57 protein-coding genes, 1 tRNA gene and 2 pseudogenes (2 of these 60 only partly in view) are annotated in these 55,106 nt (G+C 72.2%); 21 read left to right on the top strand and 39 right to left on the bottom strand.

All coding sequences use genetic code 11. The annotated features are described in order from the left end of the window. From ACYVF4_RS11600 to prmC, 18 genes and pseudogenes are all read right to left on the bottom strand, one after another. On the bottom strand, positions 1 to 750 hold the 5' portion of the coding sequence (locus ACYVF4_RS11600; RefSeq protein WP_460722807.1) for a PP2C family protein-serine/threonine phosphatase. The gene continues 75 nt to the left of window position 1, outside the view; 750 of the gene's 825 nt are visible here — the first part of the coding sequence; it begins with the start codon at positions 748 to 750; the stop codon falls past the left edge of the window. 70 nt (positions 751 to 820) lie between these two features. Continuing rightward, a pseudogene (locus tag ACYVF4_RS11595) lies at positions 821 to 1,207 on the bottom strand (ATP-binding cassette domain-containing protein); the annotation flags it as partial. 16 nt (positions 1,208 to 1,223) lie between these two features. Further along, positions 1,224 to 2,423: pseudogene (locus ACYVF4_RS11590) on the bottom strand (ABC transporter transmembrane domain-containing protein). Between the two features lie 2 nt (positions 2,424 to 2,425). Continuing rightward, positions 2,426 to 3,421: an aldo/keto reductase gene (locus ACYVF4_RS11585; RefSeq protein WP_460722805.1), complete on the bottom strand. Its 996-nt coding sequence runs from the start codon at positions 3,419 to 3,421 to the stop codon at positions 2,426 to 2,428. A 78-nt stretch (positions 3,422 to 3,499) separates the two neighbouring features. Beyond that, the gene (locus tag ACYVF4_RS11580; protein WP_460722803.1) at positions 3,500 to 4,213 is read right to left on the bottom strand and encodes a large exoprotein; all 714 of its coding nucleotides are present in this window, start codon (positions 4,211 to 4,213) and stop codon (positions 3,500 to 3,502) included. A gap of 111 nt (positions 4,214 to 4,324) precedes the next feature. Next, complete coding sequence (locus ACYVF4_RS11575) at positions 4,325 to 5,074, bottom strand: YaaA family protein (RefSeq protein WP_460722801.1); 750 nt, start codon at positions 5,072 to 5,074, stop codon at positions 4,325 to 4,327. A gap of 75 nt (positions 5,075 to 5,149) precedes the next feature. Then, positions 5,150 to 5,410, bottom strand: a complete 261-nt coding sequence (locus tag ACYVF4_RS11570) for a F0F1 ATP synthase subunit epsilon (RefSeq protein WP_460722799.1) — start codon at positions 5,408 to 5,410, stop codon at positions 5,150 to 5,152. A 34-nt stretch (positions 5,411 to 5,444) separates the two neighbouring features. Continuing rightward, positions 5,445 to 6,893, bottom strand: a complete 1,449-nt coding sequence (gene atpD, locus ACYVF4_RS11565) for a F0F1 ATP synthase subunit beta (RefSeq protein WP_460722797.1) — start codon at positions 6,891 to 6,893, stop codon at positions 5,445 to 5,447. A 22-nt stretch (positions 6,894 to 6,915) separates the two neighbouring features. Then, the gene (locus ACYVF4_RS11560) at positions 6,916 to 7,812 is read right to left on the bottom strand and encodes a F0F1 ATP synthase subunit gamma (protein ID WP_460722795.1); all 897 of its coding nucleotides are present in this window, start codon (positions 7,810 to 7,812) and stop codon (positions 6,916 to 6,918) included. A 21-nt stretch (positions 7,813 to 7,833) separates the two neighbouring features. After that, a complete protein-coding gene (atpA, locus tag ACYVF4_RS11555) occupies positions 7,834 to 9,471 on the bottom strand; it encodes a F0F1 ATP synthase subunit alpha (protein ID WP_460722794.1) in 1,638 nt (545 codons plus the stop codon). Between the two features lie 78 nt (positions 9,472 to 9,549). After that, a complete protein-coding gene (locus ACYVF4_RS11550) occupies positions 9,550 to 10,341 on the bottom strand; it encodes a F0F1 ATP synthase subunit delta (protein WP_460722792.1) in 792 nt (263 codons plus the stop codon). Beyond that, entirely contained in the window at positions 10,341 to 10,901 is a 561-nt protein-coding gene (locus ACYVF4_RS11545; protein ID WP_460722790.1) for a F0F1 ATP synthase subunit B, read from the bottom strand. Before ACYVF4_RS11545 ends, ACYVF4_RS11550 begins: the two co-directional genes overlap by 1 nt. 29 nt (positions 10,902 to 10,930) lie before the next feature. Beyond that, positions 10,931 to 11,164 (bottom strand): ATP synthase F0 subunit C, encoded by a 234-nt coding sequence (gene atpE, locus ACYVF4_RS11540; RefSeq protein ID WP_045274135.1) that lies wholly within the window; start codon positions 11,162 to 11,164, stop codon positions 10,931 to 10,933. Between the two features lie 45 nt (positions 11,165 to 11,209). Further along, positions 11,210 to 12,001: a F0F1 ATP synthase subunit A gene (gene atpB, locus ACYVF4_RS11535; protein ID WP_460723141.1), complete on the bottom strand. Its 792-nt coding sequence runs from the start codon at positions 11,999 to 12,001 to the stop codon at positions 11,210 to 11,212. A 129-nt stretch (positions 12,002 to 12,130) separates the two neighbouring features. Continuing rightward, positions 12,131 to 12,637, bottom strand: coding sequence for a hypothetical protein (locus tag ACYVF4_RS11530; RefSeq protein ID WP_460722788.1), 507 nt, complete (start codon positions 12,635 to 12,637; stop codon positions 12,131 to 12,133). Beyond that, on the bottom strand, positions 12,634 to 13,794 hold the full coding sequence (locus ACYVF4_RS11525; RefSeq protein WP_460722786.1) for an MraY family glycosyltransferase: 1,161 nt from the start codon (positions 13,792 to 13,794) through the stop codon (positions 12,634 to 12,636). Before ACYVF4_RS11525 ends, ACYVF4_RS11530 begins: the two co-directional genes overlap by 4 nt. Then, positions 13,791 to 14,528: an L-threonylcarbamoyladenylate synthase gene (locus ACYVF4_RS11520; RefSeq protein ID WP_460722784.1), complete on the bottom strand. Its 738-nt coding sequence runs from the start codon at positions 14,526 to 14,528 to the stop codon at positions 13,791 to 13,793. The genes ACYVF4_RS11525 and ACYVF4_RS11520 overlap by 4 nt, the downstream gene beginning before the upstream one ends. A gap of 13 nt (positions 14,529 to 14,541) precedes the next feature. Then, positions 14,542 to 15,447: a peptide chain release factor N(5)-glutamine methyltransferase gene (gene prmC, locus ACYVF4_RS11515; protein WP_460722782.1), complete on the bottom strand. Its 906-nt coding sequence runs from the start codon at positions 15,445 to 15,447 to the stop codon at positions 14,542 to 14,544. Between the two features lie 126 nt (positions 15,448 to 15,573). Here prmC and cysK (ACYVF4_RS11510) point away from each other — a divergent pair, with 126 nt between their 5' ends. From cysK (ACYVF4_RS11510) to epsC, 3 genes are read left to right on the top strand one after another with little or no spacing between them, the layout of a single operon-like run. After that, on the top strand, positions 15,574 to 16,512 hold the full coding sequence (gene cysK, locus ACYVF4_RS11510) for a cysteine synthase A (protein WP_460722780.1): 939 nt from the start codon (positions 15,574 to 15,576) through the stop codon (positions 16,510 to 16,512). 19 nt (positions 16,513 to 16,531) lie between these two features. Further along, positions 16,532 to 17,485 carry a cysteine synthase A gene (cysK, locus tag ACYVF4_RS11505; protein WP_460722778.1) on the top strand — a complete coding sequence of 318 codons (954 nt, stop codon included), beginning with the start codon at positions 16,532 to 16,534 and terminating at the stop codon, positions 17,483 to 17,485. After that, positions 17,482 to 18,060 carry a serine O-acetyltransferase EpsC gene (gene epsC / locus ACYVF4_RS11500; RefSeq protein ID WP_460722776.1) on the top strand — a complete coding sequence of 193 codons (579 nt, stop codon included), beginning with the start codon at positions 17,482 to 17,484 and terminating at the stop codon, positions 18,058 to 18,060. Before cysK (ACYVF4_RS11505) ends, epsC begins: the two co-directional genes overlap by 4 nt. A 118-nt stretch (positions 18,061 to 18,178) precedes the next feature. On the opposite strand, the gene ACYVF4_RS11495 is transcribed toward epsC, so the two are convergent. From ACYVF4_RS11495 to ACYVF4_RS11450, 10 genes are all read right to left on the bottom strand, one after another. After that, positions 18,179 to 19,132 (bottom strand): endonuclease domain-containing protein, encoded by a 954-nt coding sequence (locus tag ACYVF4_RS11495; RefSeq protein WP_460722775.1) that lies wholly within the window; start codon positions 19,130 to 19,132, stop codon positions 18,179 to 18,181. 311 nt (positions 19,133 to 19,443) lie between these two features. Continuing rightward, a complete protein-coding gene (gene prfA, locus ACYVF4_RS11490; protein WP_460723140.1) occupies positions 19,444 to 20,526 on the bottom strand; it encodes a peptide chain release factor 1 in 1,083 nt (360 codons plus the stop codon). A 29-nt stretch (positions 20,527 to 20,555) separates the two neighbouring features. Then, positions 20,556 to 22,703, bottom strand: coding sequence for a transcription termination factor Rho (gene rho / locus ACYVF4_RS11485; RefSeq protein ID WP_460722774.1), 2,148 nt, complete (start codon positions 22,701 to 22,703; stop codon positions 20,556 to 20,558). Positions 22,704 to 22,890: 187 nt separating this feature from the next. Further along, entirely contained in the window at positions 22,891 to 23,838 is a 948-nt protein-coding gene (gene thrB, locus ACYVF4_RS11480; RefSeq protein ID WP_460722773.1) for a homoserine kinase, read from the bottom strand. Further along, positions 23,835 to 24,923: a threonine synthase gene (thrC, locus tag ACYVF4_RS11475; protein ID WP_460722772.1), complete on the bottom strand. Its 1,089-nt coding sequence runs from the start codon at positions 24,921 to 24,923 to the stop codon at positions 23,835 to 23,837. The genes thrB and thrC overlap by 4 nt, the downstream gene beginning before the upstream one ends. 1 nt (position 24,924) lies before the next feature. Then, on the bottom strand, positions 24,925 to 26,229 hold the full coding sequence (locus ACYVF4_RS11470) for a homoserine dehydrogenase (RefSeq protein ID WP_460722771.1): 1,305 nt from the start codon (positions 26,227 to 26,229) through the stop codon (positions 24,925 to 24,927). After that, entirely contained in the window at positions 26,226 to 27,647 is a 1,422-nt protein-coding gene (gene lysA / locus ACYVF4_RS11465) for a diaminopimelate decarboxylase (RefSeq protein ID WP_460722770.1), read from the bottom strand. The genes ACYVF4_RS11470 and lysA overlap by 4 nt, the downstream gene beginning before the upstream one ends. A gap of 146 nt (positions 27,648 to 27,793) precedes the next feature. Then, positions 27,794 to 28,555 (bottom strand): LmeA family phospholipid-binding protein, encoded by a 762-nt coding sequence (locus ACYVF4_RS11460; RefSeq protein WP_460722769.1) that lies wholly within the window; start codon positions 28,553 to 28,555, stop codon positions 27,794 to 27,796. Positions 28,556 to 28,557: 2 nt separating this feature from the next. Continuing rightward, a complete protein-coding gene (gene argS, locus ACYVF4_RS11455; RefSeq protein WP_460722768.1) occupies positions 28,558 to 30,225 on the bottom strand; it encodes an arginine--tRNA ligase in 1,668 nt (555 codons plus the stop codon). Between the two features lie 43 nt (positions 30,226 to 30,268). Then, positions 30,269 to 31,123, bottom strand: a complete 855-nt coding sequence (locus ACYVF4_RS11450) for a transglutaminase-like domain-containing protein (RefSeq protein WP_460722767.1) — start codon at positions 31,121 to 31,123, stop codon at positions 30,269 to 30,271. A gap of 101 nt (positions 31,124 to 31,224) precedes the next feature. Between ACYVF4_RS11450 and ACYVF4_RS11445 the strand changes: the two genes are divergently transcribed. Together ACYVF4_RS11445 and ACYVF4_RS11440 are read left to right on the top strand one after the other, a co-directional pair. Beyond that, complete coding sequence (locus tag ACYVF4_RS11445) at positions 31,225 to 32,037, top strand: SGNH/GDSL hydrolase family protein (RefSeq protein ID WP_460722765.1); 813 nt, start codon at positions 31,225 to 31,227, stop codon at positions 32,035 to 32,037. Between the two features lie 43 nt (positions 32,038 to 32,080). Then, positions 32,081 to 32,153 (top strand) — tRNA-Arg (locus ACYVF4_RS11440). Positions 32,154 to 32,189: 36 nt separating this feature from the next. On the opposite strand, the gene ACYVF4_RS11435 is transcribed toward ACYVF4_RS11440, so the two are convergent. After that, positions 32,190 to 32,519, bottom strand: a complete 330-nt coding sequence (locus tag ACYVF4_RS11435) for a hypothetical protein (protein ID WP_460722764.1) — start codon at positions 32,517 to 32,519, stop codon at positions 32,190 to 32,192. Between the two features lie 115 nt (positions 32,520 to 32,634). Between ACYVF4_RS11435 and ACYVF4_RS11430 the strand changes: the two genes are divergently transcribed. Then, positions 32,635 to 33,072, top strand: a complete 438-nt coding sequence (locus ACYVF4_RS11430) for a hypothetical protein (protein WP_460722762.1) — start codon at positions 32,635 to 32,637, stop codon at positions 33,070 to 33,072. A gap of 1 nt (position 33,073) precedes the next feature. Here ACYVF4_RS11430 and ACYVF4_RS11425 read toward each other — a convergent pair whose 3' ends face one another. The 3 genes from ACYVF4_RS11425 to ACYVF4_RS11415 form a co-directional block, all read right to left on the bottom strand. Further along, positions 33,074 to 33,955, bottom strand: coding sequence for a CPBP family intramembrane glutamic endopeptidase (locus tag ACYVF4_RS11425; protein ID WP_460722760.1), 882 nt, complete (start codon positions 33,953 to 33,955; stop codon positions 33,074 to 33,076). Position 33,956: 1 nt separating this feature from the next. Further along, a complete protein-coding gene (gene trmB / locus ACYVF4_RS11420) occupies positions 33,957 to 34,616 on the bottom strand; it encodes a tRNA (guanosine(46)-N7)-methyltransferase TrmB (RefSeq protein WP_460723138.1) in 660 nt (219 codons plus the stop codon). Positions 34,617 to 34,731: 115 nt separating this feature from the next. Continuing rightward, positions 34,732 to 35,574, bottom strand: a complete 843-nt coding sequence (locus tag ACYVF4_RS11415; protein ID WP_460722759.1) for a DUF3097 domain-containing protein — start codon at positions 35,572 to 35,574, stop codon at positions 34,732 to 34,734. Between the two features lie 171 nt (positions 35,575 to 35,745). Between ACYVF4_RS11415 and ACYVF4_RS11410 the strand changes: the two genes are divergently transcribed. From ACYVF4_RS11410 to ACYVF4_RS11395, 4 genes are all read left to right on the top strand, one after another. Next, the gene (locus ACYVF4_RS11410; protein WP_460722757.1) at positions 35,746 to 37,728 is read left to right on the top strand and encodes a TPM domain-containing protein; all 1,983 of its coding nucleotides are present in this window, start codon (positions 35,746 to 35,748) and stop codon (positions 37,726 to 37,728) included. Between the two features lie 53 nt (positions 37,729 to 37,781). Then, positions 37,782 to 38,516 (top strand): PspA/IM30 family protein, encoded by a 735-nt coding sequence (locus ACYVF4_RS11405; protein ID WP_460722755.1) that lies wholly within the window; start codon positions 37,782 to 37,784, stop codon positions 38,514 to 38,516. Positions 38,517 to 38,583: 67 nt separating this feature from the next. Continuing rightward, positions 38,584 to 39,405, top strand: a complete 822-nt coding sequence (locus ACYVF4_RS11400; RefSeq protein ID WP_460722753.1) for an arginase family protein — start codon at positions 38,584 to 38,586, stop codon at positions 39,403 to 39,405. A gap of 74 nt (positions 39,406 to 39,479) precedes the next feature. Further along, complete coding sequence (locus tag ACYVF4_RS11395) at positions 39,480 to 39,911, top strand: Fe-S oxidoreductase (RefSeq protein WP_460723136.1); 432 nt, start codon at positions 39,480 to 39,482, stop codon at positions 39,909 to 39,911. Here ACYVF4_RS11395 and ACYVF4_RS11390 read toward each other — a convergent pair. From ACYVF4_RS11390 to ACYVF4_RS11380, 3 genes are read right to left on the bottom strand one after another with little or no spacing between them, the layout of a single operon-like run. Next, a complete protein-coding gene (locus ACYVF4_RS11390) occupies positions 39,843 to 40,307 on the bottom strand; it encodes an SIP domain-containing protein (protein WP_460722751.1) in 465 nt (154 codons plus the stop codon). The two genes, ACYVF4_RS11395 and ACYVF4_RS11390, sit on opposite strands and share 69 nt — an antisense overlap. A 55-nt stretch (positions 40,308 to 40,362) precedes the next feature. Next, positions 40,363 to 41,088 (bottom strand): tyrosine-protein phosphatase, encoded by a 726-nt coding sequence (locus tag ACYVF4_RS11385; RefSeq protein WP_460722749.1) that lies wholly within the window; start codon positions 41,086 to 41,088, stop codon positions 40,363 to 40,365. After that, positions 41,085 to 41,561: a carboxymuconolactone decarboxylase family protein gene (locus ACYVF4_RS11380; RefSeq protein ID WP_460722747.1), complete on the bottom strand. Its 477-nt coding sequence runs from the start codon at positions 41,559 to 41,561 to the stop codon at positions 41,085 to 41,087. Before ACYVF4_RS11380 ends, ACYVF4_RS11385 begins: the two co-directional genes overlap by 4 nt. Positions 41,562 to 41,612: 51 nt before the next feature. Here ACYVF4_RS11380 and ACYVF4_RS11375 point away from each other — a divergent pair, with 51 nt between their 5' ends. From ACYVF4_RS11375 to ACYVF4_RS11340, 8 genes are all read left to right on the top strand, one after another. Then, the gene (locus tag ACYVF4_RS11375; protein ID WP_460722745.1) at positions 41,613 to 42,554 is read left to right on the top strand and encodes an alpha/beta fold hydrolase; all 942 of its coding nucleotides are present in this window, start codon (positions 41,613 to 41,615) and stop codon (positions 42,552 to 42,554) included. Between the two features lie 110 nt (positions 42,555 to 42,664). Next, positions 42,665 to 44,173, top strand: a complete 1,509-nt coding sequence (locus ACYVF4_RS11370; RefSeq protein ID WP_460722743.1) for an ABC transporter substrate-binding protein — start codon at positions 42,665 to 42,667, stop codon at positions 44,171 to 44,173. Then, complete coding sequence (locus ACYVF4_RS11365; protein ID WP_460722741.1) at positions 44,170 to 45,120, top strand: ABC transporter permease; 951 nt, start codon at positions 44,170 to 44,172, stop codon at positions 45,118 to 45,120. Before ACYVF4_RS11370 ends, ACYVF4_RS11365 begins: the two co-directional genes overlap by 4 nt. Continuing rightward, positions 45,117 to 45,995 carry an ABC transporter permease gene (locus tag ACYVF4_RS11360; protein ID WP_460722739.1) on the top strand — a complete coding sequence of 293 codons (879 nt, stop codon included), beginning with the start codon at positions 45,117 to 45,119 and terminating at the stop codon, positions 45,993 to 45,995. The genes ACYVF4_RS11365 and ACYVF4_RS11360 overlap by 4 nt, the downstream gene beginning before the upstream one ends. After that, a complete protein-coding gene (locus tag ACYVF4_RS11355) occupies positions 45,992 to 46,780 on the top strand; it encodes an ATP-binding cassette domain-containing protein (protein WP_460722737.1) in 789 nt (262 codons plus the stop codon). Before ACYVF4_RS11360 ends, ACYVF4_RS11355 begins: the two co-directional genes overlap by 4 nt. Then, positions 46,777 to 47,577: an ATP-binding cassette domain-containing protein gene (locus tag ACYVF4_RS11350; RefSeq protein ID WP_460722735.1), complete on the top strand. Its 801-nt coding sequence runs from the start codon at positions 46,777 to 46,779 to the stop codon at positions 47,575 to 47,577. Before ACYVF4_RS11355 ends, ACYVF4_RS11350 begins: the two co-directional genes overlap by 4 nt. Before the next feature lie 82 nt (positions 47,578 to 47,659). Next, positions 47,660 to 48,736, top strand: a complete 1,077-nt coding sequence (locus tag ACYVF4_RS11345; RefSeq protein WP_460722733.1) for a M4 family metallopeptidase — start codon at positions 47,660 to 47,662, stop codon at positions 48,734 to 48,736. Then, positions 48,708 to 49,073 (top strand): protealysin inhibitor emfourin, encoded by a 366-nt coding sequence (locus ACYVF4_RS11340; protein WP_460722731.1) that lies wholly within the window; start codon positions 48,708 to 48,710, stop codon positions 49,071 to 49,073. Before ACYVF4_RS11345 ends, ACYVF4_RS11340 begins: the two co-directional genes overlap by 29 nt. Here ACYVF4_RS11340 and ACYVF4_RS11335 read toward each other — a convergent pair. Beyond that, complete coding sequence (locus tag ACYVF4_RS11335; protein ID WP_460722729.1) at positions 49,063 to 49,680, bottom strand: GNAT family N-acetyltransferase; 618 nt, start codon at positions 49,678 to 49,680, stop codon at positions 49,063 to 49,065. The genes ACYVF4_RS11340 and ACYVF4_RS11335 overlap by 11 nt on opposite strands. Before the next feature lie 23 nt (positions 49,681 to 49,703). Further along, positions 49,704 to 50,426, bottom strand: coding sequence for a uracil-DNA glycosylase (locus ACYVF4_RS11330; RefSeq protein WP_460722727.1), 723 nt, complete (start codon positions 50,424 to 50,426; stop codon positions 49,704 to 49,706). A gap of 33 nt (positions 50,427 to 50,459) precedes the next feature. Between ACYVF4_RS11330 and ACYVF4_RS11325 the strand changes: the two genes are divergently transcribed. After that, on the top strand, positions 50,460 to 51,947 hold the full coding sequence (locus tag ACYVF4_RS11325) for an MFS transporter (RefSeq protein ID WP_460722725.1): 1,488 nt from the start codon (positions 50,460 to 50,462) through the stop codon (positions 51,945 to 51,947). On the opposite strand, the gene ACYVF4_RS11320 is transcribed toward ACYVF4_RS11325, so the two are convergent. Then, entirely contained in the window at positions 51,940 to 52,749 is an 810-nt protein-coding gene (locus tag ACYVF4_RS11320; RefSeq protein WP_460722723.1) for an SDR family oxidoreductase, read from the bottom strand. The genes ACYVF4_RS11325 and ACYVF4_RS11320 overlap by 8 nt on opposite strands. 129 nt (positions 52,750 to 52,878) lie before the next feature. On the opposite strand from ACYVF4_RS11320, the gene ACYVF4_RS11315 reads away from it, so the two are divergent. After that, positions 52,879 to 54,201 (top strand): bifunctional o-acetylhomoserine/o-acetylserine sulfhydrylase, encoded by a 1,323-nt coding sequence (locus tag ACYVF4_RS11315; RefSeq protein WP_460722721.1) that lies wholly within the window; start codon positions 52,879 to 52,881, stop codon positions 54,199 to 54,201. Positions 54,202 to 54,251: 50 nt separating this feature from the next. On the opposite strand, the gene ACYVF4_RS11310 is transcribed toward ACYVF4_RS11315, so the two are convergent. Then, positions 54,252 to 54,950 carry an SDR family NAD(P)-dependent oxidoreductase gene (locus ACYVF4_RS11310; protein ID WP_460722719.1) on the bottom strand — a complete coding sequence of 233 codons (699 nt, stop codon included), beginning with the start codon at positions 54,948 to 54,950 and terminating at the stop codon, positions 54,252 to 54,254. A 114-nt stretch (positions 54,951 to 55,064) separates the two neighbouring features. On the opposite strand from ACYVF4_RS11310, the gene metX reads away from it, so the two are divergent. Then, positions 55,065 to 55,106, top strand: the beginning of a protein-coding gene (gene metX, locus ACYVF4_RS11305; RefSeq protein WP_460722717.1) for a homoserine O-acetyltransferase MetX. It continues 1,164 nt past the right edge of the window; the window shows 42 of its 1,206 coding nt (coding positions 1-42); its start codon is at positions 55,065 to 55,067; its stop codon lies beyond the right edge, outside the window.

Raw genomic sequence — 55,106 nt, 5'->3', positions numbered from 1 at the left:
GAGCACGATGATCGAGATGTTGTCCCGGCCGCCGTTCTCGAGCGCCGCATCGAGCATCGCCTCGACGGCGGCCGCCGGATCGCCGTGCTCGGTCAGGAAGTGCTTGATGCCGTAGTCGGTGAGCTCCTTGGTCAGCCCATCCGAGCAGATGACGAATCGGTCGCCCTCGGTCAGGTCGATCCGGACGTAGTCCGGGGTGACGCTCTCGCTGGGGCCGACGGCACGCGTGATGACGTTGCCGTAGGGGTGGTTCTCGGCCTCTTCGGGACTCAGCCGGCCCGCCGTGACCAGCTCCTGCACGACGGAATGGTCGGTCGTGATCTGCACGATCGCGCCGTCGCGGACGAGGTACACGCGAGAGTCGCCGATGTTCAGGGTCACCCAGTGGGGCTCCTCCGCGGCGAGGTCGAGGTAGACGCCGGTGAGCGTGGTACCGGTGCCGTCGTCGGTGGCTTCGGGGTGGTCGGCGATGTCCTGGACCGCACGGCTGAGCGCCTTCTCGATCTCGTCGGGGGTCACCTCACCGCCGTCCACGACCTCGCGCAGCCGCGCGATCGTGCTGGCGCTGGCGATCTCGCCCCCGATGTGACCGCCCATGCCGTCGGCGACGACGAAGAGGGGGAAGCCGGCGAAGACGGCATCCTGGTTCACATCTCGGCGGCGACCCTCGTGCGTGACCGCCGCCCACGACAGCGTCATCTCGCCGGTGGGCGCGGTGATCGCATGCGATTGGGTGGTTACCTCGGGCACGCCTGTCCTCTCTTGAGCCGGGAATCGATCCGTCCGGCTCGACCGGTCGGCGTTTTCACATCCTAGTGTGTCAGGCGCCGCGTCCCTCGGACATCGGCGTCGGCGTCCCGGCATCCGCCCCGTCGGCGTCCGCGTCGGCGGGCGCATCGAACTGGCCGTCGTACAGCCGGCGGTAGTGGCCGTGCCGCGCGAGCAGGGCCGCGTGGTCGCCCTGTTCGACGATGCGTCCGTCCTCCATGACCAGGATGAGACCGGCATCCCGGATCGTCGACAGGCGATGGGCGATCACGAACGACGTCCGGTCCCGCCGCAGGCGCGACATGGCGCGCTGGATGAGCAGCTCCGTGCGGGTGTCCACCGAGCTGGTCGCCTCGTCGAGGATGAGGATCCGCGGATCGGCCAGGAACGCCCGCGCGATGGTGATGAGCTGGCGCTCCCCCACGCTAGGGGACCTCCCAGGGGCCGTCCGCCGCTCATGCCGCCTCCTCCGCCGCGAGCTGCGAGTCCACGATCTCGCGGTACGTCGGGCACTCCTCCACGAGGGTCTCGTGCGTCCCGATCCCCACGACGCGACCGTTGTCCAAGACGACGATCTGGTCGGCGGTGCGGATGGTCGACACCCGCTGGGCGATCACCAGGCGGGTGGCGCCCGGCAGCGCGTCGTCCAGGGCGCGCCGCAGCGCGGCATCCGTCCCCAGATCCAGGGCGCTGAAGGAGTCGTCGAAGATGTAGAGGGAGGGCTGCTTCACCAGTGCCCGGGCGCTGGCGAGGCGCTGGCGCTGGCCGCCCGAGACGTTCGTTCCCCCCTGCGAGATGGGCGATGCCAGGCCCTAGGTAGGTGAGGAAGGCGAACAGGGTGCCGATCTGGACGCGGCCGTCCTGGATCTGGAAGGCGCCGAACCAGATCACCGCCACGCTCGAGACGTTCAGCACCAGCATCACCGCGGGGAACATCAGCGCCATCAGGTTCCCGGCGCGCAGCGCCGCCGACATCACATCCCCGCTGGCGGCGGCGAACCGCGCCCGTTCGTGGTCCTCGCGGACGAAGGCGCGGACGACCCGGATGCCGGCCAGCTGCTCGCGCATGACCTGGTTGACCCGATCGATCCGCTGCTGCATCCGGGCGAAGGCGGGCACCATGCGCCAGACGATCAGCCCCACGATCACGAGCAGGACGGGGATGGTCACCGCCATCAGCCACGCCAGCCCCGCATCCTGACGGATGGCCATGATCACGCCGCCGACGGCGAGCATCGGCGCTGAGACCATGAGGGTCGCCGAGACCTGCACGAGCATCTGCACCTGCTGCACGTCGTTGGTGCCGCGGGTGATGAGGGACGCCGGCCCGAACTGCCCGACCTCGCGCTGCGAGAAGGCCACGATGCGCCGGAAGAGGTCCGCGCGCAGGTCCCGGCCGACCCCCATCGCCAGCCGCGAGCCGAAGTAGACGGCCACGATCGCCGCGGCGACCTGGACGATGCTGACGCCCAGCATGACGCCGCCGAGCCGCCAGATGACGGGGATGACGCCGCGCACGACGCCGTCGTCGATGACGTCGGCGTTGAGGGTGGGCAGCAGCAGCGCCGCGAAGGACTGCGCCAGCTGGAACACCACGACCGCCACGATCAGCGGCAGGCGGGGCGCAGGTACCGGGCGAGGAGGGCGCCGAGCACGGTCAGACCTTGGCGCCGGGGTCCTCGGGCAGCGGGAACAGTCCGTCGATGATCTCGAGGTCCGCCGGCGTGGGGCTCCACGCCGTGGCGGCGCGGGCGTTCGAGCGGATCTGCTCGGCGCTGGTCGCCCCGGCGATGACGCTCGAGAGCGAGGCGCGCGCGAGCAGCCAGCCGAACGTCGCCTCGAGCATGGTGATCCCCCGCTCCCGGCAGAACTCCTCGAACGCCTCGAGGGCGTCCCACGGCGCGTCCCGCCACACGTGCTGGCGCTGTCGCATGATGCGCGTGTCGGTGGGCGCCTCGTCGCGGCGGAACTTGCCGGTGAGCAGGCCGTTGTGCAGCGGGAAGAAGGGCAGGAAGCCGAGCCCGAACCGCTCGACGGCGGGGAGGACCTCGCGCTCGGCGGCGCGCGCCAGCAGGCTGTAGTGGTTCTGGGCCGAGACGAAGGGGATGCCGGCGCGCGATGCGGCGACGTAGTGCGCTTCGGCGATCTGCCAGCCGGCGAGGTTGGAGTGGCCGATGTAGCGGACCTTGCCCTCGCGGACCAGATCGGCGAGCACGTCGAGGGTCTCCTCGATGGGGGTGCGCGGGTCGGGCGTGTGCAGCTGGTACAGATCGATCCAGTCGGTCTGGAGCCGCCTGAGCGACCCCTCCACCGCGCGGCGGACGTACGAGCGCGAGGCCTTCGCGCCGACGGCCGCGCCGTAGCCGATGTCGCGCCCGAAGTGCCCGAACTTCGTGGCGAGCACGACGCGGTCGCGCCGTCCCGACAGCGCGTGGCCCATGAGGGTCTCGGACTGGCCGGGGTCGGCGCCGTACATGTCCGCCGTGTCGAGGAACGTCACGCCCGCGTCGATGGCGGCGTCGAGGACCTCGCGCGTGCCCTCCAGGGTCTCGGTGCGGGTGCCGGCCCTGCCGAAGTTGTTGCAGCCCAGCCCGACGGCGGATACGAGCAGGCCCGAGGCGCCCAGGCGCCGAAGCGGTACATCAGTGGTCATGAGGACAACGCTAGACCCGATCGCGGACGCCCCGACGCGACGAAGGCCTCCCCGGTCAGGGGAGGCCTTCGTCGGCGGTCAGGCGCGCGGGGGCTCGGTCGGTCCGGCCGCGGGCGGCTCGCTCGAGGGCGGCGGGGTCGCAGCGGGCGGCGCCGGGGGCGGGGGCGGGGTCGCCGCCGCGGGCGGCGGCGTGTACCCGGCCGGCGGCGCGGGCGGCGCGCTGTAGCCCGCGGGCGGCTGGTACGCGCCGGCCGGAGCAGCAGGCGCGGCGGCACCGGCATCCGGCTGGACGGGGATGCCCGGCCAGACCGTGGTGTCCCGCAGGAACGTCGTCCGCCACGGCGACGGGACGATGTTCGGGTTCCACGATTCCGTGCCGAAGGCGAGGATCCCGAGCCAGATGAGCGGGCCGAGGCCGGGGATCAGCCACAGCAGGAGCAGCGGCCAGTCCTTCCCGAGCTTCAGACCCACCCGCCAGGCCGCCATCACGGCGGCCGCGATCGCCACCAGCGACAGGATCGGGCCGAGGACGGGGATCTGCCCGAGCAGCGCCGAGACGGCGATCGCACCGAGCATCACCCAGGGAGACAGGTCGCCGAGCTTGGCGAACACGAGCATGTTGTACACCGGCACCCACGCGCGCCACCGGCCCTGGACTCCGGCCTTGTCGAAGATCTTCATCAACAGGAAGGAGCCGATGAGGTATGCGGCGAGGGAGAGGATGAGGAGAATCGGCAGGAGGACCAGCCAGAAGGCCAGCAGGGCTCCGTAGCCGCCGTAATCGTTGTCCATGGATCGACCTTCCAGAGTCGAGGACGCGGGGACCGCGCCGCGAGGCCAGCCCCCGCTGGGCATCATGCTAGCGACGGCGTGCGCGCGGTGTCAGCAAGCGCGCCGCCCGTGTCAGGCGAACAGCTGCAGCTCCCCCGTGGCCCCGGGCTCCAGACGCACGCCCTGCTCCCGCGCCCACGAACGCAGGCCCGCCTCGGTGGCCGCGCGGGGCCGCGTGAGGGCGAGCCGGCGGACGAGGTCGCCCTTCGCGCGCTTGTTGAAGTGGTTGAGCGCGCGGACGGCGCCGTCGGCGGACTCGGTCACCACGCGCACATACGACGACCGGATGCCGGCGGGCACCGGCCCGAGCGCGACGTACGCCTCTGAGCGCAGGTCGAGCACGAACCGCGGGGCGAGCTCGGCGAGGGCGCTCGTCACCGCGTCGGCCCAGACGCGCGCGGGCGGCGGCAGGGACGGCAGCCGCACGCCGGCGCCGAGCCGATAGGCCGGGATGCCGTCGAGCGCGCCGACCGGGCCCCACGGCGCGGAGTGGATCATGGCGTGCGCGCCGAGCCACCGCCGCACGGGCGCGTCCAGCGACGCGGCGTCCAGGGCATCGAACAGCACGCCGGTGTAGCGGTCCACGGCGGGCATGGTCGGCGCGTCGCGCACCGCGGCGTTGACGGCGACCTCCCCGTGCAACCGGGGGCCGAGTCCGAGCACGCGGGCCGCGGTCCCGGCATCCGAGGACAGCGACACCAGCGCCTCGATGACAGCGTCGCGCACGGGTGCGAGCCCGGGCAGCGCGAGCTCGCCGGTCCGGAGCGGGGCGCCGGTGCCGCCGGGGCGCTTCGTCTCGGAGGGGGGAAGGAGGATCAGCATGAGGCTCCGAGGGGCGTGGACGGGACGGGAAAGCGCCGCCCGGCGATGCCGGGCGGCGCTTTCACGCGTGGGGTGTCAGGAGATCAGCGCAGCGTTGCCGGCGACGATCGTCAGCTCGTCACCCGCCATCGACAGGAACCCGTCCTGGGCGTTGGCGATGATCTTCGGGCCCGAGGACTGGGTGATGCGCACCTGGCCCTCGGCGAGGATCGCGAGCACGGGCTCGTGCCCCGGCATGAAGCCGATCTCGCCCTCGACGGTCTTGGCGACCACGAGCGAGGCCTCGCCCGACCAGACCTCCGCGTCCGCGGAGACCAGACTCACCTTCAGCGGCACTTCGACTCCCTCCGGTCGCTCAGCACGAGCATGATCAGCCGTTCTCCTTCTGGATCTGCGCCCAGCGCTCCTCGACGTCCGAGATGCCGCCGACGTTGAAGAAGGCCTGCTCGGCGACGTGGTCGAAGTCGCCCTTCACGATCGCGTCGAAGGACTCGATCGTCTCCTTGATCGGGACCGTGGAGCCCTCGACGCCGGTGAACTTCTTGGCCATGTACGTGTTCTGCGACAGGAACTGCTGGATGCGACGCGCACGCGACACGACGACCTTGTCCTCTTCGGAGAGCTCGTCGACACCGAGGATCGCGATGATCTCCTGCAGCTCCTTGTTCTTCTGCAGGATCTGCTTCACGGCGGTGGCCACACGGTAGTGGTCCTCACCGATGTAGCGCGGGTCCAGGATGCGGCTCGTCGAGGACAGCGGGTCGACCGCGGGGTAGAGACCCTTCGACGCGATCTCACGCGAGAGCTCGGTGGTGGCGTCCAGGTGCGCGAACGTCGTCGCGGGGGCCGGGTCGGTGTAGTCGTCGGCGGGGACGTAGATCGCCTGGAGCGAGGTGATCGAGTGTCCGCGCGTGGACGTGATGCGCTCCTGCAGGACGCCCATCTCGTCGGCGAGGTTCGGCTGGTAGCCCACCGCCGAAGGCATGCGACCGAGCAGCGTCGAGACCTCGGAGCCGGCCTGCGTGAAGCGGAAGATGTTGTCGATGAACAGCAGCACGTCCTGCTTCTGCACGTCGCGGAAGTACTCCGCCATCGTCAGGGCCGACAGGGCGACGCGCAGACGCGTCCCCGGGGGCTCGTCCATCTGGCCGAACACCAGGGCGGTCTTGTCGAAGACGCCCGCCTCCTCCATCTCGTGGATGAGGTCGTTGCCCTCACGGGTGCGCTCGCCGACACCGGCGAACACCGACACACCGCCGTGGTCCTGCGCGACGCGCTGGATCATCTCCTGGATGAGGACCGTCTTGCCCACGCCCGCGCCGCCGAACAGGCCGATCTTGCCGCCCTGCACGTACGGGGTCAGCAGGTCGATGACCTTGATGCCGGTCTCGAACATCTGCGTCTTGGACTCGAGCTGGTCGAAGTTCGGCGCCTTGCGGTGGATCGGCCAGCGCTCGGTGACCTCGACGGTCGCACCCGGCTCGGCGTTGAGGATCTCACCGGTGACGTTGAACACCTTGCCCTTGGTCACGTCGCCGACGGGCACCGTGATCTGGTCTCCGGTGTCGCGGACTTCCTGACCGCGGACGATGCCGTCGGTCGGCTTCAGAGCAATCGCGCGGACGAGGTCGTCACCCAGGTGCTGGGCCACCTCGAGCGTGATCTCGCTGGACTCGCCCTCGATCGTGATCGTGGTCTTCAGCGCGTTGTAGATGTCGGGGATCGAGTCGTGGGGGAACTCGATGTCGACGACCGGACCGGTGACGCGGGCGACGCGTCCGACGGTCGGGGCTTCCGTCTTCTCAGCGGTGAGGCTCATGGCTTCTTCTCTTTCGTATGGTCTATTTGCCCGATGCCAGGGCGTCGGCGCCGCCGACGATCTCGGCGATCTGCTGCGTGATCTCGGCCTGACGCGCGTTGTTGCGCAGGCGGGTGTAGTCGGTGATGAGCTTGTCGGCGTTGTCGCTGGCCGACTTCATCGCCTTCTGCGTTGCGGCGTGCTTGGCCGCGGAAGACTGCAGGAGGGCGTTGAAGACCCGGCTCTGGATGTACACCGGCAGGAGGGCATCCAGCACGGTCTCGGCATCCGGCTCGAACTCGTACAGCGGGTACACCTGCGCCGACGCGTCCTCATCGGCCTCGACGACCTCGAGGGGCAGCAGGCGCACGCGCTCCGGCGACTGGGTCATCATGCTCACGAAGCGGTTGTACACGAGGTGGATCTCGTCCACTCCGCCGTCGTCCCCGCCACGGTCGTAGGCGTCGAGCAGGGTCGCCGCGATCTCCTCGGCCGTGTGGAAGTGAGGCGTGTCGGTGTCACCCGTCCACTCCGCCGCGCTCTGCATGCGCCGGAACTGGAAGTACCCGACGGCCTTGCGGCCGATGAGGTAGAACACCGGCTCCTTGCCCTGCCGGCGAAGGAGTTCGCCGACCTCGAGGCCCTCCCGCAGGATCTGCGAGTTGAACGCGCCCGCGAGGCCGCGGTCGGACGAGAAGATCACGACCGCGGAGCGGCGGATCGTCTCGCGTTCGACAGTCAGCGGGTGGTCGACGTTGGAGTGCGTCGCGACGGCCGACACGGCCCTCGTCACGGCACGCGCGAAGGGAGACGACGCGCGAACGCGCGCCATCGCCTTCTGGATGCGCGAAGCCGCGATGAGCTCCATCGCCTTCGTGATCTTCTTGGTGGTCTGAGCAGAGCTGATCTTCTGCTTGTAGACCCGCAGTTGTGCGCCCATGGTCCTATTCCGACCGGGCCGTCAGCGACGGCCCTTGACGATCTTCTCCTGGTTGACGTCCTCGGCCTCGGCCGCGGCGACCTCTTCGTGACCGGGCTTGCCGATGGCCTGCCCCTTGCCGGCACGGAACTCCAGGATGAACTCGTCGGTCTTCTTGCCGAGCTCGGCCGCGGTGTCGTCGTCCAGGACGTTCGTCTCGCGCAGCGTGTCGAGGATCGACGTGTTGCGACGCAGGTAGTCCAGCAGCTCGCGCTCGAACGACAGCACGTCCTCGACCTCGATCGAGTCCAGCTTGCCGTTGGTGCCGGCCCAGATCGACACGACCTGCTCCTCGACCGGATACGGCGAGTACTGCGGCTGCTTGAGCAGCTCGGTCAGACGCGCGCCGCGAGCCAGCTGGCGGCGGGACGCGGCATCCAGGTCGCTCGCGAACATCGCGAACGCCTCGAGCGAGCGGTACTGCGCCAGCTCCAGCTTGAGCGTGCCCGAGACCTTCTTGATCGACTTCACCTGGGCGTCGCCGCCGACGCGCGACACCGAGATGCCGACGTCGACGGCGGGACGCTGGTTGGCGTTGAACAGGTCGGACTGCAGGAAGATCTGCCCGTCGGTGATCGAGATGACGTTGGTCGGGATGTACGCCGAGACGTCGTTGGCCTTCGTCTCGATGATCGGCAGACCCGTCATCGAACCGGCTCCCAGCTCGTCCGACAGCTTCGCGCAGCGCTCGAGCAGGCGCGAGTGCAGGTAGAAGACGTCACCCGGGTACGCCTCGCGGCCCGGGGGACGGCGCAGCAGCAGCGACACGGCGCGGTAGGCCTCGGCCTGCTTCGACAGGTCGTCGAAGATGATCAGGACGTGCTTGCCGCCGTACATCCAGTGCTGGCCGATGGCCGAGCCGGTGTAGGGCGCCAGGTACTTGAAGCCGGCGGGGTCCGACGCGGGTGCGGCGACGATCGTGGTGTAGTCCATCGCGCCGGCCTCTTCGAGCGCGCCCTTGACGGCGGCGATCGTCGAGCCCTTCTGGCCGATGGCGACGTAGATGCAGCGGACCTGCTTGCTGACGTCGCCCGAGTCCCAGTTGGCCTTCTGGTTGATGATCGTGTCGATCGCGATCGCCGTCTTGCCGGTCTGGCGGTCGCCGATGATCAGCTGGCGCTGACCGCGGCCGACGGGGATCATCGCGTCGATGGCCTTGATGCCGGTCTGGAGCGGCTCGTGCACGCTCTTGCGCTGCATGACACCGGGAGCCTGCAGCTCGAGGGCACGGCGACCCTCGGTGGCGATGTCGCCCAGGCCGTCGATCGGGTTGCCCAGCGGGTCGACCACGCGGCCGAGGTAGCCGTCGCCCACGGCGACCGACAGGACCTCACCGGTGCGGGTGACCTGCTGGCCGGCCTCGATGCCCGAGAACTCGCCCAGCACGACCACGCCGATCTCGTGCTCGTCGAGGTTCAGAGCCAGACCCTCCGTGCCGTCCGCGAAGCGGACGAGCTCGTTGGCCATGACGCCCGGAAGCCCCTCGACGTGTGCGATGCCGTCGGCGGCGTCGATGACGGTGCCGGTCTCGGTGGCCGCGGCGCCCGTGGGCTCGTACGCGGCGACGAAGTCCTTCAGCGCGTCCCGGATGGCGTCGGGGCTGATAGAGAGTTCTGCCATTGTCTTCCCTTTGTCTTCAATGCATGTCGGTGGGGCATCGGGCCCCGAAAACTCCGCCGTCCGGCGGCACGTGCTGCGCTAGCCGGCCAGACGCTGGCGCAGATCCGCCAGACGGGACGACACGCTGGCGTCGATGACGTCATCGGCGATCTGCACGCGCAGGCCGCCCACGACGGTCGGATCGATCACGGTGTTCAGCGAGACCCCCGCGCCGTAGCGCTTGGCGAGGGCGCCGGCCAGACGGTCGGTCTGGGCCGCGCTGAGAGGCGTCGCCGAGTACACCGTGGCGACCTTGCGGCCGCGCTGGTCGGCCACCAGGCGCATGGCGCGCGACAGCAGCTGACGCACGCGGCGCTCACGAGGCTGCTGCGCGAACGAGGACGCGATCAGCGTGGTGGCCGCACTCGCCCGCGAGCCGAGGAGCGAGCGCACGAGCTCGGCCTTGACCGCGGGGTCGCCCTGACGGCTGCCGAGGGCGAGCTCCAGTTCGGGGTTCTGCGCGACGGCGCGCGAGAAACCGAACAGCTCGCCTTCGATGTCGGCGTGCGGCTCGGCGACCGTGGCAGCCCGCACCGCGAGCTCCTCGATCCCGTCGACGAGGTCGGACGCCGACGACCAGCGCTGCGTGACCGCCTGGGTGAGCAGGCCGAGGGTCGTCGGGCGGACGGCGGGACCGAAGACATCGGCCACGACCTTCGCCCGCGCCTGGCTCGCCGCCGCGGAGTCGGCGAGCGCGCCGCTCAGCTGCCCAGAGCCGCCGACGGCGCGCGCGGCGGCGAACAGCTCGCGCGCGACGTCGAGGTCGACGTCGCTCGCGGCGTCCAGCGCCGCGGTCGTCGCCGCCTGTGCCTGAGTGGTCGCGCTGCCCATCAGTTGGACGCCTTCTCAGCCTCGGAGGCCTCGAGGTCGGCGAGGAAGCGGTCCACGACCGCCTGCGCCTTGGCGTCCTCGGACAGCGTCTCGCCGATGACGTTCCCGGCGAGGTCCAGAGCGAGCGTGCCCACCTCGGAGCGGAGCGAGACGAGGGCCGCCTGGCGCTCGGCCTCGATCTGCGCGTGCGCGGACGCGGTCAGACGAGCGGCTTCCGCGGACGCGGCATCCTTCGCCTCTGCGACGATCTTGCGGCCGTCCTCACGGGCGGCATCGCGGATCTCGCCCGCCTCCTTGCGCGCGTCGGCGAGCTGGGCGGTGTACTCCTCGAGCGCCGCCTCGGCCTTGCGCTGGGCCTCGTCGGCCTTGGCGATGTTGCCCTCGATGGCTGCCGAGCGCTCGTCGAGCATCTTCTTCATGCGCGGCAGGGCGACCCGCCAGAACACGAACAGGATGACGACGAAGCAGACCGCCGACCAGATGATGTCGTACCACGCGGGGATCAGGGGGTTGTAGGTCTCCCCCTCTTCCGCGGCGTACGCGACAAGAGCGTTCAGCATCCTGTCTCCTTAGGACTGGGTGAAGGCGATCAGACGAAGATGAAGTAGGTGGCGATGCCGATGAAGGCCAGCGCCTCGGTGAAGGCGATACCGATCCACATGAGCACCTGCAGGCGGCCGGCCAGCTCGGGCTGACGGGCGACGCCCTCGATCGTCTTGCCGACGACGATGCCCACGCCGATGGCGGGGCCGATGGCGGCGAGGCCGTAGCCCATCGTCGCGACGTTTCCGCTGAGCTCGGCGAGAACCGTAGTTGCGTCCACGGGGTGTTTTCCTTTCGGTTGGTGGGCGGCTGGCAGCCGACCCGCTTAGTGCTCTTCCGCCACCGCGAGCTGGATGTAGACCGCGGTGAGGAGGGCGAAGACGTAGGCCTGGAGGACGGCCACCAGGATCTCGAACAGGGTGAAGACGAAGCCGAAGGCGAGGCTGCCGGCGGCCAGCGCCGACCACCATCCGCCGAGGTCGAGCAGGAAGAACTGCGTGGCGGCGAAGAACAGCACCAGCAGCAGGTGGCCGACCATCATGTTCATGAGGAGTCGGAGGGTCAGCGTCACCGGGCGGATCACGAAGGTCGAGATGAGCTCGATCGGGGTGACGATGATGTAGATCGGCCACGGCACGCCCGAGGGGAACAGGGCGTTCTTGAAGAAGTTCTTCGGGCTCTTCTTGAGGCCGGCGTAGATGAACGTGACGTAGCTGATCACCGCGAGCAGGAGCGGGACGGCCACGATCGACGTGCCGGCGATGTTCATGAACGGGATGATGCCCGTGATGTTCATGAACAGCACCATGAAGAAGATCGTCGTCAGGATCGGCAGGAACCGGTCGCCGTCCTTCTTGCCGAGCAGGTCGTGCGCGATGTTGACGCGGACGAAGTCCAGTCCCATCTCGACCAGGCTCTGGAACCGGCCCGGGACCACCGTCATGCGGCGGGTGCCGAGCCAGAAGATCAGCACGATCGCCAGCGTGGAGATGAACTGGATCAGGTGGATGCGGTTGATGACCAGATCGCCGATCTGGAAGACCGCTGCGGGGAAGAACTCACTGATCGAGGGGCCGTGGAACTCCGGCGGCGCGTCGGCGGCGAGGGGGGCGATCAGGGTCGCAGCTTGAGTAAACAGCGCTGACTCCAGCTTCGGGGCATCGGTGCAGGACCGTTGCGACGATGGTCGGTGAGCGTCACTCCGCTGGCGCTCGGAATGCGAGCCGGCGGGCGCTGGACCAGCCTATCAAACCTGGGAGCCGCCCGAGTCCCCCGTCTTCGGATCGTCGGGGTCCGTGGCGGGAAGGGACACGTCGCTGACGTGCGGGATGCGCATGCGGAGCATCACGACGACGTCCACCACGAGCGAGGCCAGGACGCTGGCCACGAGGGCGAGGAAGAAGACCGTGGGCTGCACCCACGCTGCATCCCGGAGCAGCAGCAGGGCCACGATGAAGACCACGAACTTCAGGATCCAGCCGCCGAGGACGATGCCGAAGAACAGCGGCACGTACAGCGGATCGCCGTACCAGCGGTTGGCGATCAGGATGCTGGCAGCGGTGATCGCGAGGAACATCGCCGCCACCAGGACCCCGACCAGGGCGCTCCACAGTCCCGGCGTGCCGGCGGCGAGGAACCCGGCGGCTCCCCCGACGACCAGCAGGCCGGCGGTGACGGCGGCGGACCAGACCAGCGTCGTGCGCAGGATCGGGTTGGACGAGACGGGACTGGCGGGGGCGGGGCTGGCGGTCATGGCAGGTCCTCCAGAGCGGGGGCGGTCGCCGCGGTGCGGCGCGAGGGCAGGAGCGTGACGACGAGGCAGGCGGCGGTGCCGACCGCGCCGAAGACGACGCCGGTCATGTACTGGCCCGGCCAGTCCTGCTGCGTGCCGACGTACATCAGCAGCACGCCGAGGCCCACCACGGCCGTCCACGCGTAGAAGATCAGGACGGCGTCGCGGTCGCTGTGCCCCATGTCGAGCATGCGGTGGTGCAGGTGCTTGCGGTCGGGCGAGAACGGGGACTTGCCGGCGCGCATGCGCCGGATGACGGCGAGGCCGAAGTCCAGCAGCGGCAGGAAGACGATGACGACCGGCAGCAGGATCGGGATGAAGGCACCCAGCAGCTGGGACCGGCCGAATGCGTCGTTGTCGCCGATGATCGCGGGGTCGAGCTGGCCGGTGATCGCGATCGCGGAGCACGCCATCAGCAGACCGAGCATGAGCGCGCCCGAGTCCCCCATGAAGAGCTTCGCGGGGCTCCAGTTGAGGGGGAGGAAGCCGATGCACGCGCCGATCAGCATCGCGGCGATGAAGGACGCGAGGTTGAAGTACGTGCTCGCCCCGGTGTCCCGGACGAGCAGGTAGGAGTACGCGAAGAAGATGCCGTTGGCGATGAGGGTCACGCCGGCCACGAGGCCGTCGAGGCCGTCGATGAAGTTGACGGCGTTCATGACGACGACGATCGCGAAGGCGGTGAGGATGAAGCTCACCCAGCCCGACCACACCGTCATGCCCCCGATGGGCAACGCGTAGATCTGCAGCTCGCCGAACCACGCGATGATGCCCGCGGCCAGGAACTGGGCGCCCAGCTTGATCATCCAGTCGAGGTCCCACAGGTCGTCGGCGACCCCCACCAGCACGATGAGCGAGGTGGCCGCCAGCAGCGACAGCGGCTGCTGCGGGTTGGTCCAGATGATCGAGAAGAACGGATGCTGCGCCGAGACGGCGAAGGCGGCGCACACGCCGAGGAACATCGCGATACCGCCCAGGCGCGGCGTCGGCGTCTTGTGCACGTCGCGCTCGCGGATGCCGGGATAGAGCTTGAAGCGCATGCTCAGCCGCCAGATCGCCCACGCGAGTGCGAGTGTGATCGTCCCGGTGAACAGGACGATGAAGAGGTACTGCTTCACGCGCCCGGGGCGGGCTCGTCGGCGCTGGAGTCGCCGGCGGCCGGCTCGCCCGCGGCCGGCTCGTCCGCGGCCGGCTCGAGCAGGTCGCCCAGGACGCGCCGCAGCTCGTCGCGCGAGACCGCGCCGTCCCGCAGGACGCGGACGACGCCGCTGCCGTCCGCGCCGACGAGCCCGGTCGCGTCGACGATCGTCGACGAGACGCCGGTGCGCGACGGGCCGCCGTCCAGGTAGACCGAAACGCTGTCGCCGAGCATGCGCTCGGCGTCGTCGGCGGCGATCGCCGGCGTCTTGCCGGTCAGGTTGGCGCTGGAGACCGCGAGCGGTCCGGTGTCCTCGAGCAGCTCGAGCGCGATCCGCTCGGCCGGCATGCGGACGGCGACGGTGCCGTGCGTCTCGCCGAGGTCCCACGACAGCGAGGGCTGGGCGGGCAGCACGATGGTGAGACCGCCCGGCCAGAACTCCTCGACGAGGCGCTCGACCGGCTCGGGGACCTCTGCGACGAGAGCGCGGAGCGTCGTCACGCCGGCGACGAGGACAGGGGGCGGCGACTGGCGTCCTCGCCCCTTGGCGTCGAGCAGTCGCTGCACGGCCTTCGGGTCGAAGGCGTCGGCACCGACGCCGTAGACGGTGTCGGTGGGCAGCACGACCAGCTCGCCGCGCCCGATCGCCTGGCGGGCTGCGCGCAGCGCGGGCAGCAGCTGGGCTTCGTCACGGCAGTCGAAGAGGGGGGACATAACGCCCGACAGTCTAGTGCGACGATGCCGCAGGCCCGCTGAACGCCGCCGCCGGGCGGATCGCGGTCGTCACGCGGTCGCGACCGGTGAGATCGCGGTGAGTGGCGGCGGCCGACCAGCCGTCCGCGGTCAGGATGCCGCGGATCTGCTCGCCCTGCCACTCGCCGTGCTCGAGCACGATGAGCCCGCCCGGCCGCGCGAGGCGCAGCCCGACCGCGCTCAGGATCCGCACGACGTCCAGCCCGTCCGGCCCGCCGTAGAGCGCGGCGGGCGGATCGAACCAGCGGACCTCCGGATCGCGCGGGATGGCGGCATCCGGAACATACGGCGGGTTGGATGCCACGACCGAGACCGTGCCGTCCAGCTCCGGGAAGGCGTGCTCGAGGTCGACGAAGGCGATCCGGGCGTTCTCGGCGCCGACGCGGGCGAAGTTCTCCTTGGCCCACACGAACGCCTCGACGGAGTTCTCTGCGGCGTGCACGCGGGCATGCGGGACCTCGGTGGCCAGCGCCAGCGCGATCGCGCCGCTGCCGGTGCCCAGATCGACGGCGACGGGGGCCGGTGCGGCATCCGCGCGCAGGGCGTCGATCGCGATCTGCGCGAGCAGCTCGGTCTCGGGACGAGGGGTGAACACCCCCGGTCCCACCGCCAGCTCCAGGTGCCGGAAGGGGGCGAGGCCGGTGATGTGCTGCAGCGGCTCGCGAGCGGCGCGGCGCTCGACGAGGTCGTCCAGCCGCGCCCGCGCGGCGGGCGGCAGCGCGTCGCCGCGGACGGCGGCGGCCTGCACTCCCCCGCGGGCGGTGTCCAGGACGTGGGCGACGAGGAGCTCGGCGTCCACGCGGGGATCGGGGATGCCGGCACGCGCCAGGCGGGCTACGGCGGATTCGAGGGCGGTGGCGACGGATTCGGTGGGAGGCATGAGCGCGCCCCAGCATAGAGCCCGGCGGCGCCCGGCACCCTGCCGCAGAGCGTCACAATGGGCCCGAGGGGCGCCGCCTCGAATAGGCTGGGTGGCCGTCAGCAGACCTCTTCCGAAAGGCCCGACATGCCCGGCATCTACTCCGACATCACCGCCGCTTTCGGCAACACCCCGCTCGTGCGGCTGAACCGCGTGACCGAAGGCCTGGAAGCCAACGTCCTGGTCAAGCTCGAGTTCTACAACCCGGCCTCCAGCGTCAAGGACCGCCTGGGGATCGCGATCGTCGACGCCGCCGAGGCGTCGGGCGAGCTGAAGCCGGGCGGGACCATCGTCGAGGCCACCAGCGGCAACACCGGCATCGCCCTGGCGATGGTCGGCGCCGCCCGCGGCTACCGCGTCGTGCTGGCCATGCCCTCGTCGATGTCGATCGAGCGCCGCCTGCTGCTGAAGGCCTACGGCGCCGAGCTGGTCCTCACCGACCCCGCCGGCGGCATGAAGGGCGCCGTGGCGAAGGCGGAGGAGATCGTGGCCGGCATCCCCGGCGCGGTCCTCGCACGACAGTTCGAGAACGAGGCGAACCCCGCGATCCACCGCAAGACCACCGCGGAGGAGATCATCCGCGACACCGACGGCAAGGTCGACTACTTCGTCGCCGGCATCGGCACGGGCGGGACCATCACCGGCGTCGGACAGGTGCTGAAGGAGCGCGTCCCCGGCGCGAAGGTCGTCGCCGTCGAGCCGGCGGACTCGCCGCTGCTGACCAAGGGCACCCCCGGCCCCCACAAGATCCAGGGCATCGGACCGAACTTCGTCCCCGCGATCCTCGACCAGGGCGTCATCGACGAGGTCGTCGACGTCGAGTTCGCCGACGCGATCACGACCGCACGCGCGGTGGGCGCGAAGGACGGCATCCTCGTCGGCATCTCGTCGGGCGCCGCCGTCTGGGCCGCGCTGCAGATCGCGGCGCGCCCCGAGGCGGCCGGCAAGAACATCGTGGTCATCATCCCGTCGTACGGCGAGCGCTACCTGTCGACGCCGCTGTTCGAGGACCTGCGCGAGGACTGACGTCCTCTACGGCATCGCCATGCCCGGCATCCACTCCGACATCACCTCCGCGTTCGGCGGCACGCCTCTGGTGCGCCTGAACGCCCTGCCGCGCGCGACCGGCGCGGAGGTGCTGGCGAAGCTGGAGTTCTACAACCCGGGCGCGAGCGTGAAGTGCCGGCTGGGCATCGCCCTGGTCGACGCGGCGGAGGCGTCGGGCGAGCTGCAGCCGGGCGGGACGATCGTGGAGTCCACGAGCGGCAACACCGGCATCGGACTCGCCCTGGTCGGCGCCGCCCGCGGCTACCGCGTGGTGCTGACCATGCCCGCGTCGATGTCGAAGGAACGCCGTATTCTGCTGAAGGCATACGGCGCCGAAGTGGTGCTCACCGACCCCTACAAGGGCATGACCGAGGCGGTCGCCACCGCCGAGCGCATCGTCGCCGAGACGCCCGGGGCGGTCCTCGCCCGCCAGTTCGAGCACGAGGCGAACCCCGCGATCCACCGCCGCACGACCGCCGAGGAGATCTGGGCGGACACCGAGGGGCGCGTGGACTACTTCGTCGCCGGCTCGGGCACCGGCGGGACCATCACCGGCGTCGGTCAGGTGCTCAAGGAGCGGAACCCCGGCGTTCGGATCGTGGCGGTCGAGCCGAAGGACTCCCCCATGCTGACCGAAGGGCGCGCCGGCGGACACCGCATCCAGGGCATCGGCCCCAACTTCATCCCGCCCGTGCTCGACCGGTCCGTCATCGACGAGGTCGTCGACGTCGAGTTCGAGGATGCCGTGCGCATCGCCCGCGCGCTGGCGACAGACGAGGGCATCCTCGCCGGCATGTCCGCCGGCGCTGCCGTCTGGGCGGCCCTGCAGATCGCCGCCCGCCCCGAGGCGGCCGGCGCGCGCATCGTCGTCATCGTGCCCGACGCGGGCGAACGCTATCTGTCCACGGCGCTCTACGCCGATCTGCGCGAACCCCAGGAGGTCGCCCGGTGACCACGCTGCACCCCATCGCCCGCATCCGCGAGGACCTCGCGGCAGCCAAGCTCAGCGACCCCGCCGCGCGGTCGTCGCTCGAGATCGCGCTGCTGTACCCCGGTCTGCACGCCATCTGGGCGCACCGCGTCTGGCACGCGCTGTGGGTGCGGCGCGTGCGCTTCCTCGCCCGCGCGGGGTCGCAGGTGACCCGCTGGATCACCGGCATCGAGATCCACCCCGGCGCCACCATCGGGCGCCGTTTCTTCATCGACCACGGCATGGGCGTCGTGATCGGCGAGACCGCCGAGGTCGGCGACGACGTCATGCTGTACCACGGCGTCACGCTCGGCGGACGGCAGCGCGAGGGCGGCAAGCGCCACCCCACGCTCGGCGACGGCGTGGCCGTGGGAGCAGGCGCCAAGGTGCTCGGGCCGATCACCATCGGCGCCGGCTCGGTCATCGGCGCGAACGCCGTCGTGACGCGCGACGCGCCGGCCGACAGCGTCCTGGTCGGCGTTCCCGCCAAGCCGCGGTCGCGGAAGCGCGGCGAGGACACCCGCGCCCTGCTCACCGCGCCCGAGTACATCATCTGACCCGCGCCGCCGGCATCCGTCCCCCTGCCTTCCTGCACACCCCGTTCGCTTGTCGTGGATGCACGGGCTTCGCCCCGGCATCCGTACATCCACGACAAGCGAACCCGGGCGGATGCCGTCAGGATCGGTCGCGAAGAGCTGTCTGCACGCGGGTGACGAGGTCGGAAGGCCGCTCGAAGACCTCGCCGCGGGTGACCCGGATCACCCGCCATCCGAGCTCGACCATGCGGTCGTGTCGCGCGATGTCGCGCGCCCACTGCTCCGCGTCCGTACGGTGATGGTCACCCTCGTATTCGATCGCGATCCGCGCCTTCCGGTAGGCGAGGTCGACGCATCCGACGAACTCCCCGCCGTCGTCGTAGATGTCGTGATCGAGGTCCGGTTCGGGGAGACCGGCATCCACGAGGATGAGCCGGACCCACGTCTCCGGGCGCGACGACGACCCTCCGCGCGCACGTTCGAGGGATTCCCGGAGCGCGGCCACTCCGATCCGGCGACCCCTGGAAAGTTCCGCCTCCAACTCGGCGCGCGTCGCATGCGCGCTCCGCAGGACTCGTCCGTGGGGCCCGGCGATGCGGGGCGTGCGGATGATGGCGTCCGCGATCGCGGCGAGATCGTAGGGATGCCGTACAACGGGCGCCAGCTGAGCCCACGTCGACGTGGGCCGGGTGACACGTAGCCCGCTCGGGTGCTCGACGACGGTGACGAGCTTGGCTGCCAGCTGATGCCCCCGGACTCCGCGCCCGCGGGGTGCGCGGTGAGGTGCAGGCACCGACACATCGACACGATCCATCGGAACCCACGGCAGCGGCAGATCCCAGAGGACCGCCGCCGTCACGTGCGAGAAGAACTCGTGCGGGTGCATGTGCGCCGAGAAGTACCTCGCTGCGGTGCGCAGCCCCGCCCGAGCCTGTTCGAGAGGATGCGCGTCATCGGCATCCTCAGCGTGAGCGGGCACGGCGCGCAGCCCCGTGAACGGACGCGCGAATGAGGCGTCGTCGATCTCACGACGCGAGTGCCCCGCACGGCGCGCATCGCCGACGCTGAAGGCGTCTCCGGGGTCGAACTCCACGCGGACAATGTGCCACAGCCGCTTCGAACCGCCGGCTCGTTGTCCACAGGCACCTCCGTCGCCCCTTCGCTCGTCACGGATGCTCGCGCACCGGGCGCGTCGCCGTACATCCAGGGCAAGCGAACGGAGACGGCAACCGGCACGTGAGACACAGCCCGGCGTTCGGTTGTCACGGATGCTCGCGCACCGGGCGCGTCGCCGTACATCCAGGGCAAGCGAACCGGGAAGGACGATGCGGCGGGCGCGGCGAGGCGGGCGCGGCGGCGGGGCGGGGGCGAGGGGCGGGGCGGGGGGCGGGCGGGGGCGAGGGGCTAGGCGGGGTCGCCGCCGAGGGCGGCGAGCCGGGCCTCTTCGTCGGCCTGGATCGCGGATTCCACCAGCGGGTCCAGCGCGCCGTCCATCACCTGGTCGAGGTTGTACGCCTTGTAGCCGGTGCGGTGGTCCGCGATCCGGTTCTCGGGGAAGTTGTACGTCCGGATGCGCTCCGAACGGTCCATCCCGCGGATCTGGGACTTGCGCGCGTCCGAGGCCGCGGCATCGAGCTCTTCCTGCTGGCGGGCCAGCAGCCGGGCGCGCAGCACGCGCATGCCGGCCTCGCGGTTCTGCAGCTGGGACTTCTCGTTCTGCATCGAGACCACGATCCCCGTCGGCACGTGGGTGATGCGCACGGCCGAGTCGGTGGTGTTCACCGACTGCCCGCCCGGGCCCGACGAGCGGAAGACGTCGATCTTCAGGTCGTTCGGGTTGACCTCGATCTCGTCCGGCTCGTCGACCTCGGGGAAGACCAGCACCCCGGTGGTCGAGGTGTGGATGCGCCCCTGCGACTCGGTCGCCGGCACCCGCTGCACGCGGTGGACGCCGCCCTCGTACTTCAGGTGCGCCCACACCCCCTGCGCGGGATCGCTCGAGGAGCCCTTGATCGCGACCTGGACGTCCTTGTAGCCGCCGAGGTCGGATTCGTTGCGCTCCAGCAGCTCGGTCTTCCAGCCCTTGGACGCCGCGTACTGCAGGTACATCCGCAGCAGATCGGCCGCGAACAGCGCGCTCTCGGCGCCGCCCTCGCCGGCCTTGATCTCCATGATCACGTCACGGGCGTCGTCGGGGTCGCGCGGGATCAGCAGCCGGCGCAGCTTCTCGTGCGCGTCGGCGAGCCCGGCCTCGAGGGCCGGGATCTCGTCGGCGAACGCCTCGTCCTCGCGGGCGAGCTCGCGCGCCGCCTGCAGATCATCGGATGCCGCCACCCACGCCTCGTGGGCGTGCACGATCTTCGACAGCTCGGCGTAGCGCCGGTTCACACGCTTCGCGCGTGCGGCGTCGGCATGCACGGCCGGGTCGGCGAGCTCGTCCTGTACGGCGCGATGCTCGTCGATCAGGCTGCGCACGGACTCGAACATCGCGGGTTCGGTCATGCAGTCCCCCGTGCTCAGCGGATGCTGTTGTCGTGCCCGTGGCTGCTCGCGCCGCCGTGGGAGTCACGCGCGGGCGCCGGGATCGACTTCTGCATCTGCACGAGGAACTCGACGTTGGACTGGGTCTCCTTCAGCTTGCCCAGCACGACCTCGAGGGCCTGCTGCGGGTCGAGCCCGGCGAGGGCGCGACGCAGCTTCCACGTGATCTTGACCTCGTCGGGCGACAGCAGCATCTCTTCCCGACGGGTCGAGGAGGCGTTGACGTCCACGGCCGGGAAGATGCGCTTGTCGGCGAGCTGCCGCGACAGGCGCAGCTCGCTGTTGCCGGTGCCCTTGAACTCCTCGAAGATGACGTCGTCCATCTTGGACCCGGTCTCGACGAGCGCGGTGGCGAGGATGGTGAGCGAGCCGCCGTTCTCGATGTTGCGCGCCGCGCCGAAGAAGCGCTTGGGCGGGTAGAGCGCCGACGCGTCGACGCCGCCGGTGAGCACGCGGCCCGACGTGGGCGCCGAGATGTTGTACGCACGGCCGAGGCGGGTGATCGAGTCGAGCAGGACGACGACGTCGCGACCGAGCTCGACGAGGCGCTTGGCGCGCTCGATGGCGAGCTCGGCGACGGTGGTGTGGTCCTCGGCCGGACGGTCGAAGGTCGACGCGATGACCTCGCCCTTGACGGTGCGCTGCATGTCGGTGACCTCTTCGGGTCGCTCGTCGACCAGCACGACCATGAGGTGGACCTCGGGGTTGTTCTGGGCGATCGCGTTCGCGATCTGCTGCAGCACGATGGTCTTGCCGGCCTTGGGCGGCGCGACGATGAGACCGCGCTGGCCCTTGCCGATCGGGGCGACCAGGTCGATGATGCGCTGCGTGAGCTTCTCGGGCGCCGTCTCGAGCCGCAGGCGCTCCTGCGGGTACAGCGGCGTGAGCTTGCCGAACTCGACCCGCGTGGCCGCGTCTTCGACGGACAGCCCGTTGATCGCGTCGACCTTCACCAGCGCGTTGTACTTCTGGCGGCTGGACTGCTCGCCCTCGCGCGGCTGCTTGATCGCGCCGACGACGGCGTCGCCCTTGCGCAGGTTGTACTTCTTGACCTGCCCGAGCGAGACGTAGACGTCGCTCTGGCCGGGCAGGTAGCCCGTCGTGCGCACGAAGGCGTAGTTGTCGAGGACATCCAGGATGCCGGCGATCGGGATGAGGATGTCGTCCTCACCGATCTCGGTGTCGAACTCGTCACCGGTCGCGGTGCCGCGGCGCTTGTTGCGGTTGCGTCCGCGCGCACCGGCCTGCTGGTCGTCCTCGTCTGCCGGGGCGGCGGCGGGGCCGGCCTGGGCGCCGCCGTTCTGGTTCTGGCCGTTCTGGTTCTGGCCGTTCTGACCGCCCGACTGGTTGCGGTTGCGGCTGCGGCTGCGGTTGCGGCTGCGGCCACGGCCGGTCGTGCCCTCGCCCTCGGCGGACTCGGTCTCGCCGTCGGTCTGCGCGCGCTCCGCCGCGGTCTCGGCGCCGTCCGCCTCTGCGGCGGGCTCGGCGGCGGCGGTGCTCTCATCGTCGGAAGCGGATGCCGGGGCATCCGCCGCGGGCTGCTCGGCGGCCTTCGCACCGCGCTTGGTGCCGCGGCGGGGCCGGGACTGCGCGGGGGCGTCGGCGCCGTCGGCCGGCGCGTCGGAGGTGGCCTCGGCCGGAGCCTCGGCGGTCTGCGGCGCGTCGGTGCCTGCCGGCTCCGCGGCCTGCGCGTCGCCGCCCGCGCTCAGCGCGTCGGCGGCGGGGACATCGCCGCTCTTCGCCCGGCGCGGGGCGCGCTTGCGGGGCGCCTTGACGGGCGCGGCCTCGGCGGCGGCCGGCGCGGGCGCGTCCTCGGCGGGCGCAGGCTCGTCGGCGGCCTCGGCGGCGGACTCGGTCTGCGCCGCCTGGTCGGCGTCCACCGGAGCGGGCGCGTCCGCGACCGGTGCGACCTCATCGACGGGCTCGGCCTCGTCTACGGGCTCGGCCTCGTCAGTCGGCGCGGCTTCCTCGGCCGGCGCGGCCTCGGCGGCCGGCGACTCCGCGTCGGCGGGCAGGTCGAGCGTGTCCTGCTGGTCGGTGGTCTGGACGGATTCGGCCTGCTCGGGCGCGTCGGCGCGCTCCTCGGACGAGGCGTCGGTGTGGATCTCGGAGATGGACTCCACGAGTACTCCCTTGTGAAACGAACGGAAATGCACGATCGCACGCTCGCAGTGCGGCACGCGTGCCCATACCTACTGCGCGGGCGGAGCGCTGAGCGGCTCGAAGACCGCCTGGATGCTCGAAAGTCCCTGACAGAAGGGGGCTGTGCGGTGGATTCGCAGATTTGCGACGGAGGCCAGATTCACGTGTTTACGTGGAACCCTCCGCGTACTCCCTCACTGTACCACCCTTGACATCGACGGCGAGCATGAGCGCCTCCCACGGGGTGTCGACGGCGGTCTCGGCCGTGCGCGCGGCCTCGGCCCGACGGCCGGGCCCGTCGGCGAGGACGAGCACACTCGGCCCTGCGCCGGACACGACGGCCGCGAAGCCCTCGGCGCGCAGGGCGCGCACGAGCCGGTCGGTCTCGGGCATCGCCTGGGCGCGGTAGTTCTGGTGCAGCTTGTCCTCGGTCGCCGCCAGCAGCAGCTCGGGGCTCTGAGTGAGGGCGGCGATCAGCAGGGCCGAGCGCGAGACGTTGAACACCGCGTCCTCGCGGGGCACCTGTAGCGGCTGCAGGCTCCGGGCGACCTCGGTCGACATCGTGAAGTCCGGGACGAACACCAGCGGCGAGACGCCGCGATGCACGGTCAGCTTCTTGTGCTGCGGCCCGGTCTCGTCGACCCACGCGATGGTGAGGCCGCCGAACAGCGCCGGGGCGACGTTGTCGGGGTGGCCTTCCAGTTCGGTCGCGAGGCGCAGCAGCGTCTCGTCCCCGAGGTCCACGTCGCCCGCGAGCAGTCCCTTGGCCGCGAGCAGTCCCGACACCACCGCGGCGCCGGAGGAGCCCATGCCGCGGCCGTGCGGGATGACGTTGCGCGCCTGCAGGCGCAGCCCCGGTATGACCCTTCCCACCGCGTCGAAGGCGTACGCGATCGAGCGCACGACCAGGTTCGAGCCGTCCCGCGGGACATCGCCTATCCCCTGACCCTCGACCTCGACCTCGAGCTGCCCGGCCGGCAGCGCGGTGACGATGAGCTCGTCATAGACGCTCAGCGCGAGCCCGAGGGTGTCGAACCCGGGACCGAGGTTGGCGCTGGTGGCCGGAACCCGGACGACGACCCGCCGCCCCGGTCCGGACTGGGGGGCTTCGCTCACGCGGTCGCCTCCACGGGGGCGAGCTCGAGCACCGCGGCGACCTCGGAGGTGGTCGCGTCGACGACGGTCGGCTCGACCTGCGTGCCGTCGGCGTTGCGAAGCGCCCACTGGGGGTCCTTCAGGCCGTGGCCGGTGACGGTGAGGACGACGCGCGAGCCGCGCGGGACGGCGCCGGCCTCGACGCGATCGAGGAGCCCCGCGACGCTGATCGCCGAGGCGGGCTCGACGAAGATGCCGACCGAGCCGGCCAGCAGCTTCTGCGCGGCCAGGATCCGCTCGTCGTCGATCGCCCCGAAGTAGCCGTCGGTCGCCGAGCGCGCCTCGAGGGCGAGCTCCCACGACGCGGGGTTGCCGATGCGGATGGCGCTGGCCACCGTCTCGGGGTTCTTCACGACTTCGCCGCGCACGAGGGGTGCCGACCCCTCGGCCTGGAACCCGAACATCCGCGGAACGCGGGTGGCGACGCCGCGGTCGGCCTCTTCGCGGTAGCCGCGGGAGTAGGCGGTGTAGTTGCCGGCGTTGCCGACCGGGATGAAGTGGAAGTCCGGCGCGTCGCCGAGGACCTCGACGATCTCGTACGCAGCGGTCTTCTGGCCTTCGATGCGATCCGGGTTGACCGAGTTGACCAGGTGGACCGGGTAGTGGTCGGCCAGCTCGCGGGCGATCTCGAGGCAGTCGTCGAAGTTGCCGCGGATCTGGATGAGGCGTCCGTTGTGGGCGACGGCCTGGCTGAGCTTGCCCATGGCGATCTTGCCCTCGGGCACGAGGACGGCCGCGGTGATGCCGGCGTGCGCGGCATAGGCCGCCGCGGACGCCGAGGTGTTGCCGGTCGACGCGCAGATGACGGCCTTCGCACCGTGCTCGACCGCGCGCGAGAGCGCGACCGTCATGCCGCGGTCCTTGAAGGACCCGGTGGGGTTCATGCCCTCGAACTTCACCCACACGTCGCAGCCGGTCTGCTGCGACAGGGCCGGGGCCGGAAGAAGCGGCGTCCCGCCTTCGCCGAGGGTGACGACCGTCGAGTCGTCGGTGACGCCCAGCCGGTCGGCGTACTCGCGGAGGACTCCGCGCCAGAGGTGTGCCATGTCAGTCTCCTTCCACGCGCAGGACCGAGACGACGCGCTCGACGACGCCGCTCGCGGCGAGACGCTCGACGGTCTCGCTGAGGTCCTGCTCCCGTGCCTTGTGGGTGCCGATGACGAGCCGCGCGATGACGGACTCCTCACCGGCGACGGTCTGCTCGACGGTCGCGATCGACACGCGCCCGTCGCTGAGGATGCCGGCGACCGTGGCGAGCACGCCCGGCCGGTCGTCCACCTCGAGGGTGATCTGGTAGCGGGTGGTGACCTGCCCGATGTCGACGACGGGCAGGTTCGCCCGCGTCGACTCCCCCACGCCGACGCCGCCGGCGATGTGGCGGCGCGCGGCCGACACGACATCGCCGAGCACCGCGGATGCGGTCTGCACCCCGCCGGCGCCCGCGCCGTAGAACATCAGGTTGCCGGCGGCCTCGGCCTGCACGAACACTGCGTTGTTGGCACCGTGCACGGTGGCCAGCGGGTGCTCGCGGTCGACGAGTGCCGGGTAGACGCGCACCGAGATCGATTCGCCGGCGTCGCTCTGGACGCGCTCGCACACCGCGAGGAGCTTGATGACGTAGCCGGCGTGACGCGCGGCATCCATCATCGCCTTGTCGATCGTGGTGATCCCCTCGCGGTGGACCGCCTCGAGCGGCACGGCGGTGTGGAAGGCGAGGCTGGCGAGGATCGCCGCCTTCTGGGCCGCGTCGTAGCCTTCGACGTCGGCGGTGGGGTCGGCCTCGGCGTAGCCGAGGGCCTGGGCGTCGGCGAGCACGTCGGCGAACTCCGCGCCCTCCTTGTCCATGCGGTCCAGGATGTAGTTGGTGGTGCCGTTGACGATGCCCATGATGCGCTGCACGCGGTCGCCGGCCAGCGAGTCGCGCAGCGGGCGGATGATGGGGATGGCGCCGGCGGCCGCCGCCTCGTAGTAGACCTGCGCGCCGACCTGGTCGGCCGCGTCGAAGATCTCGGGCCCGTGGGTGGCCAGCAGCGCCTTGTTGGCGGTGACGACGTCGGCGCCGGAGTTGATCGCCTGCAGCAGGTAGGTGCGCGCCGGCTCGATGCCGCCCATCAGCTCGATGACGATGTCGGCGCTGACGATCAGCGACTCGGCATCCGTGGTGAACAGCTCATGCGGCAGGTCGGCGTCGCGCTTGGCGTCGAGGTCGCGCACCGCGATGCCCACGAGCTCCAGCGTGGCGCCGGCGCGGTCGGCGAGTTCTGCGCCGTGCTTGCGCAGCAGCGCGGCGACCTGCGAGCCCACGGCCCCGGCGCCCAGCAGAGCGACCCTCAGGCGGCGATATTCCGTCACTTGTGTCCTTCCGTCGGGGAGGATGCGGCGCCCACGTCGCGGGCGAGCAGATCCTGGATCGTCTCGCCGCGCACGATGACGCGGGCCTGACCGTCCCGCACCGCCACGACCGGCGGGCGCGGGACGAAGTTGTAGTTGCTGGCCAGCGAGAAGCAGTAGGCGCCGGTGGCGGGCACCGCCAGCAGGTCGCCCGGCGCGATGTCGCCGGGGAGGTACTCGTGGTCGACGACGATGTCACCGGACTCGCAGTGCTTGCCCACCACGCGCACCAGGGCGGGCGCGGCGTCGCTCGTGCGCGAGGCGATCCGCGCGGAGTACTGCGCCCCGTACAGGGCCGGGCGGGCGTTGTCGCTCATGCCGCCGTCCACGCTCACGTACAGGCGAGAGGCGCCGCCGTCGAGGGCGACGGGCTTGGTGGTCCCGACCTCGTAGAGCGTGACCCCGGCGCGTCCGATGACGGCCCGGCCCGGCTCGAACGCCAGGAGCGGGATCGGGATGCCGCGCCGGGCGCACTCGGCGGCGACCGCGTCGACGACTCCGGCGGCGAGCTCCTCGATCGGGGTCGCCTCGTCGGCGCGGGTGTAGGCGATGCCGAATCCGCCGCCGAGATTGAGCACCGGCGCATCGCCGCCCGTGCGCAGCTCGGCGTGGAGCGCCAGGACCCGCGCCGCGGACTCGGCGAAGCCCGCCGACCCGAAGATCTGCGAGCCGATGTGGCAGTGCAGGCCGGCGAACCGCAGGCCCGGGAGCTCGCGGATCCGCGCGACCGCGGCTGCGGCATCCGTCAGCGTGAAACCGAACTTCTGGTCTTCGTGCGCCGTGGCGAGGAAGTCGTGGGTCTCGGCGTGGACGCCGCTGTTGACCCGGACGAGGACCGTCTGGGTGGCCCCGCGGCGGGCGACGACGGCGGCGAGCCGCTCGATCTCGACGGGGCTGTCGACGACGATGGAGCCGACTCCGGCGACGACGGCCTGGTCGAGCTCGGCGACGCTCTTGTTGTTGCCGTGGAAGCCGAGGCGGGCGGGATCTGTGCCGGCGGCGCGGGCCACCGCGAGCTCGCCACCCGAGGCCACGTCCACGCTCAGTCCCTCGTCGGTCACCCAGCGGACGACCTCGGTGCTGAGGAAGGCCTTGCCGGCGTAGTACACGCGGGTCTGTGCCCCGTGCCGCGCGGCGGCCGCGGCGAACGCCTCTCGCGCGCGGCGGGCGTTTCGGCGGGCCTCGGTCTCGTCGACGACGTAGAGCGGCGTGCCGAAACGCGCCTTCAGCTCGCTCGCCCGCACCCCCGCGATCACCAGCTGCCCTTCCTCATCGCGGACGGCGTCGTCGGGCCACACCGCGGGCACCAGGTCGTTGGCGTCGTCCGGCACGGCGAGCCAGGCCGGGGCCGGCGTGCGGGAAGGCGAGGCGGCGGACACGGGTGGGACCAATCGGTGGGGATCTCGAGGGACCGGCGACGCCGGCGGCTCGTGCACGGCCGGTGGACTCACGCGCCGAGCAGTTGCTTGCAGTCTAGGGCACCTCGCGCCCGCCGCCCGGCGCGGGCGTCACAGGGCGACGCGCGTCACCGGCAGCTGCCGTCCTCGAGCAGCGCGGGATCGGTGGCGATCGCCCCGTCGACGTCGAACTCGGCCACGAGCGTGCGACCGTCCACGCCGACGTCGGTGAGGGTGAGGCCCGCCGGCAGGTACTGCGCGATGCAGACCGGCCAGTCGCGGACCACGCCGTCGGCGAGGTCGCCGAAGCGCGCGCGCACCTCGTCGGCCGACACCTCTCCCCCGGCGATCCGCAGGGCCGTCGGGGTGAGGATCAGGTCGCCGTCCGCGGCGGAGGGGGTCAGCGACACCCCCACGGGCACCGCGATGCCGAGGACGCTGACGTCGACGGTCACCGCCACCCCGGGCGCCTCGAGGGCGAGGCTGTCGGCGGGGAAGTCCTGCACCGCCTCGAGCAGGGTGCGCAGCTGCTCCTGGTCCATGCGGACGACGGCGTCGGCGGATCCGATGGCGCCGCTGCCGCGGAGCGGGATGTCCCGTGCGCGGACCGTGACGTCGCCGGTGAAGACGTCGAGGGCGACATCTTCGGACGAGATGGTGACGTCGTCGAGGCTCCCGGCGATCAGCTGCGGGAGGACGACGCCCTGGACGTCGACGTCGATGGGCTGGTCCGCGGGCAGGGCGAGGTCGGTGATCACCCGCTCCTTGACACCGGCGACCACCATGTCGCGGGCGACCGCCTCGGCGATCACGGCCGCGCCGGCGAGCAGCCCGCCCAGGGCGACCATCGCGATGATCCAGGGCCAGATGCGCCGCCGCCGTGCCGCCATGACTACATCCGCTCCGGGGCGTCCACGCCCAGCAGGTCCAGGCCGTTGCGCAGCACCTGGCCGGTCGCGTCGTTCAGCCACAGCCGTGTGCGGTGGACCGCCTCGACCGGATCGTCGCCCTGCGGGATCACGCGGCAGTTGTCGTACCACCGGTGGTAGAGCCCGGCGAGCTCCTCGAGGTAGCGGGCGACGCGGTGGGGCTCGCGCACCTCGGCGGCGAAGGCCACGACGCGCGGGAACTCCTGCAGCGCGCCCAGCAGCGCCGACTCGGTCTCGTGCTGGAGCAGCGCCGGCTCGAACTCCGAGCGGTCGACACCGCTGGCGGCGGCGTTGCGGGCGACGTTGTGGGTGCGCGCGTGGGCGTACTGCACGTAGAAGACCGGGTTGTCGTTGGTGCGCTTGCGCAGCAGCTCGGGGTCGAGCGTCAGCGGGGAGTCCGCCGGGTAGCGGGCGAGGGAGTACCGCAGCGCGTCGGTGCCCAGCCATTCCCGCAGGTCGTCCATCTCGATGATGTTGCCCGCGCGCTTGGACAGCCGGGCGCCGTTGACCGAGACCAGCTGGCCGATGAGGACCTCGATGTCCTTGTCGGGGTCGTCGCCGGCGGCGCCGGCGAGGGCCTTCAGGCGGTGGACGTAGCCGTGGTGGTCGGCGCCGAGCAGGTAGATCTTGTGGGCGAAGCCGCGGTCGCCCTTGTTGAGGTAGTACGCGGCGTCGGCGGCGAAGTAGGTGTACTCGCCGTTGGACCGCCGGATGACCCGGTCCTTGTCGTCGCCGAAGTCGGTCGTGCGCACCCACACCGCGTCGTCCTGGTCGAAGACGTGCCCCTGCGCGCGCAGGCGCTCCACCGCCTCGTCGACGAGGCTCGGCTCGCCGTGGGATCCGGCCCGGTGCAGCACGCGCTCCGAGAACCACACGTCGAAGGCGACGTTGAACTTCGCCAGGGATGCCTGGATCTCGCCCAGCTGGAAGTCGTAGGCGAGGTCCCGCACGACGACGAGCTGCTCCTCGGGGTCGAGCTCCGCGAGGTCGGGGCGCTCGTCGCGCACCCGCCGGGCGAGATCGTCGATGTAGGAGCCGACGTAGCCGTCCTCGGGCGCGGGGGTGCCGGTGACCGCGGCGAGCACCGAGCGGCCGAAGCGCTCCATCTGCGCACCGGCGTCGTTGATGTAGAACTCGCGGGCGACGGTGGCGCCGCTGGCCTGCAGCAGCCGGGCGATGGAGTCGCCCAGCGCCGCCCACCGCGTGTGGCCGATGTGCAGCGGGCCGGTGGGGTTGGCGCTGACGAACTCGACGTTGATCGTCCGGCCGTCCTGCGAGTCGTTCGAGCCGAACGCGGCCCCCGCCTCGACGATGGTGCGCGCGAGGACTCCCGCGGCCGCGGCATCCAGCCGGATGTTGATGAAGCCGGGCCCGGCCACCTCGACGCCGGCGATGCCGTCGACGGCGGCGAGGCCGGCCGCGATCTCGGCCGCGAACTCGCGCGGCGGCGCGCCGACGGCCTTGGCGAGCTTCAGTGCGGCATTGGACGCCCAGTCGCCGTGGTCGCGGTTCTTCGGCCGCTCCAGCGGCAGGTCGGCGGGGGTGAGCCCCTCGCTCGCACCGGCGCGTCGCGCCTCGGCGAGCGGGACGATGACGGCGAGCAGGGCGGCGGAGAGGGCGTCGGGAGTCATAACCCGTCGAGTCTAGTTGCCGCCCGGCGGGCGCCCCGCGGGCTCAGGCGATCTGGACCAGCTCGACGAAGTCGTCCGCGCCGGGACCGGCGGCATCGTCAGAGGCGGATGCCGGCATCGCGGCATCCGTGAAGTCCTCCGCCTCGGGCATGACCCAGGCGTCCACGCGCATCCGCTGCAGCCCGACGTAGCCGCCGTGGTAGCTGAGGAAGGCGCAGTCGGCGGCGTCGCGGCCGGTGGCGATGCGCACGAGCGAGCGGCGGTTCGCGAGGCGGGTGCCGTCGATGACGTACCAGGCGCCGTCGTGGTAGGCCTCGGCGACCGCGTGGAAGTCCATCGGCCGCAGTCCCGGCGCGTAGCACGCGGCGTAGCGGGCGGGCATGTCCATGGCCCGCAGCAGCGCGATCACGACGTGGGCGTAGTCGCGGCACACGCCCTGGCCGGTCATGAGCGTGGTCACGGCGCTGTCGGTGCCGTGGCTGAGCCCCGGCGTGTAGGTCGTGCTGGTGGCCACGAAGTCCGACACCGCCTGGATGAGCTCGATGCCGTGCAGGCCCTTGAACTGGCGGCGCGCCTGCTGGAACACCTCGTCCGACTGGCAGTAGCGGCTCGGCCGCAGGTACGTGATGGCCTCGAGGTCGCTCGTCCGCCCCGCCGGGGTCGGCCCGGCGACCCGCGCCTCGTACCGGATCTCGAGCCGTCCGGCCTCGCCGGTGAGCCGGTGCAGACGGCTGCCGGACTGGTCGATGATCTCGAGCGGGGTGTACACGCGATCGCCCTGGGTGAAGGTGAGCTGCTCGTCGGCGACGGGCACCTGCTGGGCGGCCGCGATCTGCACGATGAGGTCGACGGAGGACCCCAGTTCCAGGTCCAGTTCGGCGGTCACGACGCGTTGCACCGAAGTATCCTCGCACGCCGCGATGCCCCCTCGGACCACCGATTCCGACGGCCGGGCGGGCGGTGTTCGTCGCACCGTCGCCAATGATCTACCCTCGATCCATGCCCGCGTCAGGACGCCGTCGTCCACGGCGTTCGTGGGCGGCCCTGGGGGCCGTCGCACTCGCCGTGGCGCTGGTGTGCGCCGTCGCGGCGTGGCGGCCGTGGATCACGCCCGTCGCCGAGACCGCCGCGCCGCCCGAGGCGCCCGCCGCGGCGATCGCCCCCGCCGCACTCACGCTGCCCGAGAACCCCCGCATCCTCGTCTTCGGCGACTCGTGGGTGTACGGCTCGGCGGCCATCGTCCCGACCCTCGGGTTCGCCTACCGGCTGGCGCCGCTGCTGGACGCCGAGGTCGTCGTCGACGGCGTGCGCGGCAGCGGGTACCTCAAGCCCGGCATCGACGGCCCCGCCTACGGCGAGCGCATCGCGATGCTCGACGCGGCGCTGGACCCCGACCTCATCATCGTCGAGGGCACCATCAACGACCGACGGATGCCGGTGGCCGGGTACCGCGACGCCGTCACCGCCGCGTGGGACGCACTGTCGGCGCTCTACCCCGCGGCGTCCATCGTCGTCCTCGGGCCCGCCGCCCACGTCCTGCCGGTGGAGGAGGCGGTCGTGCGCATCGACGCGGATCTGGCGGAGCTGGCCGCCCTGCGCGGCTGGTGGTACATCTCCCCGATCGCCGAGGAGTGGATCGGCGCGGGCAACTACGCGCACGTCATCGACTCCGGCGCGGGGCGCAACCACCCCTCGACCGAGGGCCACCGCTACCTCGCCGCGCGCGTGGCGGAGGCGCTGGCGGCGATCGGGCACGGCAGCGACGTCGCCGCCGACGCCCCGGCCGACACCGAGGTGGGCGTCCGGCGCTGAGCGCACGGGAGGGCCTCCGGTCAGTGGTAATCTCGACCGGTACGCCTCCGTAGCTCAGGGGATAGAGCGTTGGTTTCCGGTACCAAAGGTCGCAGGTTCGATTCCTGTCGGGGGCACATCATCACCGTCATCCGGATCGCCTCGGCGACCGGTCAGAACGACTCCGCCTGACCGTTCAGGCCGCCCTCCTCGTCCGGCACCATCGCGACCGGCTGCAGCGCCGCGGTGCGCTCGGTCAGGTCCTGCACCAGCGGGTCGTCCTCGATCCCCTCGACCCCGCCCGGCGTGGGGGTGGTGTACAGCTGGCTGGCGGGACCGATGAGCATGGTCGAGCGGGCGACCTCGCCGCTGTCGCCGATGATCGGCACCCTGACCACCGCGGACGTCCCGGTCTCGGCGAGGGCCCGCGCGTAGGCGATGACTGCTTCGGCGATGCCGGCCGAGGTGACGACGAAGCCGTCCGCGTAGTGCAGCTTGACCATGCCGCCAGCATCGATCACCCCCGCCCGATCCGGCACGGGGGTTTCGCCGCCCTCGCGCCCGCCATACAATCCGCAGGCGCGGCGGAATCGGCCGCCGGCGACAGGACGGGGTGACATGAGCGAGGACGGCGACGGCTTCAGCGAGGCGGAGCGCGCGGCGATGAAGCAGCGGGCGGCGGAGCTGCGGGCCCAGCAGGGGGTCAAGGGCGCGGCGAAGAGGGAGAAGGAGCTGCAGGCGTGCCTGGACGCCGTCGGGGCGCTGTCGGGCCTGGACCGCACGATCGCCGAGCGCGTCCACGTGGTCGTCGGCGAGGAGGCCCCGCACCTCGACGCGAAGACCTGGTACGGCTTCCCCTCGTACGCCCGTGACGGCAAGGTGGTCGTCTTCGTGCAGCCGGCGTCGAAGTTCGGCACGCGCTACGCCACGATCGGCTTCAGCGAGGACGCGCGACTGGATGACGGCGCCATGTGGGCGACGTCGTACGCGGTCGTGGAATGGACGCCCGCGGTCGACGAAGCGGTGCGGGAGCTCGTTCGCCGGGCCGCGGGCTGACTCACACCGGGAAGATGCCGTCCAGCAGTCCCGGGTTGTGGGCGTGGACGAGCACCAGGAAGACGACGGCGTCGAAGAGCAGGTGGACCGTCACGACGTAGGCGAGCGACTTCGTCCGCATGAAGATGAAGCCCTGCAGGAGCGCGAACGGGATCGTCAGGAGCGGTCCCCACGCCTGGTAGCCCAGCTCCCACAGGAACGACACGAACACGATCGCCTGCAGGATGTTGGCCTGCCAGAAGCGCACGTGGCGGCGCAGCAGCGCCAGGCACGTGCAGATGAAGAACAGCTCGTCCCAGATGCCGACCGCCCCCACGCCGACGAACAGCCGCGCGATGAGGTCGGGGGTGTCCACCACCGGCCAGTTCTGGTAGACGCCCGAGGTGATGAAGTAGAACGGCAGGATCAGCCAGCCGAGGACGAGCACCCCCACGAGCCACGACCACTGGAAGGCGGTCCACCGCCCGCCGCCCCGCCACGGGAAGCGGATGGCGTGGTCCCGGTACACCCAGCGCGAGATCGCGTACGGCACGGCGACCGCGCCGCCCAGGGCGAGGGCGAAGCGCAGGATCGCGAGGTCGTCGAGCTCGGCCTTGAGGGGGATGACGCTGACGATGAGCAGGCCGATCGCGATCAGCGACAGGTCGCGCACCAGCGAGGGCGGGCGGATGCCGGCGGGATCGGCGGCCTCGTCCGGGGAGGGCCTGCGTCGCTCGAGCAGCCACGCCGCGACGAGACCGGCCGCCAGCAGCACCCAGCCCAGCCACGGCACGAGCAGGACGAAGAAGGCGGGGGCGGCCAGGCACACCAGCAGGGCGGGGACGAGGTCGCCCGGCCACGCCGGGTGCGTGCGGACCGGGGCGGCGGCGGGATGGGCGGGCATGTCAGGCGGCCCGCCGGTAGGCGAGGTCGCGGATGCGCCGGCCGGCGCGCTCGCCCTTGCGCTCGAAGGCGGTCAGGACGCGCCCCTCGAACCGCGGCGCCCACTCCCCCTCGAACGCCCGGGTGAAGCCTGGCGCGGCGTCGAGCACCTCGCGCATCTGCAGCGCGTAGTCCTCCCAGTCCGTCGCCAGCCGCAGCATCCCGCCGGGGCGCAGCGCCGCGGCCGCGACGGGTGAGAACTCCCCCGCCACCAGGCGCCGCTTGGTGTGCTTCTTCTTGTGCCACGGGTCGGGGAAGAACACCCACAGCTCGTCGACGGATGCCGGCGGCAGCAGGTGCTGCAGGACTTCGGGCGCGTTCGCCTCGACCAGGCGCAGGTTGCCGGCACCGGCCCGCTCGGCATCCAGCATCGTGCGGGCAAGGCCCGCCTTGAAGACCTCGACGGCCAGGAAGTCCACGTCCGGCCGTGCGGCGGCCGCGCTCACGATCGCGTGCCCCTGCCCCGAGCCGACCTCGACGATGAGCGGGGCCTCGCGCCCCCAGACGGCGGCGGGATCGATCACCGACCCCGGCAGGACGCTGGTGGCCGCGGCATCCCGGGGCACGTCGACGACGAAGCGCGGCGAGAGCTCCGCCCACGCCCGCTCCTGTGCTTCGGACATCCGGCCGCTTCGCCGCACGAACGAGACGGGGCGATCCCGGAACCGGCGAGGGACGTCGTGGACGGGAGAGTCGGTCACCTCTCCAGGGTAGTGAGCCCCGGAGCGCCGGGAGCGCTCAGCCGGCGGGCTCGGTGACGAAGTCGATGAGCTCCTCGACGCGACCGAGGAGCGCCGGCTCCAGGTCGCGGTAGCTCGAGACGGCGCCGAGGATGCGCTGCCACGCCCGCGCGAGGTCCGCCTGGTCATCGGCGCGCCAGCCGAGGGCGCGGCAGACGCCGGTCTTGTAGTCCACGCCCCGAGGGACGTCCGGCCACGCCGTGATGCCCAGGGCGCGCGGCGTCACGCACTGCCACACGTCCACCCACGGGTGCCCGACGATGCGGACGTGCGCGCCGTGGCGGCCGCGCCGGATCGCCTCGGCGATGCGGGTCTCCTTGGCCCCGGGGACGAGGTGGTCCACGAGCACGCCGTAGCGGCGGGTCGCCGAGGGCGGCTCGGCGTCCAGCAGGTCGGCGAGCAGGTCGACGCCCTGCAGGTACTCCACCACCACGCCTTCGGCGCGCAGGTCGTCGCCCCACACCTTCTCGACGAGCTCGGCGTCATGGCGCCCCTCGACGAGGATGCGGCTGGCCCGCGCCACGCGCGCCCGCGTCTCGGGGGCGGCGAACGACCCCGACGCGGTGCGGCGGGGCGCGGCCGGCGCGCGTCGCTCGGGCGCCTCGAGCACGACGTCCTCGCCGTCGATGAGGAATCCCGGCCCCAGCGGGAACAGGCGGCGCCTGCCGGCGCGGTCCTCGAGCTCCACGAGACCCGACTGGATCCCCACCACGGCGCCGCAGAAGCCGTCGGCGGCGACCTCGACGACCAGATCGCCGGATGCCGGCACCCGCGGCACCCGCTTCGCCGTACGCTCGCGCCAGCCCGCTGCCAGCACATCCGTGCCGTATCGATCGTCCATATGGTCCTCCGGGTCGCAAAGGCTACCCGGCCGCACGCGCCCCGCCGCCGCGACCCGCCGCCCCTATCCCTCTCGCACGATGGCTGAATAGACTCGCGAAGGGGGTCGGCGACGGCCCGGGAGGGGGAGCCGGTGCGGATACGGGGGACGGCAGCTCTGCTGGCCGCTGCGGTGGTCTCATCGACACTCGCGGGTGGAGCGCTGGCTGCGGCCACGCCGCCCGTGCAACTCGGTGCGGGCTACCTCCTGGATGCCTCCGATGCGCTGGATGCCGGCGCGGAGGCGGCCGCACAGACCCGGCTCGAGCAGCTCTCCGCCGACACCGGGGCAGACCTCTACGCGGTCTTCGTCGACGAGTTCACCGATCCGTCCGACAGCGAGTCGTGGGCGAACACCGTCGCCGAGGAGAACGGGCTCGGCCCGTCGCAGTACCTTCTGGCGGTGGCCACCGAGAGCCGGCAGTACTACCTGTCGGCCGACAGCGCAGGACCGCTCACCGAGGAGCAGGTCGTCCAGATCGAGGCCGACATCCGCCCCGACCTCAGCGCCGGCGACTACGGCGGCGCGGTCATCACCGCCGCCGACGCGATGACGAGCCGCATCGGCGGTGGCGCGGGCGGCGCGCCCGGCGGGTCGGGCGCGATCACCGTGGTCATCCTCGTCGTCGTCCTCGGCGGCATCGCCCTCGTGGCCTGGTGGCTCATCCGGCGCCGGCGGGCCGCCGGCGGCCAGGCGCAGGGCCCCGCCGTCCCCGGCGCACCGCCCGCCGTTCCCCTCGAGGAGCTGCGCCGGCAGGCCGCATCCGCGCTCGTCCAGACCGACGACGCCCTGAAGACCAGCGAGCAGGAGCTCGGGTTCGCCCGGGCGCAGTTCGGCGATGAGGCGACGTCCTCCTTCGTCGAGGCCCTCGCCGCGGCCCGCGCCGAGCTGGACGAGGCGTTCTCGCTGCAGCAGAAGCTCGATGACGGCGAGCCCGACACCGACGCGCAGATCCGGGAGTGGAACGAGCGGATCATCGCGCTCTGCCGCAGCGCCAACGAGCGCCTCGATGAGCGTGCGGCGGAGTTCGACGAGCTGCGCAAGCTCGAGCAGAACGCCCCCGAGGCCCTCGCCCGCGTCCGCACCGACCGGCAGAAGGCCGCGGCCGCGGTGGGCCCGGCATCCGAACGTCTTGCGGCCTTGCGCTCGCAGTACTCCCCCGAAGCGCTCTCGACGATCGCCGACAATCCGGCGCAGGCCGAGGCCCGGCTGCAGTTCGCCGACGCGGAGCTCGCCGAGGCCGAGACCGCGCTGACGGCGGGCGACGGCGGGGAGGCGGCGGTGAGCATCCGCGCCGCCGAGGACGCCGTCGCACAGGCGGGCGCCCTCGCCGCCGCGGTCGACAAGCTCGCGGTGGACCTGGCCGTCGCCGAGAAGAACGCCACCGCCCTCATCGCCGATCTCGAGCAGGATGCCGCCGCAGCCGCCGCCCTGCCCGACGCGGACGGCCGGCTCGCCGCCGCCGTCACGGCCACCCGTCAGCAGGTGGGCAGCGCCCGCGCACAGCTCAGCGGGGCCAAGAACCCCGTCGCCGCCCTGCAGGCGCTCGAGGCGGTCAACGCCGAGATCGATGCGCTCATCCGCGGCGTACGGGACGAGCAGGCGCAGGCCGAGCGCGCCCGGCAGATGCTCTCGCATGTGCTGACGCAGGCGCAGGCGCAGGTCTCGGCGGCCGAGGACTACATCACCTCGCGCCGCGGCGCCGTCGGTGCCGAGGCGCGCACGCGCCTGGCCGAAGCCGGCGCGAGCCTCGTGCGCGCCCGCCAGTTGCAGTCCGGCGACCCGCAGCAGGCGCTCGCCGAGGCCCAGCGCGCCGAGCAGCTCGCCGGCCGCGCCATCCAGCTCGCGCAGAGCGACGTCGGCGCCTTCGGCGGCATTGCCGCCCCGGGCGGCGGTGACGGCGGCATGCTCGGCGCCGTCCTCGGCGGCATCGTCCTGAACTCCGTCCTGGGCGGCGGCCGGTCGGGCGGGGGCTTCCCCGGCGGCCTCGGGGGCCTCGGCGGTCTCGGCGGCCTCGGGGGCATGGCCGGCGGCGGCCGCAGCCGCGGCCGCATCAGTCCCGGCTCGTTCGGCGGCGGCGGATCCCGCGGCCGTCGCGGCGGGGGACGCTTCTGACCCGGCGGGCGCCCGCCCGCCGCACACCACTTCTCGGAAAGGAAGGAACCACGATGGCCAAACAGTCCATCTTCGGCCGCATCTCCACCCTCATCAGGGCCAACGTCAACGCCCTGATCGATCAGGCCGAGGACCCGCAGAAGATGCTGGACCAGCTCGTGCGGGACTACACCAACAGCATCGCCGATGCCGAGGCGGCGATCGCCGAGACGATCGGCAACCTGCGCCTGCTCGAGCGCGACCACCAGGAGGACGTCAAGGCTGCCGCCGAGTGGGGCAACAAGGCGCTGGCCGCCAGCCGTCGCGCCGACCAGCTGCGCGCCTCGGGCGACACCGTCGACGCCGACAAGTTCGACAATCTCGCCAAGATCGCGCTGCAGCGGCAGATCAGCGAAGAGAACGAGGCCAGCGCCATCGCGCCGACCATCGCCACCCAGACCGAGGTCGTCGAGAAGCTCAAGGACGGCCTCAACGGGATGAAGCAGAAGCTGGAGCAGCTCAAGGCCAAGCGCAGCGAGCTGCTCGCGCGCGCCAAGACCGCCGAAGCCCAGGTCAAGGTCCACGACGCGGTCAAGTCGATCGACGTGCTGGATCCCACCAGCGAACTCGGCCGCTTCGAGGACAAGGTGCGCCGCCAGGAGGCCCTCGCCGCCGGCAAGCAGGAGCTGGCCGCGTCGTCGCTGGACGCGCAGTTCACCCAGCTCGAGGACATGGGCGAGCTCACCGAGGTCGAGGCGCGGCTGGCCGCGCTGAAGGCCGGCGGCTCGGCGGGCGCCATCACCCAGTGATCCGGCGCGCGGCCTTCCGGCCTCGAGCCGGAGGGCCGCGCGACGATGCACGAAGGAGCAGAACCGGATGCCGAGATTCGTCGTCGTGCCCCAATGGCAGGGCTCCCCGTCGGCGCGCGCGATGCTGCTCGTCGACGGCGCCGACGCGATCGCCGGCGACCTGCCGCGCTCCGCCACGGTGCGCGTGGACGTCCCGCTCGAGGCCGGCGAGTCCCAGGCCACCGGCGTGCAGCGGCACAGCTCCCTGGTCCGCACGCGCGAGCTCGTGCGGACGCAGCTGGAGGGCGCGACCGGGCCGGCCCTCGTCGTCGGGGGTGACTGCGGGGTCGCCGTGAGCGCCGTCGCGCACTCCCGCGCGGTCGAGCCCGACCTCGCGGTGCTGTGGTTCGACGCGCACCCCGATCTGCACACGCCCGACACCAGCCCGTCGGGGGCGTTCTCGGGGATGGCGCTGCGCGCGATCCTCGGCGGCGGCCCCCCGGGTCTCGCGCTCGGCGCGGACGCGATCGCCGCCCAGCGCGCCGTCCTCGTCGGCGCACGCGCCTTCGACGACGGCGAAGAGGAGGAGCTGCGGGCGCTCGGCCTGACGTGGCTGCCCGCGGATGCCGCAGCCGCCGCGGAGAAGGTCGCCTCGGCCGTCCGCGCGACGGGGGCCGCCGGCATCCACGTGCACGTCGACCTGGACGTGCTGGACCCCTCGGCCCTCACCGGGCTGACCGCCCCCGCGCCCTTCGGGCTGACCGTCGCCCAGCTCGTGGCGGCGATCGCCGCGGCGCGCGAGGCGGCCCCGCTCGTGGGCGCGAGCCTGAGCGGATTCGCGCCCGCCGCGCCGGATGCCGCCGTGGAGGACCTCGGCGCGATCCTGCGCATCGTGGGTGCCCTCGCGTGAGCGATCCGCGCGCCGCGGCCGTGGCCGTCGAGGCGGCGCGCGCCGCTGAGCGCGCGGCACGCACCGACCGCCGGATCCCGGCCGCGCTGCTGGACTCGCCGCTGAGCTTCGCCGGCTACCTGTACGGCTCGGCGGTGGGCTGGGTGTGGGGGTCGCTGTGGAGCACCGGACGCATCGAGCGCCGCGGCGGGCTGTGGGTCTTCCGCGGCATGCCGGCCTGGACGTTCCCGCGCGGCGGGGTGTGCGCGGGAACCTGCTTCCTCACCGGTGACGGGCCCATCGACGACCGCCTGCTGCGCCACGAGGCGGTCCACCGCCGGCAGTGGCGCCGGTACGGCTTCCTCATGCCGGTGCTCTACCTCATCGAGGGGCGGGACGCGCTGCGCAACCGCTTCGAGATCGAGGCAGGCCTCGAGGACGGGAACTACCTGCCGCGCTCAGCGCGACGGCGTCAGCCCGAAGCGCTCGGGCGTCCAGATGCGGGCGGGGTCGACGTCCCGGCGTGACACCAGGTGGTCGACGATGTCGGCCGTTCCCAGCCAGCCCCCGAGCAGTCGGATGCGGGTCTCGTCCTCGTCCGCGCACAGCATCTCGTCTGCCCACGCCGTGACCGCGCGGGTGAGCGCCTGACCGGGAGCGCACGTGCGCCCGGACCCCGGGTCGCCGGTGCGGGCGGAGCGGTCCAGCCACGTCACCGTCATGCGCGCGGGGGCGTGCAGGTCGGCGCGGTGGCCGGCGTCGGGCACCTCGACGAACACGCGGCCCGTGGAGCAGAGGGGAAGGGTCGCCAGCAGCGCCTCGAGCTCGTCGAGCGAGGTCTCGTCGGCGGTGATCAGGTGCTGCACCCGGGTGTGCCGCGAAGCGCGGCAGGCGGTGGCGTTGTGCTCTGCAGTCGTGGACATGACACGTCCACTATAGCGGCCATCTTAGGGTTGCCTCACCTTACCGGGCTCGCCCTCAGCCGGCGGGGGCGACCAGCACGCGCCGCAGCTCCGCGACCTCGTCGTCGGGCATCCCATGGGCACGCAGGTAGCCGGCCGCCGAGCCGTACTGCTCGTCGATGGCCGCCAGCATCCCCGCCATCACCCGCGCGGGCGAACGCGTGGCCACCTCCTCCACGTTGCGGGCGTCGGGATGCCGCTGGCGCAGGAAGCGGAGGATCTCGCGGTTGCGCTCGGCGGGCAGCAGCGTCTCGGTCAGCGCGTAGTCGGCGACGATCGCATCGGCCCGCACTCCCCCGGCGGCCAGCGCGACGGCCACGGTGACACCCGTACGATCCTTGCCCACCGTGCAGTGGACGAGGACCGGCTGGTCGACGACGATTCCGCGCACGACCTCGACCACCGCCTCGGCGGAGTCGGCGACGAGCCCGCGGTACATCTCGTCCAGGCTCACGTCCCGGGTGAACAGCGACGTCACCGAGCCGGGGAAGAGCGGCACGCGGGCGGTCACCACGTCGAGGCTTTCTGTGCGGCTGGGCGCGTACGCGACCTCGTCGTCGGCGCGCAGGTCGATGATCCGCCGGATGCCGAGCCCGGCGAGCGCGGCGACGCCGGCGTCGTCGAGGGCGGCCAGGTTGCCCGAGCGGTACAGCACCCCCGAACGGGTGACCCCGCCCGCGGCGGGCAGACCGCCCACGTCGCGGAAGTTCATCGCCCCCGGGACGAGGGACTCCCGTGTCACGCGCCGTCGCCGGTGCGGGGCGGGACCGGGTAGCGACCGGCGATCGCGACCCGGTTGAACGAGTTGATCGAGACGAGGATCCAGCTCAGCGCGACGTACTCCCGCTCGCTGAGGACGGAGCCGACGCGGTCGTAGACGTCATCGGGGATGCCGTCCTCGTGGATGAAGCAGTGCGCCTCGGCGAGTTCCAGCCCTGCGCGCTCGCGCTCCGAGAAGACCCCGGAATCGCGCCACGTGGCCAGCTGGGCGATGACGTCGGCGTCGACCCCCGTCGCCGTCGCGCGGTCGACGTGGACGCGCACGCAGTAGGCGCACCCGTTGAGCTGCGAGGTGTGGATCTGGACGAGCTCCTTGAGCCGGTCGTCGATGCCCGCCTCGTCGGCGAGGCCGCCGACCGTCTTCGAGAACGCCGCGAGGGCCTGGTAGACCGGCGGCGCCGAGCGCGAGAGGTGGACGCGACGTTCTTCGCTCATGTCTGCCAGGGTAAGTCACCCGCCCGCGAGGGGATGCCCCAGAATGGGGCGGTGCCCGAACCCACCGACGAGTTCTCGTTCCTGCCCGCACAGGCCGCGGTCGCCGGCGTGGCCGGACCGCTGCCGGTCGTGCGGCGGACGACGCTGGACCTGCCCGACGGCCGGACGCTGAGCGCGCTGCGCTGGGGCCAGGAGCCGCCGCGGCTGACCCTGCTGCACGGCGCGGGCCTGAACGCCCACACGTGGGACACCACGCTGCTCGCGTGCGGACTGCCCGCCCTGGCCGTCGATCTCGCCGGTCACGGCGACTCCGCGTGGCGGGACGACGCGGCCTATGTCGCCCGCGTGCTGGCCCCGGACGTCGCCGCCGCGCTCGACGCCCACACCGACCGCCCGCAGCTGCTGGTCGGTCAGTCCCTCGGCGGCCTCACCGCAGCGGCGGTGGCCGCGATGCGCCCCGATGCGGTGGCCGCCGTCGTCGTCGTCGACATCACCCCCGGCGTCGACCCCGACGCCGGACCCACCCAGATCCGGGAGTTCTTCGCGGGGCCCACCTCGTGGGCGACCCGCGACGAGATGGTCGATCGTGCGCTGTCGTTCGGGCTCGGCGGCGAGCGCGCCGCAGCCGAGCGCGGCGTCTTCCTCAACTCCCGCGTGAGGGCCGACGGCCGGGTGGAGTGGAAGCACCACTTCGCCCACCTCGCCGCGGCCGCCGCCGCGGACGGCGAACGGCCCGCCGATGCGGTCTCGAACGTGCTCGCCGCGACCGGCTGGGAGGACTTCTCCGGCATCCGCAGCCCGCTCACCCTGATCCGCGGCGACCGCGGGTACGTCACGCCCGCCGACGCCGAGGAGTTCACCCGGCGTCTGCCCGCGGCATCCGTGGTGACCCTGCCGTCGGGCCACAACGTGCAGGAGGAGCAGCCGGTGGCGCTCGGGCGCCTGCTCCGCGAGCGGGCGGGAACGATCGGCGACACCCCTGCGTTGACGTGAGTGTGCGCCGCAGCCGGCTCCGGGAGTCCCTAGAGTTGAGGGCGCACCGGCCCCCCGCACTCCCCCGAGCCCGGCGTCCGCCCCCCGCGGACGTCCCGTGAAAGGACACCATGCTCCGCCGCACCGCCCTCGCCCCGGCCGCCCTCCTCGTCGGCGCGCTGGTCCTCGCCGCGTGCGCGCCCGGTGAGGCCCCCGCCCCGACGCAGACCGGCGAGCCGGACCCGGACGCCTCCGTGGCGATCCGCCTGGTGCTCGAGCCCGGCAACCTCGACATCCGCGAGACCGCCGGCGCCGCCCTCGACCAGATCCTGATCGACAACGTCTACCAGGGCCTGGTCGCCCGCACCCCCGAGCAGGACGTCGTCCCCGCCCTCGCGAGCGACTTCGAGGTCTCGGCCGACGGACTGACCTACACCTTCACCCTCCGCGAGGGCGTGACCTTCCACGACGGGCAGGAGCTGACCCCCGAGGACGTCGTGTGGTCGCTCGAGACCCGCAAGGGCAGCGACACCTGGCGGGATGCCGCACGGCTCGCCGGTATCCAGACGATCGAGGCCGAGGGGCAGCAGATCACGCTCACCCTCGCCGAACCCGACTCCAGCCTGCTGTGGAACCTGACCGGCCGCGCGGGCATCATCCTGAAGAAGGACGACGGGGTGGACTACGCCACCGCAGCCAACGGCACGGGGCCCTTCGTGCTGCAGGACTGGCGGCAGGGCGACAGCATCCAGTTCGTGCGCAACGACGATTACTGGGGCGAGCCGGCGCAGGTGGCCGAGGTCGTCTTCTCGTACATCCCCGACACCCAGGCCGCGCTCGGCGCGGCGCTCGCAGGCGAGGTGGACGTCCTCACCGGGTTCGACGCGAACCTCGAGGAGCAGGTGGAGGCCGGCGGCGACTTCACCCTGGTCCTCGGCGAATCCACCGACAAGGGCACCCTCGCCTTCAACCAGAACGAAGGCAGCCCCCTCGCCGACCGGCGCGTCCGCCAGGCGATCCGCCAGGCCATCGACCACGAGGCCTTCATCGAGGCGGCGGCATCCGGGCAGACGCAGTACGGACCCATCCCGTCGCTGGACCCGGGCTACGAGGACCTGTCGGACCTCGCCCCCTACGATCCCGAGGCCGCCCGCGATCTGCTGGCCGAGGCCGGGGCGGAGGACCTCGACCTGACTCTGACGATCCCGAGCTTCTACTCCACGACGATCCCGCAGATCCTCGTGTCCGATCTCAACGAGGTCGGCATCACCCTCACCGTCGAGTCGGTCGACTTCTCGACGTGGCTCAACGACGTCTACATCAACAAGGACTACGAGCTCAGCTTCGTGCTGCACACCGAGGCCCGCGACTTCGAGAACTGGGCGAACCCGGACTACTACTTCACCTACGACAGCCCCGAGGTGCAGGAGCTGTACGCCGACGCCCTCGCCGCCACCGACGAGGACGAGGCGGCGGAGCTCCTCGCCGAGGCCGCCCGCATCGTGTCCGAGGACGCCGCGGCGGACTGGCTGTACAACGGCGCCTCGGTGCTCGCCGTCGCCACGACCGTCACCGGGATGCCGTCGGTCAACGTCAACGAGCGCCTGAACCTCGCCGAGCTGGCCAAGAGCGACGGGTGACCCGGTACGCGCTGACGAGACTGGCCCTGCTGCTGCTGGGCCTCTTCGTCGCCAGCGCGCTGATCTTCCTCACCCTGCGCGTCCTGCCCGGCGACGTCGCGCAGCTGATCTCGGGCGTGAACTCCACGCCCGAGCAGGTGGCGGGCATCCGCCGGCGCCTGGGCCTCGACCAGCCGCTGCCCGTGCAGTACCTCGACTGGGTGGGCGGCGTCCTGCGCGGCGACCTCGGCACGTCCCTGCTGACCGGTTCCCGCGTGGCGGACGAGCTCACCCAGAAGGCCGCGGTGACGATCCCGCTCGGCATCCTGTCGCTGACCATCGCGATCGCCTTCAGCGTGCCGCTCGGGGTGCTTTCGGCCCTCCGGCGCGGCCGGGCCGACGGCACCGCGCTCAGCGTCGGCGCGCAGGCCCTCGCCGCGGTGCCCGTGGTGTGGGCGGGGATGATGCTCGTCGTGGTGTTCGCGGTGGGCCTGGGGTGGCTCCCCGCGCAGGGTTTCCCGCGAGCGGGCTGGTCGGACCCGGGCGCGGCGCTGCGCGCCCTGCTGCTGCCCGCCCTCACGATCGGCATCGTCGAGGGCGCGATGCTGCTGCGGTTCGTGCGCAGCGCGACGCTGCAGGCGATCGGGCAGGACTACGTCCGCACCGCGGCGGCGAAGGGACTCACCCGCACCGCCGCGCTGATCCGCCACGGCCTGCCCAACGTCGGCCTGTCGGTCATCACGGTCCTCGGGCTGCAGGTCGCGGGCATCATCGTCGGCGCTGTGGTGATCGAGCAGCTGTTCAGCCTGCCCGGGATCGGCCGCATGCTGGTGGCCGACGTCGGCGCCCGTGATCTTCCGAAGGTGCAGGGCGAGCTGCTCGTGCTGACGGGGTTCGTCCTCGTGGTGGGCTTCGCCGTCGATCTGCTGCACCGTGCGATCGACCCGCGGCAGCGGGAGGCGGCGTGAGGCGCGGGGCGTGGCTCGGGCGGCTGTGGTCGCTGTCGACGGGGCGTTTCGGCCTGATCGTGGTGGCGGTGGTCCTCGCGGCCGCGGGACTCTCGCTCGTGTGGACGCCGTTCGACCCCCGGCAGGTCGACATCTCGGGCCGCTGGGCGCCGCCGGGGTGGCCGCACCTGCTGGGCACGGACGCCTCGGGGCGGGACATCCTGTCGCTGCTCATCGCCGGCGCCCGCACGACCGTCGCCGTCGCGGTGGGAGCAGGCGTCGTCGCGACGATCCTCGGCGTCGGGCTGGCGGCCCTCGGCGCCCTCACGGCCCGCGGCGTCCGCGAGGCGGTCGCGGTGGCGGTGGACATCCTCATCGCCTTCCCCGTGCTCATCATCGCCATGATGATCTCGGCGGTGTGGGGCGGGTCGCTGTGGGTCGTGGTGTGGTCGGTGGGGATCGGCTTCGGCGTGAACATCGCGCGCGTCACGCGGCCGGAGCTCCGCCGCGTCCTGCACAGCGACTTCGTGCTCGCCGGTCGCGCGGCCGGGCTCACCCCGGCCCAGAACCTGTGGCGCCACCTGCTGCCCAACGTCGCGCCGGTGTTCATCGTGCAGCTGTCCTGGGGCATGGCCGTCGCCGTCCTCGCCGAGGCCGGGCTGTCCTACCTCGGCTTCGGCGCACCGGTGACCGAGCCGTCGTGGGGGCTGCTGCTGGACGAGCTGCAGCAGTTCATCAGCGTCCACCCGCTGTCGGTGCTGTGGCCCGGGCTGGCGATCACCATCACGGTGCTCGGACTCAACCTGCTCGGCGACGGGCTTCGCGAGGCGACCGACCCGACGCTGTCCCGCCGCCGCCGCGAGGCGCGCACGCACGTGCCCGAGGTGGTGGCATGAGCCTGGTCGTGAAGGACCTCGTGGTCGAGATCGCCGGGCGCCGCGTCGTCGACGGCGTCTCGTTCGCCGTCCCCGACGGTGCGCGCGTCGGGCTCATCGGGGAGTCCGGCTCGGGCAAGTCCCTGACCGCCCTCGCGGTGCTCGGACTGCTGCCGGACGGCGCGACGGCGACCGGCAGCATCCGGTGGAATGAGGTGGAACTGATCGGGATGCGGGACCGCGAGCTCGCGCGCCTGCGCGGCGACGAGATCGGCATCGTGTTCCAGGAGCCCCGGACCGCGCTCAATCCGCTGCGGACCGTCGGACGGCAGATCGCCGAATCCATCCGCATCCATCAGCCCGTCACCCGCCGGGATGCCGCGGCCCGGGCCGTCGACGAGGCGCGGCGGGTCGCCCTGCCCGACCCCGAGCGCATCGTCGGCCGCTACCCGCACCAGCTCTCGGGCGGGCAGCGCCAGCGGGTCGCCCTGGCGATGGCGCTCGCCTGCCGCCCCCGCCTGCTCATCGCCGACGAGCCGACCACGGCGCTGGACGTGACGATCCAGGCCGAGATCCTCGACCTGCTCAGGGGACTCGTCGCCGACGCCGGCATGGGGCTGGTCTTCATCACGCACGACCTGGCCGTGCTGTCCCAGATCGCCACCCACGGCGTGGTCCTCGACGACGGCCGGGTGGTGGAGTCCGCCCCCGTCGCCGACCTGCTCACCGCTCCCCGATCGCCGGTGACGCAAGGGCTGCTGCGGGATGCGACGGCGACGCTGTGGCGACCGGGCGGTGCCGCATGACGGGGGTGCTGCTGCGGGGGCGGGGACTCACCCGCCGGTTCGCCGTGCCCCGGCGGTCCCTCTTCGAGCGGCCGCGTCCGACGACGGCGCTCGAGGACGCCGACATCGACATCCTCGCCGGCCGCGCGGTCGGCATCATCGGGGAGTCCGGGTCGGGCAAGTCCACCCTCGTGCGTCTGCTGCTGGGGCTGGATTCGCCGACGTCGGGCACCGTCGAGTTCGACGGGCGCCCGGTCGACGCCGCCGCCCGGGCGCGGGACCTGCACTGGCTCCGCCGCCAGACCGGCATCGTCTTCCAGGACCCCTACGCCTCCCTGGACCCCCGCATGAGCGTCGGACGCATCGTCGGCGAGCCGCTGTGGGCCCTGGGCATCGAGGGCGACCGCCGGGAGCGGGTCCGCCGGACGCTCGTCGAGGTCGGACTCGAGGCCGAGATGGCCGACCGCTTCCCGCACGAGTTCTCGGGCGGGCAGCGGCAGCGGATCGCGCTGGCCCGCGCCCTCGTCCACCGCCCGCGCCTGCTCGTGGGCGACGAGCCGCTGTCGGCACTGGATGTCACGGTGCGGGCGCAGATCCTCGGCCTGCTGCGCGACCTCCGCGCGCGCGAGGAGCTGACGCTGGTGATGGTCTCGCACGACATCGGCGTCGTGCAGAGCCTGTGCGACGACGTCGTGGTGATGAAGGACGGCCGCATCGTCGAGGAGGGGCCGACCGAGAAGGTGCTGCTCCAGCCCCAGGTCTCGTACACCCGGCGGCTCCTGGCGTCGATCCCCGCGATCGACCCGCGCGCGCAGTAGCCCCATGTCGCAGCGCGCCGCCGGCGCGCCCCGCGCCGTCGCCGGCCGGGGTTAGCCTGGTCGCCCGTCCCCGAGGAGGAGCATGGCCCACGCGATCGTCCCCCCGTACCTGCTCGCCCGGATCGCCTCGGTGCAGGAGCCCGCATGGTCGCGGGCGGCGCACGCCGCCAGGGCCACGCTGGCCGCCCCGCGGGACTACCGGCCGGTGCGCGGGCGGCTGCGGCTGTCGATCGAGGAGTCCGGGACGCTGCTGGCCGAGGCGCTGCCGGCACCGGACCGGATCATCTCGGATGCCGGGCACCGCGAGACGCTGCCGGGCGCACGTGTGCGCGGCGAGGACGAGCCCGCGACCGGGGACGCCGCGGTGGACGAGGCCTTCGACGGGCTGGGCGCCACCTTCGATTTCCTGTGGGACGCGTTCGGGCGCGACTCCCTCGACGGCGCGGGCGGCGAGCTGCGGGCGACCGTGCACTACGGCACCGACTACGACAACGCGTTCTGGAACGGCGAGCGCATGGTCTTCGGCGACGGCGACGGCGAGATCTTCACGGGCTTCACCCGGTCGCTGAGCGTCATCGCGCACGAGCTCGGCCACGGCGTCATCGAGGACGAGGGGGGCCTGGTCTACCGCGACCAGTCCGGCGCGCTCAACGAGTCCGTCGCCGACGTCCTGGGCGCCCTCGCCGAGCAGCATCATCTCGGCCAGCGCGCCGACGAGGCGTCGTGGCTCATCGGCGCCGGGATCTTCACCGACCAGGTGCAGGGCCGCGCGCTGCGCTCCCTCGCCGCCCCCGGCACCGCCTACGACGACGACGTGCTCGGCCGCGACCCGCAGCCGGGCCACATGCGCGACTACGTCCTCACGCGCGATGACAACGGGGGCGTGCACATCAACTCCGGCATCCCCAACCGCGCGTTCCACCTGGTGGCCACAGCCCTCGGCGGGCACGCCTGGGAGCGCGCGGGGCTCATCTGGTACCGCACGCTCACGGCCCGCACGCTGCCCCCCACCGCCGATTTCGTGACGTTCGCGCTGGCCACCGCGCGCGCCGCGGCGGCGGAGTACGGTGAGGAGTCGGAGGAGGCCGCCGCCGTGCGCGCCGCGTGGCGCGAGGTGGGCGTGATCGACGATGACCGACCCGGCGACACCCGGGAATGACGACTCGACGGATGCCGCGGCATCCGTCGAGGTGGACGTCGTGCGCACCGGAGGGTTCGCCGGCCTCCGCCGCGCCTGGCACGTCGTGGCCTCCGACGATGCCGACGTCGCCCGCTGGTCCGAGCTCGTCGCCCGGTGCCCGTGGGACGCCGGCGTCGACGAGAAGCCGGCGGCGGACGGCGCCGACCGCTTCACGTGGCGCATCCGCGCGCGCTGTCACGCCGAACCGGAGCGCGTGACCGACCTCGGCGAATCCCAGGTGGTGGGGGCGTGGCGCGACCTCGTGGACGAGGCGCGGGCGTGGCCGGCGACGGCGGACCGGCCGGTCAGCGGGTGAACAGGCTCCGCTTGGCCTTCTTGGCCGGGGTGAGGGACTTCTGCAGGTAGATCGTCCCGAGCCACCGCCCGAACTTGAACCCGACGCGCCCCATGCGGCCGACCTCGGTGAAGCCGAGCTTCTCGTGCAGCGCGATCGAGGCCTCCGCGCCCTTGTCGCTGATGACGGCGACGATCTCGCGGATGCCCTTCTGCTCGCACGCGGCGATGAGCGCCTCGAGCAGGGCGCGGCCGAGGCCCTTGCCCGCGGCCGCCTGGCCGAGGTAGATCGAGTTCTCGACCGTGTAGCGGTAGCTGGACTTGCCCGACCACGGCGAGACGTAGGCGTAGCCCAGCACCTGCCCCGACGGGGACTCGGCGACCAGGAACGGCAGCTCGAGCTTGCGCAGGTGCGCGACCTTGTCCCGCCACTGCGCGACGGTCCACTTCTTCTCGTCGAACGTCACGACGGAATTGGTGACGTAGTAGTTGTAGATCTCGCGGATGTCGGGGATGTCGGCGTCCTCGACCGGGCGGATGCGGTACGAGAAGGGCCGCTCCGGCTCCGCCCGCCGGCGCAGGTGCAGCGGCAGGCGACGGCGGTCGCGCTCGTACTCCTCCTCCAGCATGCTGTCAGCTTAAGCGGTCCGCCTCACACCGCCGCCGGCACCCGCCAGTCCACGGGCGCGGCCCCCTGCTCCTCGAGGAGCGCATTGACCCTCGAGAACGGCCGGGAGCCGAAGAACCCCCGCGACGCCGACAGCGGTGAGGGATGCGGCGACTCCACCACGGGCGTGTCCGCGAGGAGGGGGCGCAGGCTCGCGGCATCCCGCCCCCACAGCACCGCCACGAGCGGAGCGTCGCGAGCGGCCAGGACGCGGATGGCGTGCTCGGTGACCCGTTCCCAGCCCCACCCCCGGTGCGAGGCCGGCGCGCCGGGCGCGACGGTCAGCACGCGGTTGAGCAGCATGACCCCCTGCCCGGTCCACGCCGAGAGGTCGCCGTGGGCGGCGGGGGCGATGCCGAGGTCGGCCTCGAGCTCCCGGTAGATGTTGGCCAGGCTGCGCGGAAGGGGACGCACGTGCGCGTCGACCGCGAAGGACAGCCCGATGGGGTGACCGGGCGTCGGGTAGGGATCCTGGCCGACGATGAGCACCCGCACGTCGGGAAGCGGCAGGGTGAAGGCCCGCAGCACCCGTTCGCCGTCGGGCAGGTACGCCCGCCCGGCGGCGGTCTCGGCCCGCAGGCGATCGCCGAGCCGGGCGATGTCCTCGGCCACGGGGGCGAGCGCTGCGCTCCACGTGGGGTGGATGAGCCCGGCGTCGGCGAGGGCGGCCGCCGAGGGTGCGGGGACGGGCGCGTGCGGATCTGCCACGCCTCCACCCTAGGTGCCGGTATCGTCGCGATCGTGAGCCCCCTCCTCCCCGCCCGCGACCGCCTGCGAGGGTCGGCGCTCGGCATCACCGCCGGCCTCATCGGGTGGTTCGTCCTCGTCGAGATCACCAGCGGGATTCTGCAGGGGTACTACGTGCCGCTGTTCACCGACATCGTGCGGCACCTGGGGATCCACGACTCCGACGTCAATTGGTTCGAGGCCGCGCAGCTGCTGCTGTCCTCCCTGGTCGTGCCCGTTCTCGCCAAGCTCGGCGACATGTACGGGCACAAGCGCATCCTGCTCGTCGCGACGGTGCTCACCGCCGCCGCGAGCTGGTGGCTGGCCTTCGCGGGCTCGTTCTGGACGTTCCTGGCGGCGTGGGCGCTGCAGGGCTTCTACGTCGTCTGGCTGCCGCTCGAGATCGCGCTGATCTTCGACCGCGGCCGCCGTCAGAACCGCGGCGTGTCCACGACGCGGCGCGCGGCGGGGCTGCTGGTGGTGGGCCTGCAGGTGGGGGCGATCGCCGGGGCGCTCGCGGCGGGGCGCATCTTCGCCGCCACCGGCGATCTGACGCTCACGCTCATCGTGCCCGCGATCGCCGTCACCCTGATCGCGGTGGTCATCTGGCTGGCCGTCCCCGAGTCCGAGCCGACGGCGGGGAGGCGACTGGACACCCCCGGATTCGTGCTGCTGGCCCTCGGTCTGCTCCTGGTCACGAGCGCGCTGACCTTCCTGCGCCTGAACGGGCCGGGCTTCGTCGCGGTGTGGCTGCTGCTGGCGGCCGGTGCCGGCATGTTCTGGTGGTTCGTGCGATTCGAACTGCGGCAGGACGACCCCGCGATCGACATCCGGGTGCTCCGCCGACCCGAGATGTGGCCGGTGCAGGCCACCGCCTTCCTCATCGGCATCAGCCTGCTCGGCGCCCAGGCGCCGCTGTCGACCTATGCCGGCACCGATCCGGCGCTCGGGTACGGGCTGGGGCTGGACGCCACCGACCGGTCCAACGTCATCGGGCTCTACCTGGTGTCGCTGATCGTCGGGGCCGTGCTGTTCGCCGTGACGTCCCGCCGCGCCAACCCCCGCCTCGTCCTCATCGCCGCGGCGGCGATGGTCGGAGCGGGCTACCTGCTGTTCGTGCCGTTCCACCTGGAGCTCTGGCAGGTGCTGCTGAACCTCTCGATCGCGGGGCTCGGATCCGGCGCGCTCGTGGCCGCGATGCCCGCTGCCGCCGCGGCGGCGGCGCCGCGGGGCCAGACGGGTGTGGCGTCGGCCCTGACCAACACGACCAAGACGATCGGCGGCACGTTCTCGTCGGCGGTGTTCGGCGTGGTGCTCGCCGCCGGGGCGGGGATCGTCGCGGCCGAGACCGCCGCGTCGCTCGGCGGCTACCTGACGGTGTGGATCGTGTGCGCGGCCGGCGGATTCGCCGCCGCGGGACTGCTGGCGTTCGTCCCGCGCGTCGCCTTCGCCGACCCGGCGGACGAGCCTCGTGCCGCCGCGGGCGAGGCCCAGGTCATCTGAAGGCGCCGTCGGCCGGCCGCGGGCGCAGCGGCCCCCGCGCCAGCAGGTGCTGCGCCGACTGCGCGACCGGGCGCATGGTGACGAGGTCCAGGTTGACGTGCCCGGGCGCGTTGAGGGCGTACGCGATGACATCGGCGACGTCTTCGGCGGTCAGTGGGGCGACGACGTCCTCGTACACCCGCTCGGCGGCGTTGCGGTCGCCGCCCAGGCGGTTGAGGGTGAACTCCTCGGTGTGGACCATGCCCGGGGCGATCTCGATCACGCGGATCGGCTCGCCGTTCAACTCGAGCCGCAGCGCGTGGGCGACCATGGCCTCACCGGCCTTGGCGGCGTTGTAGCCGGACCCCCCGGCGTAGGCGGTCTGCGCGGCGGTCGAGGTGACGAACAGCGTGTCGGCGTGTCCGTCCTCGGCCGCTGCGGCCCGCAGCAGCGGCAGCAGCGCGGCCGTCATCCGCTGCGCCGACAGGACGTTGACCTCGAACATCCACCGCCAGTCCGAGGGGTCGCCGTCCTCGACGCGGTCGGCCCCGCGCGCACCGCCGGCGACGTGGACGAGGGCGTGGACCGGGCCGGACCCGGCGAGCCATTCCGCCAGAGCCTGGACGTCGGCCTCGGCGGTGACGTCCGCGGCGAACGCCACGGCGCCCGTCTCGGCCTGCAGCTCCTCGAGGCGGGTCGCACGGCGGGCGACCGCCACGACCTCCCAGCCGCCGGCGCGCAGCGCCCGCACCGTGGCCGCTCCGATCCCCGAGCTCGCCCCCGTCACCACTGCGCGTCGTCCCGCCGGAACCCGTGTCGTCATAGCCACTCACGCTACCGGGGGTCGCAGGTTACGTCGCGTGTCCGGCCCCGTTGAGGCGGGCCGGGGGCCCCCGTAGCCTCGATCCGGTCGGCCGCGAGCGCCGGCCCCGTGAACCCCCAGGAGTGAGAGATGTCCGCACCCGAGAACTGGCGTTTCGAGACCAAGCAGGTCCACTCGGGCGCTCAGCCCGACCCGGTCACCAAGGCCCGGGCGACGCCGATCTACCAGACGACCTCGTACGTCTTCGACGACACCACCCACGCGGCGAACCTGTTCGCCCTGGCCGAGTTCGGCAACATCTACACGCGCATCCAGAACCCGACGCAGGACGTCCTCGAGCAGCGCGTCGCGGCGCTGGAGGGGGGCACCGGCGCCCTCGTCGTCGCCAGCGGCCAGGCCGCCGAGAGCTTCGCCGTACTCAACATCGCCCAGGCCGGGGACCACATCGTCTCGTCGAGCTCGATCTACGGCGGCACCTACAACCTCTTCAAGTACACCCTGGCCAAGCTCGGCATCCAGACCACCTTCGTCGAGAACCAGGACGACCCCGAGGAGTGGCGCGCGGCGGTGCGGCCGAACACGAAGCTCTTCTTCGCCGAGACCGTCGGCAACCCCAAGATCAACGTGCTCGACATCCGCGCGGTCGCCGATGCCGCGCACGAGGCCGGCGTCCCCCTCATCGTCGACAACACCATCGCCACCCCGTACCTCATCCGCCCGTTCGAGCACGGCGCCGACATCGTGGTGCACTCCGCGACGAAGTTCCTCGGCGGTCACGGCACCACCATCGGCGGGGTCATCGTCGACGGCGGCTCGTTCCCGTGGACGAAGCACGTCGACCGCTTCCCCGGGCTCACCGAGCCCGACCCCTCGTACCACGGCGCGAGCTACACCACCGCCGTCGGCGACGGCCTGGCCTACATCATCAAGGCCCGCGTGCAGCTGCTGCGGGACCTCGGCGCCGCCATCTCGCCGCAGAGCGCGTGGCTGCTGATCCAGGGCATCGAGACGCTGTCGCTGCGCATGGAGCGGCACGTCCAGAACGCCCAGGAGATCGCGGAGTGGCTCGAGAACCACGAGGACGTCGCCGGCGTGAACTACTCCGGGCTGCCCACGTCGCCGTGGTACGCCGCCGCGAACGCCTACGCCCCGAAGGGCGTCGGCGCGGTGCTGTCCTTCGAGCTCAAGGGCGGGGTCGAGGCGGGCCGCGAGTTCGTGAACTCCCTCGCGCTCTTCAGTCACCTCGCCAACATCGGCGACGTCCGCTCGCTGGTCATCCACCCGGCATCCACGACGCACTCGCAGCTGACCCCCGAGCAGCAGCTCACCGCCGGCGTCACGCCGGGGCTGGTGCGACTGTCGGTCGGCATCGAGAACGTCGACGACCTGAAGGCCGACCTCTCGCAGGCACTCGCCGCCGCGCGCCGCGTGTCCGAGGCCGCGCGCGCCTGACGCACGACGGAGCGGCCGGGTCCCCCTCGGGGGCCCGGCCGCTTCGTCGTTCACGCGCGCATCTTGGGACGGAGGCCGCCGAGCCCCCCGTCGACCCCCAGCACCTGGCCGGTGATCCAGTCGTTCTCGGGATCGAGCAGGAAGGTCACGGCCCGCGCGACGTCGTCCGGCGTCCCCAGCCGCCCGAGCGGGTGCATCGCCTCGGACACCTTGCGCGAGGTCTCGGATGCCGTCAGCGCGGCCGTCAGCGGCGTCTGGGTGAGCCCGGGGGCCACGGCGTTGACCCGCAGGTTCTGCGAGGCGTAGCTGGCCGCGGCCGAGAGGGTCAGCCCGACCACCCCGGCCTTGGCCGCCGCGATGGCGTCGTGGTTCGGCAGGCCCGCCAGGGCGGCCGCCGACGACACCAGCACCACCGACCCACCCCTCCGCAGGTGGCGGCCGGCGGCGCGAACCGTGGCGAAGGCGGTCGTGAGCGAGGCGGCGACGATGTCGTCGTACTGCTCGCGCGAGGTCAGGTGGGCGGGCTTGAGCAGCATGGAGCCGGCGAACGCGGCGATGCCGTCGAGGTCGCCGACGCTCTCGACCGCCTGGTCCACGGCCTCGAAATCCGTGGCCTCCAGCACGATGTCCGGGTCGATGCCGTCCCGCCCGCGCGCCGTGGTGACCACGTCGTGCCCGGCGGCTCGAAGCCGCTCGACCGTCGCCGAACCGATCCCGCTGGATGCCGCAATCACCAGGTATCTCGCCATGGGCCCCATTGTGGCCCGCCCCGACCGCCCCGGGGGCCGTCCGGAGGGGACCGCCTGCTCGACGCCGCGCGTAACACGCGGACCCGCCGCCGTCCGGGCGAGGACAATGGACCGATGGACTGGCAGACCTCCGAGGACACCGTGCCGTCGGCACCG

This window comes from Microbacterium aureliae (assembly GCF_054780155.1).
This window is presented reverse-complemented; position numbering and strand designations above follow the sequence as displayed.

What these genes read in the sequence shown, in the direction of transcription:
- cysK (WP_460722778.1), top strand. Translation starts at nt 16,532, where the DNA reads ATGCCCGGCATCCACTCCGACATCACCTCCGCGTTCGGCGGCACGCCT.
- ACYVF4_RS11315 (WP_460722721.1), top strand. Translation starts at nt 52,879, where the DNA reads ATGTCCGCACCCGAGAACTGGCGTTTCGAGACCAAGCAGGTCCACTCG.
- ACYVF4_RS11400 (WP_460722753.1), top strand. Translation starts at nt 38,584, where the DNA reads ATGCCGAGATTCGTCGTCGTGCCCCAATGGCAGGGCTCCCCGTCGGCG.
- ACYVF4_RS11445 (WP_460722765.1), top strand. Translation starts at nt 31,225, where the DNA reads ATGCCCGCGTCAGGACGCCGTCGTCCACGGCGTTCGTGGGCGGCCCTG.
- argS (WP_460722768.1), bottom strand. Translation starts at nt 30,225, where the DNA reads ATGACTCCCGACGCCCTCTCCGCCGCCCTGCTCGCCGTCATCGTCCCG.
- ACYVF4_RS11560 (WP_460722795.1), bottom strand. Translation starts at nt 7,812, where the DNA reads ATGGGCGCACAACTGCGGGTCTACAAGCAGAAGATCAGCTCTGCTCAG.
- ACYVF4_RS11355 (WP_460722737.1), top strand. Translation starts at nt 45,992, where the DNA reads ATGAGCCTGGTCGTGAAGGACCTCGTGGTCGAGATCGCCGGGCGCCGC.
- prmC (WP_460722782.1), bottom strand. Translation starts at nt 15,447, where the DNA reads ATGCCTCCCACCGAATCCGTCGCCACCGCCCTCGAATCCGCCGTAGCC.
- ACYVF4_RS11460 (WP_460722769.1), bottom strand. Translation starts at nt 28,555, where the DNA reads ATGGCGGCACGGCGGCGGCGCATCTGGCCCTGGATCATCGCGATGGTC.
- atpD (WP_460722797.1), bottom strand. Translation starts at nt 6,893, where the DNA reads ATGAGCCTCACCGCTGAGAAGACGGAAGCCCCGACCGTCGGACGCGTC.
- ACYVF4_RS11435 (WP_460722764.1), bottom strand. Translation starts at nt 32,519, where the DNA reads ATGGTCAAGCTGCACTACGCGGACGGCTTCGTCGTCACCTCGGCCGGC.
- thrC (WP_460722772.1), bottom strand. Translation starts at nt 24,923, where the DNA reads ATGGCACACCTCTGGCGCGGAGTCCTCCGCGAGTACGCCGACCGGCTG.
- ACYVF4_RS11585 (WP_460722805.1), bottom strand. Translation starts at nt 3,421, where the DNA reads ATGACCACTGATGTACCGCTTCGGCGCCTGGGCGCCTCGGGCCTGCTC.
- ACYVF4_RS11550 (WP_460722792.1), bottom strand. Translation starts at nt 10,341, where the DNA reads ATGGGCAGCGCGACCACTCAGGCACAGGCGGCGACGACCGCGGCGCTG.
- ACYVF4_RS11580 (WP_460722803.1), bottom strand. Translation starts at nt 4,213, where the DNA reads ATGGACAACGATTACGGCGGCTACGGAGCCCTGCTGGCCTTCTGGCTG.
- ACYVF4_RS11545 (WP_460722790.1), bottom strand. Translation starts at nt 10,901, where the DNA reads ATGCTGAACGCTCTTGTCGCGTACGCCGCGGAAGAGGGGGAGACCTAC.
- prfA (WP_460723140.1), bottom strand. Translation starts at nt 20,526, where the DNA reads ATGTTCGAGTCCGTGCGCAGCCTGATCGACGAGCATCGCGCCGTACAG.
- ACYVF4_RS11310 (WP_460722719.1), bottom strand. Translation starts at nt 54,950, where the DNA reads ATGGCGAGATACCTGGTGATTGCGGCATCCAGCGGGATCGGTTCGGCG.
- ACYVF4_RS11520 (WP_460722784.1), bottom strand. Translation starts at nt 14,528, where the DNA reads ATGTCCCCCCTCTTCGACTGCCGTGACGAAGCCCAGCTGCTGCCCGCG.
- trmB (WP_460723138.1), bottom strand. Translation starts at nt 34,616, where the DNA reads ATGTCCGAAGCACAGGAGCGGGCGTGGGCGGAGCTCTCGCCGCGCTTC.
- ACYVF4_RS11575 (WP_460722801.1), bottom strand. Translation starts at nt 5,074, where the DNA reads ATGCTGATCCTCCTTCCCCCCTCCGAGACGAAGCGCCCCGGCGGCACC.
- ACYVF4_RS11345 (WP_460722733.1), top strand. Translation starts at nt 47,660, where the DNA reads ATGGCCCACGCGATCGTCCCCCCGTACCTGCTCGCCCGGATCGCCTCG.
- ACYVF4_RS11335 (WP_460722729.1), bottom strand. Translation starts at nt 49,680, where the DNA reads ATGCTGGAGGAGGAGTACGAGCGCGACCGCCGTCGCCTGCCGCTGCAC.
- ACYVF4_RS11350 (WP_460722735.1), top strand. Translation starts at nt 46,777, where the DNA reads ATGACGGGGGTGCTGCTGCGGGGGCGGGGACTCACCCGCCGGTTCGCC.
- cysK (WP_460722780.1), top strand. Translation starts at nt 15,574, where the DNA reads ATGCCCGGCATCTACTCCGACATCACCGCCGCTTTCGGCAACACCCCG.
- atpA (WP_460722794.1), bottom strand. Translation starts at nt 9,471, where the DNA reads ATGGCAGAACTCTCTATCAGCCCCGACGCCATCCGGGACGCGCTGAAG.
- ACYVF4_RS11405 (WP_460722755.1), top strand. Translation starts at nt 37,782, where the DNA reads ATGGCCAAACAGTCCATCTTCGGCCGCATCTCCACCCTCATCAGGGCC.
- ACYVF4_RS11530 (WP_460722788.1), bottom strand. Translation starts at nt 12,637, where the DNA reads ATGACCGCCAGCCCCGCCCCCGCCAGTCCCGTCTCGTCCAACCCGATC.
- ACYVF4_RS11425 (WP_460722760.1), bottom strand. Translation starts at nt 33,955, where the DNA reads ATGCCCGCCCATCCCGCCGCCGCCCCGGTCCGCACGCACCCGGCGTGG.
- ACYVF4_RS11370 (WP_460722743.1), top strand. Translation starts at nt 42,665, where the DNA reads ATGCTCCGCCGCACCGCCCTCGCCCCGGCCGCCCTCCTCGTCGGCGCG.
- ACYVF4_RS11340 (WP_460722731.1), top strand. Translation starts at nt 48,708, where the DNA reads ATGACCGACCCGGCGACACCCGGGAATGACGACTCGACGGATGCCGCG.
- ACYVF4_RS11430 (WP_460722762.1), top strand. Translation starts at nt 32,635, where the DNA reads ATGAGCGAGGACGGCGACGGCTTCAGCGAGGCGGAGCGCGCGGCGATG.
- ACYVF4_RS11380 (WP_460722747.1), bottom strand. Translation starts at nt 41,561, where the DNA reads ATGAGCGAAGAACGTCGCGTCCACCTCTCGCGCTCGGCGCCGCCGGTC.
- ACYVF4_RS11390 (WP_460722751.1), bottom strand. Translation starts at nt 40,307, where the DNA reads ATGTCCACGACTGCAGAGCACAACGCCACCGCCTGCCGCGCTTCGCGG.
- ACYVF4_RS11415 (WP_460722759.1), bottom strand. Translation starts at nt 35,574, where the DNA reads ATGGACGATCGATACGGCACGGATGTGCTGGCAGCGGGCTGGCGCGAG.
- ACYVF4_RS11320 (WP_460722723.1), bottom strand. Translation starts at nt 52,749, where the DNA reads ATGACGACACGGGTTCCGGCGGGACGACGCGCAGTGGTGACGGGGGCG.